66 protein-coding genes (1 of these 66 only partly in view) are annotated in these 49918 nt (G+C 61.2%); 53 read left to right on the top strand and 13 right to left on the bottom strand.

The window, feature by feature from the left end:
- From RBB32_RS15120 to RBB32_RS15070, 11 genes are all read left to right on the top strand, one after another.
- Positions 1-81: hypothetical protein (locus RBB32_RS15120; RefSeq protein ID WP_081620098.1), on the top strand; the 81-nt coding region annotated here is incomplete at its 5' end.
- 213 nt (positions 82-294) lie between these two features.
- Complete coding sequence (gene rpsJ / locus RBB32_RS15115; protein ID WP_057795293.1) at positions 295-603, top strand: 30S ribosomal protein S10; 309 nt, start codon at positions 295-297, stop codon at positions 601-603.
- A gap of 12 nt (positions 604-615) precedes the next feature.
- The gene (gene rplC / locus RBB32_RS15110; RefSeq protein WP_306153936.1) at positions 616-1458 is read left to right on the top strand and encodes a 50S ribosomal protein L3; all 843 of its coding nucleotides are present in this window, start codon (positions 616-618) and stop codon (positions 1456-1458) included.
- Entirely contained in the window at positions 1455-2072 is a 618-nt protein-coding gene (gene rplD, locus RBB32_RS15105) for a 50S ribosomal protein L4 (RefSeq protein ID WP_306153934.1), read from the top strand. The genes rplC and rplD overlap by 4 nt, the downstream gene beginning before the upstream one ends.
- The gene (locus tag RBB32_RS15100; RefSeq protein WP_306153932.1) at positions 2069-2365 is read left to right on the top strand and encodes a 50S ribosomal protein L23; all 297 of its coding nucleotides are present in this window, start codon (positions 2069-2071) and stop codon (positions 2363-2365) included. The genes rplD and RBB32_RS15100 overlap by 4 nt, the downstream gene beginning before the upstream one ends.
- A gap of 479 nt (positions 2366-2844) precedes the next feature.
- Complete coding sequence (gene rplB, locus RBB32_RS15095) at positions 2845-3687, top strand: 50S ribosomal protein L2 (RefSeq protein ID WP_306153930.1); 843 nt, start codon at positions 2845-2847, stop codon at positions 3685-3687.
- Positions 3688-3690: 3 nt separating this feature from the next.
- Positions 3691-3969: a 30S ribosomal protein S19 gene (gene rpsS, locus RBB32_RS15090; protein ID WP_306153928.1), complete on the top strand. Its 279-nt coding sequence runs from the start codon at positions 3691-3693 to the stop codon at positions 3967-3969.
- A 3-nt stretch (positions 3970-3972) separates the two neighbouring features.
- Positions 3973-4353, top strand: coding sequence for a 50S ribosomal protein L22 (gene rplV / locus RBB32_RS15085; protein ID WP_154152099.1), 381 nt, complete (start codon positions 3973-3975; stop codon positions 4351-4353).
- The gene (rpsC, locus tag RBB32_RS15080; protein WP_294620559.1) at positions 4353-5060 is read left to right on the top strand and encodes a 30S ribosomal protein S3; all 708 of its coding nucleotides are present in this window, start codon (positions 4353-4355) and stop codon (positions 5058-5060) included. Before rplV ends, rpsC begins: the two co-directional genes overlap by 1 nt.
- Before the next feature lie 13 nt (positions 5061-5073).
- Complete coding sequence (gene rplP, locus RBB32_RS15075; RefSeq protein WP_154152103.1) at positions 5074-5487, top strand: 50S ribosomal protein L16; 414 nt, start codon at positions 5074-5076, stop codon at positions 5485-5487.
- Positions 5488-5835: 348 nt separating this feature from the next.
- Positions 5836-6081, top strand: coding sequence for a hypothetical protein (locus tag RBB32_RS15070; protein WP_306153925.1), 246 nt, complete (start codon positions 5836-5838; stop codon positions 6079-6081).
- A gap of 99 nt (positions 6082-6180) precedes the next feature.
- On the opposite strand, the gene RBB32_RS15065 is transcribed toward RBB32_RS15070, so the two are convergent.
- Positions 6181-6825 (bottom strand): hypothetical protein, encoded by a 645-nt coding sequence (locus RBB32_RS15065; protein WP_306153923.1) that lies wholly within the window; start codon positions 6823-6825, stop codon positions 6181-6183.
- 139 nt (positions 6826-6964) lie between these two features.
- Here RBB32_RS15065 and RBB32_RS15060 point away from each other — a divergent pair, with 139 nt between their 5' ends.
- From RBB32_RS15060 to rpmD, 13 genes are all read left to right on the top strand, one after another.
- A complete protein-coding gene (locus RBB32_RS15060; RefSeq protein ID WP_306153922.1) occupies positions 6965-7585 on the top strand; it encodes a 2OG-Fe(II) oxygenase family protein in 621 nt (206 codons plus the stop codon).
- Between the two features lie 102 nt (positions 7586-7687).
- A complete protein-coding gene (locus RBB32_RS15055) occupies positions 7688-8173 on the top strand; it encodes a ferritin-like domain-containing protein (protein WP_306153921.1) in 486 nt (161 codons plus the stop codon).
- A 202-nt stretch (positions 8174-8375) separates the two neighbouring features.
- A complete protein-coding gene (gene rpmC, locus RBB32_RS15050; RefSeq protein ID WP_306153919.1) occupies positions 8376-8582 on the top strand; it encodes a 50S ribosomal protein L29 in 207 nt (68 codons plus the stop codon).
- 15 nt (positions 8583-8597) lie between these two features.
- Positions 8598-8828: a 30S ribosomal protein S17 gene (rpsQ, locus tag RBB32_RS15045; protein ID WP_154152111.1), complete on the top strand. Its 231-nt coding sequence runs from the start codon at positions 8598-8600 to the stop codon at positions 8826-8828.
- A gap of 83 nt (positions 8829-8911) precedes the next feature.
- On the top strand, positions 8912-9280 hold the full coding sequence (rplN, locus tag RBB32_RS15040) for a 50S ribosomal protein L14 (RefSeq protein ID WP_008757934.1): 369 nt from the start codon (positions 8912-8914) through the stop codon (positions 9278-9280).
- A 1-nt stretch (position 9281) separates the two neighbouring features.
- Complete coding sequence (rplX, locus tag RBB32_RS15035; protein WP_306153909.1) at positions 9282-9593, top strand: 50S ribosomal protein L24; 312 nt, start codon at positions 9282-9284, stop codon at positions 9591-9593.
- Complete coding sequence (rplE, locus tag RBB32_RS15030; RefSeq protein ID WP_306153907.1) at positions 9586-10149, top strand: 50S ribosomal protein L5; 564 nt, start codon at positions 9586-9588, stop codon at positions 10147-10149. Before rplX ends, rplE begins: the two co-directional genes overlap by 8 nt.
- Before the next feature lie 18 nt (positions 10150-10167).
- Positions 10168-10473, top strand: a complete 306-nt coding sequence (gene rpsN, locus RBB32_RS15025; RefSeq protein ID WP_294620565.1) for a 30S ribosomal protein S14 — start codon at positions 10168-10170, stop codon at positions 10471-10473.
- A 13-nt stretch (positions 10474-10486) separates the two neighbouring features.
- Positions 10487-10879 carry a 30S ribosomal protein S8 gene (rpsH, locus tag RBB32_RS15020; protein ID WP_306153905.1) on the top strand — a complete coding sequence of 131 codons (393 nt, stop codon included), beginning with the start codon at positions 10487-10489 and terminating at the stop codon, positions 10877-10879.
- 12 nt (positions 10880-10891) lie between these two features.
- Positions 10892-11425, top strand: coding sequence for a 50S ribosomal protein L6 (gene rplF, locus RBB32_RS15015; RefSeq protein ID WP_306153904.1), 534 nt, complete (start codon positions 10892-10894; stop codon positions 11423-11425).
- A 12-nt stretch (positions 11426-11437) separates the two neighbouring features.
- The gene (gene rplR, locus RBB32_RS15010) at positions 11438-11797 is read left to right on the top strand and encodes a 50S ribosomal protein L18 (protein ID WP_306153902.1); all 360 of its coding nucleotides are present in this window, start codon (positions 11438-11440) and stop codon (positions 11795-11797) included.
- 120 nt (positions 11798-11917) lie between these two features.
- Entirely contained in the window at positions 11918-12499 is a 582-nt protein-coding gene (rpsE, locus tag RBB32_RS15005) for a 30S ribosomal protein S5 (protein WP_306153900.1), read from the top strand.
- A gap of 3 nt (positions 12500-12502) precedes the next feature.
- Entirely contained in the window at positions 12503-12691 is a 189-nt protein-coding gene (gene rpmD / locus RBB32_RS15000) for a 50S ribosomal protein L30 (protein WP_069301454.1), read from the top strand.
- 175 nt (positions 12692-12866) lie between these two features.
- On the opposite strand, the gene RBB32_RS14995 is transcribed toward rpmD, so the two are convergent.
- Complete coding sequence (locus RBB32_RS14995) at positions 12867-13571, bottom strand: VWA domain-containing protein (protein ID WP_306153898.1); 705 nt, start codon at positions 13569-13571, stop codon at positions 12867-12869.
- Between the two features lie 99 nt (positions 13572-13670).
- Between RBB32_RS14995 and RBB32_RS14990 the strand changes: the two genes are divergently transcribed.
- The 15 genes from RBB32_RS14990 (at position 13671) to RBB32_RS14920 (ending at position 30301) form a co-directional block, all read left to right on the top strand.
- Positions 13671-14276, top strand: a complete 606-nt coding sequence (locus tag RBB32_RS14990; RefSeq protein ID WP_306153896.1) for a dimethylsulfonioproprionate lyase family protein — start codon at positions 13671-13673, stop codon at positions 14274-14276.
- Positions 14277-14411: 135 nt separating this feature from the next.
- The gene (gene rplO, locus RBB32_RS14985; RefSeq protein WP_306153894.1) at positions 14412-14885 is read left to right on the top strand and encodes a 50S ribosomal protein L15; all 474 of its coding nucleotides are present in this window, start codon (positions 14412-14414) and stop codon (positions 14883-14885) included.
- 111 nt (positions 14886-14996) lie between these two features.
- Entirely contained in the window at positions 14997-16370 is a 1374-nt protein-coding gene (secY, locus tag RBB32_RS14980) for a preprotein translocase subunit SecY (protein WP_306153892.1), read from the top strand.
- The gene (locus RBB32_RS14975) at positions 16367-16945 is read left to right on the top strand and encodes an adenylate kinase (RefSeq protein ID WP_306153890.1); all 579 of its coding nucleotides are present in this window, start codon (positions 16367-16369) and stop codon (positions 16943-16945) included. Before secY ends, RBB32_RS14975 begins: the two co-directional genes overlap by 4 nt.
- Before the next feature lie 193 nt (positions 16946-17138).
- Positions 17139-17507, top strand: a complete 369-nt coding sequence (gene rpsM / locus RBB32_RS14970) for a 30S ribosomal protein S13 (protein ID WP_306153888.1) — start codon at positions 17139-17141, stop codon at positions 17505-17507.
- Positions 17508-17522: 15 nt separating this feature from the next.
- Positions 17523-17912, top strand: coding sequence for a 30S ribosomal protein S11 (gene rpsK / locus RBB32_RS14965; protein WP_306153886.1), 390 nt, complete (start codon positions 17523-17525; stop codon positions 17910-17912).
- Between the two features lie 113 nt (positions 17913-18025).
- Positions 18026-19042, top strand: coding sequence for a DNA-directed RNA polymerase subunit alpha (locus RBB32_RS14960; protein ID WP_306153884.1), 1017 nt, complete (start codon positions 18026-18028; stop codon positions 19040-19042).
- A 182-nt stretch (positions 19043-19224) separates the two neighbouring features.
- The gene (gene rplQ, locus RBB32_RS14955) at positions 19225-19650 is read left to right on the top strand and encodes a 50S ribosomal protein L17 (protein WP_306153882.1); all 426 of its coding nucleotides are present in this window, start codon (positions 19225-19227) and stop codon (positions 19648-19650) included.
- Positions 19651-19773: 123 nt separating this feature from the next.
- Entirely contained in the window at positions 19774-21153 is a 1380-nt protein-coding gene (locus RBB32_RS14950) for a trypsin-like peptidase domain-containing protein (protein WP_306153879.1), read from the top strand.
- Between the two features lie 3 nt (positions 21154-21156).
- A complete protein-coding gene (locus tag RBB32_RS14945; protein WP_306153877.1) occupies positions 21157-22464 on the top strand; it encodes a replication-associated recombination protein A in 1308 nt (435 codons plus the stop codon).
- A 360-nt stretch (positions 22465-22824) separates the two neighbouring features.
- On the top strand, positions 22825-24435 hold the full coding sequence (locus tag RBB32_RS14940) for an ABC transporter substrate-binding protein (protein WP_306153875.1): 1611 nt from the start codon (positions 22825-22827) through the stop codon (positions 24433-24435).
- 324 nt (positions 24436-24759) lie between these two features.
- Positions 24760-26370: an ABC transporter substrate-binding protein gene (locus RBB32_RS14935; protein WP_306153873.1), complete on the top strand. Its 1611-nt coding sequence runs from the start codon at positions 24760-24762 to the stop codon at positions 26368-26370.
- A gap of 209 nt (positions 26371-26579) precedes the next feature.
- On the top strand, positions 26580-27536 hold the full coding sequence (locus RBB32_RS14930; protein WP_306153871.1) for an ABC transporter permease: 957 nt from the start codon (positions 26580-26582) through the stop codon (positions 27534-27536).
- A gap of 14 nt (positions 27537-27550) precedes the next feature.
- Entirely contained in the window at positions 27551-28612 is a 1062-nt protein-coding gene (locus RBB32_RS14925) for an ABC transporter permease (protein WP_306153869.1), read from the top strand.
- A 6-nt stretch (positions 28613-28618) separates the two neighbouring features.
- A complete protein-coding gene (locus RBB32_RS14920; RefSeq protein WP_306153867.1) occupies positions 28619-30301 on the top strand; it encodes an ABC transporter ATP-binding protein in 1683 nt (560 codons plus the stop codon).
- Between the two features lie 118 nt (positions 30302-30419).
- On the opposite strand, the gene RBB32_RS14915 is transcribed toward RBB32_RS14920, so the two are convergent.
- Positions 30420-30695: a hypothetical protein gene (locus RBB32_RS14915; RefSeq protein ID WP_306153865.1), complete on the bottom strand. Its 276-nt coding sequence runs from the start codon at positions 30693-30695 to the stop codon at positions 30420-30422.
- 54 nt (positions 30696-30749) lie between these two features.
- A complete protein-coding gene (gene carB, locus RBB32_RS14910; RefSeq protein ID WP_306153863.1) occupies positions 30750-34049 on the bottom strand; it encodes a carbamoyl-phosphate synthase large subunit in 3300 nt (1099 codons plus the stop codon).
- Between carB and RBB32_RS14905 the strand changes: the two genes are divergently transcribed.
- Together RBB32_RS14905 and RBB32_RS14900 are read left to right on the top strand one after the other, a co-directional pair.
- Positions 34018-34158: a hypothetical protein gene (locus RBB32_RS14905; RefSeq protein ID WP_306153946.1), complete on the top strand. Its 141-nt coding sequence runs from the start codon at positions 34018-34020 to the stop codon at positions 34156-34158. The two genes, carB and RBB32_RS14905, sit on opposite strands and share 32 nt — an antisense overlap.
- Positions 34159-34236: 78 nt before the next feature.
- A complete protein-coding gene (locus RBB32_RS14900) occupies positions 34237-35361 on the top strand; it encodes an aminodeoxychorismate synthase component I (protein ID WP_306153861.1) in 1125 nt (374 codons plus the stop codon).
- Here RBB32_RS14900 and RBB32_RS14895 read toward each other — a convergent pair whose 3' ends face one another.
- Complete coding sequence (locus RBB32_RS14895; protein ID WP_306153860.1) at positions 35362-36591, bottom strand: cyclopropane-fatty-acyl-phospholipid synthase family protein; 1230 nt, start codon at positions 36589-36591, stop codon at positions 35362-35364.
- Positions 36592-36837: 246 nt separating this feature from the next.
- Here RBB32_RS14895 and aspS point away from each other — a divergent pair, with 246 nt between their 5' ends.
- Both aspS and RBB32_RS14885 read left to right on the top strand, forming a co-directional pair.
- A complete protein-coding gene (aspS, locus tag RBB32_RS14890; RefSeq protein ID WP_306153858.1) occupies positions 36838-38622 on the top strand; it encodes an aspartate--tRNA ligase in 1785 nt (594 codons plus the stop codon).
- A gap of 4 nt (positions 38623-38626) precedes the next feature.
- Positions 38627-39355 carry a GNAT family N-acetyltransferase gene (locus RBB32_RS14885; protein WP_306153856.1) on the top strand — a complete coding sequence of 243 codons (729 nt, stop codon included), beginning with the start codon at positions 38627-38629 and terminating at the stop codon, positions 39353-39355.
- Between the two features lie 34 nt (positions 39356-39389).
- Here RBB32_RS14885 and RBB32_RS14880 read toward each other — a convergent pair whose 3' ends face one another.
- Positions 39390-40118, bottom strand: coding sequence for a response regulator (locus RBB32_RS14880; protein WP_306153854.1), 729 nt, complete (start codon positions 40116-40118; stop codon positions 39390-39392).
- Between the two features lie 148 nt (positions 40119-40266).
- Here RBB32_RS14880 and mce point away from each other — a divergent pair, with 148 nt between their 5' ends.
- Complete coding sequence (gene mce, locus RBB32_RS14875; RefSeq protein WP_306153852.1) at positions 40267-40671, top strand: methylmalonyl-CoA epimerase; 405 nt, start codon at positions 40267-40269, stop codon at positions 40669-40671.
- Positions 40671-40958 carry a DUF1467 family protein gene (locus tag RBB32_RS14870; protein ID WP_306153850.1) on the top strand — a complete coding sequence of 96 codons (288 nt, stop codon included), beginning with the start codon at positions 40671-40673 and terminating at the stop codon, positions 40956-40958. Before mce ends, RBB32_RS14870 begins: the two co-directional genes overlap by 1 nt.
- Before the next feature lie 186 nt (positions 40959-41144).
- On the opposite strand, the gene RBB32_RS14865 is transcribed toward RBB32_RS14870, so the two are convergent.
- The gene (locus RBB32_RS14865) at positions 41145-41561 is read right to left on the bottom strand and encodes a helix-turn-helix domain-containing protein (RefSeq protein WP_306153848.1); all 417 of its coding nucleotides are present in this window, start codon (positions 41559-41561) and stop codon (positions 41145-41147) included.
- Positions 41562-41632: 71 nt separating this feature from the next.
- On the opposite strand from RBB32_RS14865, the gene RBB32_RS14860 reads away from it, so the two are divergent.
- Positions 41633-42262: a cation transporter gene (locus tag RBB32_RS14860; RefSeq protein ID WP_306153846.1), complete on the top strand. Its 630-nt coding sequence runs from the start codon at positions 41633-41635 to the stop codon at positions 42260-42262.
- Here RBB32_RS14860 and RBB32_RS14855 read toward each other — a convergent pair.
- Positions 42259-42954 carry an EI24 domain-containing protein gene (locus RBB32_RS14855; RefSeq protein ID WP_306153844.1) on the bottom strand — a complete coding sequence of 232 codons (696 nt, stop codon included), beginning with the start codon at positions 42952-42954 and terminating at the stop codon, positions 42259-42261. The genes RBB32_RS14860 and RBB32_RS14855 overlap by 4 nt on opposite strands.
- Positions 42951-43529, bottom strand: a complete 579-nt coding sequence (locus RBB32_RS14850; protein WP_306153842.1) for a nitroreductase — start codon at positions 43527-43529, stop codon at positions 42951-42953. Before RBB32_RS14850 ends, RBB32_RS14855 begins: the two co-directional genes overlap by 4 nt.
- 93 nt (positions 43530-43622) lie before the next feature.
- Between RBB32_RS14850 and RBB32_RS14845 the strand changes: the two genes are divergently transcribed.
- On the top strand, positions 43623-43877 hold the full coding sequence (locus tag RBB32_RS14845) for a DUF167 domain-containing protein (RefSeq protein ID WP_306153840.1): 255 nt from the start codon (positions 43623-43625) through the stop codon (positions 43875-43877).
- Here RBB32_RS14845 and RBB32_RS14840 read toward each other — a convergent pair.
- Positions 43874-44119 carry a hypothetical protein gene (locus RBB32_RS14840; RefSeq protein WP_306153838.1) on the bottom strand — a complete coding sequence of 82 codons (246 nt, stop codon included), beginning with the start codon at positions 44117-44119 and terminating at the stop codon, positions 43874-43876. The two genes, RBB32_RS14845 and RBB32_RS14840, sit on opposite strands and share 4 nt — an antisense overlap.
- 109 nt (positions 44120-44228) lie before the next feature.
- Between RBB32_RS14840 and RBB32_RS14835 the strand changes: the two genes are divergently transcribed.
- The 5 genes from RBB32_RS14835 (at position 44229) to RBB32_RS14815 (ending at position 46211) form a co-directional block, all read left to right on the top strand.
- A complete protein-coding gene (locus tag RBB32_RS14835; RefSeq protein WP_306153836.1) occupies positions 44229-44942 on the top strand; it encodes a M48 family metallopeptidase in 714 nt (237 codons plus the stop codon).
- 3 nt (positions 44943-44945) lie between these two features.
- On the top strand, positions 44946-45302 hold the full coding sequence (locus RBB32_RS14830) for a YigZ family protein (protein ID WP_306153834.1): 357 nt from the start codon (positions 44946-44948) through the stop codon (positions 45300-45302).
- 81 nt (positions 45303-45383) lie between these two features.
- Entirely contained in the window at positions 45384-45650 is a 267-nt protein-coding gene (locus RBB32_RS14825) for a DUF6455 family protein (protein WP_306153832.1), read from the top strand.
- Positions 45643-45924, top strand: a complete 282-nt coding sequence (locus RBB32_RS14820; RefSeq protein WP_306153831.1) for a DUF6455 family protein — start codon at positions 45643-45645, stop codon at positions 45922-45924. The genes RBB32_RS14825 and RBB32_RS14820 overlap by 8 nt, the downstream gene beginning before the upstream one ends.
- Complete coding sequence (locus RBB32_RS14815) at positions 45921-46211, top strand: DUF6455 family protein (RefSeq protein WP_306153830.1); 291 nt, start codon at positions 45921-45923, stop codon at positions 46209-46211. Before RBB32_RS14820 ends, RBB32_RS14815 begins: the two co-directional genes overlap by 4 nt.
- Before the next feature lie 81 nt (positions 46212-46292).
- Here the strand turns inward: RBB32_RS14815 and RBB32_RS14810 are convergent, their stop codons facing one another.
- The 3 genes from RBB32_RS14810 to rimO all read right to left on the bottom strand — a co-directional run bounded on the left by RBB32_RS14810 (position 46293) and on the right by rimO (position 48763).
- Entirely contained in the window at positions 46293-46703 is a 411-nt protein-coding gene (locus RBB32_RS14810) for a hypothetical protein (protein ID WP_306153828.1), read from the bottom strand.
- Between the two features lie 313 nt (positions 46704-47016).
- Positions 47017-47328, bottom strand: coding sequence for a divalent-cation tolerance protein CutA (gene cutA / locus RBB32_RS14805; RefSeq protein WP_306153826.1), 312 nt, complete (start codon positions 47326-47328; stop codon positions 47017-47019).
- A 61-nt stretch (positions 47329-47389) separates the two neighbouring features.
- Positions 47390-48763: a 30S ribosomal protein S12 methylthiotransferase RimO gene (gene rimO / locus RBB32_RS14800; RefSeq protein ID WP_306153824.1), complete on the bottom strand. Its 1374-nt coding sequence runs from the start codon at positions 48761-48763 to the stop codon at positions 47390-47392.
- Positions 48764-48866: 103 nt separating this feature from the next.
- Here rimO and RBB32_RS14795 point away from each other — a divergent pair, with 103 nt between their 5' ends.
- On the top strand, positions 48867-49918 hold the 5' portion of the coding sequence (locus RBB32_RS14795; protein ID WP_306153822.1) for an AsmA family protein. 931 nt of this gene lie beyond the right edge of the window; the window shows 1052 of its 1983 coding nt (coding positions 1-1052); its start codon is at positions 48867-48869; its stop codon lies beyond the right edge, outside the window.

The raw sequence follows: 49918 nt of genomic DNA, 5'->3' as shown, positions 1-49918 counted from the left end.
ATGGAAGACGGGCTGCGCTTCGCCATCCGCGAAGGCGGCCGCACCGTCGGCGCCGGCGTCGTGTCGAAGATCATCGAATGATGATCCCGAGACACGCCAACCAAGGTGTGTCGAAGATCATCGAGTAAGGGTGGCTCGGGCGAAAGCCCGAACGCCCTAACAAGATGAAACGAAAACCAAGTCCCGGGCCACTGGTCCGGGATTTGCCCGGAAAGCCCGGGACCCGTTCGAAGAGGGGGGCTGGATGCTCTGGCCGTCCTCCTATCAACTTTAACGCCGCGAAAGGCTACCAACATGCAAAGCCAAAATATTCGCATCCGGCTGAAGGCATTTGACTACCGCGTTCTGGACGCCAGCACGCAGGAAATCGTCAATACCGCCAAACGCACCGGTGCAGACGTGCGCGGGCCCATCCCGCTGCCGAACAAGATCGAGAAGTTCACCGTTCTGCGTGGCCCGCACGTGAACAAGAAATCCCGCGATCAGTTCGAGATCCGCACGCACAAGCGTCTTCTCGACATCGTTGACCCTACGCCGCAGACCGTGGACGCGCTGATGAAGCTCGACCTCGCCGCCGGCGTGGACGTTCAGATCTCGGTTTAAGGAGAGCAAATGATGTTGCGCTCTGGTATTATCGCGAAAAAAGTCGGCATGACCCGGCTTTTCATGGAAGATGGTCGGCAGGTTCCCGTCACCGTTCTCCAATTGGACAAACTTCAGGTGGTCGCACAGCGCACCGCCGATCAACACGGTTACTCGGCGGTTCAGCTGGGTGCAGGCTCGGCCAAGGCCAAGCGTGTCAGCAAAGCCATGCGCGGCCATTTCTCGGTTGCCAAGGTCGAGCCCAAGCGCAAGGTTGCCGAATTCCGTGTCGATCCGGAAAACCTGATCAACGTGGGTGAGGAAATCACCGCCAACCATTACTTCGAAGGTCAGTTCGTGGATGTCTGCGGCACGTCGATCGGTAAGGGTTTTGCCGGTGGTATGAAGCGCCACAACTTCAGCGGTCTGGAAATGACCCACGGTGTTTCGATCTCGCACCGCTCGCACGGCTCAACGGGTCAGTGTCAGGACCCCGGCAAGGTTTTCAAAGGCAAGAAAATGGCCGGCCACATGGGTGCCGCCCGCGTGACCACGCAAAACCTTCAGGTCGTCAAGACCGACGCCGACCGTGGCTTGATCATGGTCAAAGGCGCGGTTCCCGGCGCCAAGGGTGGCTGGGTCACCGTCAAGGACGCGGTCAAGAAACCGTTCCCCGAGAACGCGATCCTGCCCGCCGCTCTGAAATCCGCAGCCGAGGAAGCCGCGAAAGCCGCTGAAGAGGCCGCAGCCCAAGCCGCAGCCGAAGAAGCCGCTGCCGCCGAAGCCGCCGCTGCCGAGCAAGCTGCACAAGAAGCCGCTGCCGAAGCAGAGGCGGAAGCCGACATTCAGGCTGAGAAGAAGGAAGGCGAAGAATGAAACTCGACGTGATCAAACTGGACGGCGGCAAGGCCGGCTCGGTCGATCTGGGCGAAGACATCTTCGGCCTGGAACCGCGTGCCGACATCCTGCACCGCGTGGTCCGCTGGCAGCGCAACAAGGCGCAGGCTGGCACCCACAAGGTCAAGACCCGCTCGGAAACCAGCTACTCGACCAAGAAGATCTACCGCCAGAAGGGCACCGGTGGCGCACGCCACGGCGACCGCAACGCGCCGATCTTCCGCAAGGGTGGTATCTACAAGGGCCCGACGCCCCGCAGCCACGCGCATGAGTTGCCCAAGAAGGTCCGCCAGCTTGGCCTCAAGCACGCGCTGAGCGCCAAGGCGAAGGCCGGTGAGCTGGTCGTGATCGACTCGGCCGAAACCGATGGCAAGACCAAGACCCTTGCCAAGCAGGTCAAGGACCTGGGCTGGAAACGCGCGCTGATCATCGACGGCGCAGAGGTGAACGAGGGCCTGGCCCGCGCCGCTGCCAACATCGACGGCCTGGATGTGCTGCCCAGCGTCGGCGCAAACGTCTATGACATCCTCAAGCGTGACACTCTGGTGATCACCAAGGCGGGTGTCGAAGCACTGGAGGCTCGTCTGAAATGAGCGCACAATCCAAACACTACGATGTGATCCGCAAGCCGGTGATCACCGAGAAGGCGACAATGGCGTCGGAAAACAACGCCGTTGTCTTCGAGGTGCACATGGACGCCAACAAACCCCAGATCAAGGAGGCCATCGAGGCGCTCTTTGGTGTGAAGGTCAAGGCGGTCAACACCTCGATCACCAAGGGCAAGCAAAAGCGTTTCCGGGGCCAGCTTGGCCGCCGCAACGACGTGAAAAAGGCCTATGTCACCCTCGAAGAGGGTAACACGATCGACGTGACGACTGGCCTGTAAGTCACCATAGCGGATGATGAATTTAAGCCCCGGCTGCGAAAGTGGCCGGGGTTTTTCTTTTCGCATAAGGGCGCGGAATCAAGGTGCGTAGCGCCGCCGCGCCAGAGCCGACGCGCACCCTCGCGGCGGCTCTTTGGATGATCTGTGCACCCCGTTCAGGCCTAGCGCGCCAGTGGCCGGGATAAAGCCCTGCTGCCCAACCCGGGCAACGCCACCGCGCGCGTCGCCTCTGGCGCGGCGTCTTGCCTTGCGATACACCGCGCAAGCCCGTTGTTTTCTGGGCCAAACCCCTTGACCCGCTCCCCATGCTCCCCTATCAGACCCCATCGCCGTGCCCCGGATTCGTCCGGGGCTCTGCTTTTGTTCGTAAGAACAGCAATAACCGGGGACCTACGGGGCCTCACGAACCCGGCCACCTGCGGGGGGCTATCACATAGGCGGGGCACGACCCTGCCGTTAGCAAACGGAAGACAGAAAGCATGGCACTCAAGTCGTATAAGCCGACGACGCCGGGCCAGCGCGGGCTGGTGCTGATCGACCGTTCGGAGCTGTACAAAGGGCGTCCGGTCAAATCCCTCACCGAGGGTCTGACCAAATCGGGCGGCCGTAACAACACCGGACGTATCACATCTCGCCGTCGTGGCGGGGGGGCGAAACGCCTCTACCGGATCGTTGATTTCAAACGCAACAAATTCGATGTGGCGGCCACCGTCGAGCGGATCGAGTACGATCCGAACCGGACCGCCTTCATCGCGCTGATCAAGTACGAGGACGGCGAACAGGCCTATATCCTCGCGCCCCAGCGGATGGCCATCGGCGACAAGATTTTCGCCGGCAACAAGGTCGACATCAAGCCCGGCAACTGCATGCCCTTCTCGGGAATGCCCATCGGGACAATCGTTCACAACATCGAACTCAAGCCCGGCAAGGGTGGCCAGATCGCACGCGCCGCGGGCACCTATGCCCAGTTCGTCGGCCGTGACGGCGGTTATGCCCAGATCCGCCTGAGCTCGGGCGAACTGCGCATGGTCCGTCAGGAATGCAAGGCCACCGTCGGTGCCGTGTCGAACCCCGACAACTCCAACCAGAACTACGGTAAAGCCGGTCGTATGCGCCACAAGGGTATCCGCCCGTCGGTCCGTGGTGTGGTTATGAACCCGATCGATCACCCCCATGGTGGTGGTGAGGGCCGGACCTCGGGTGGTCGTCACCCGGTCACGCCCTGGGGTAAACCGACCAAGGGTGCCCGCACCCGCAACACGAACAAGGCGTCGCAGAAGCTTATCATCCGCTCGCGTCACGCCAAGAAGAAGGGCCGCTAACACATGGCACGTTCTGTATGGAAAGGCCCCTTCGTTGATGCCTACGTCCTGAAAAAGGCCGAGGCAGTACGCGAAAGCGGGCGTAAAGAAGTCATCAAGATCTGGTCGCGCCGCTCGACGATCCTGCCCCAGTTCGTGGGCCTGACGTTTGGCGTTTACAACGGGCACAAGCACGTCCCCGTCAACGTATCGGAAGACATGATCGGTCAGAAATTCGGTGAATACTCGCCGACCCGTACCTACTATGGGCACGCGGCCGACAAAAAAGCCAAAAGGAAGTAAGCCATGGGTAAGGATAAAAATCCCCGCCGCGTGGCGGACAACGAAGCGATGGCCAAGCTGCGCATGCTGCGCACCAGCCCGCAAAAACTGAACCTGGTTGCGGCGATGATCCGTGGCAAGAAGGTCGACAAGGCTCTGAACGACCTGACCTTTAGCCAAAAACGGATCGCCGAGGATGTGCGCAAGTGCCTCCAGTCGGCCATCGCCAACGCCGAGAACAACCACAACCTGGATGTCGACGAACTGATCGTCGCCGAGGCCTATGTCGGCAAGAACCTTGTCATGAAGCGCGGTCGCCCGCGTGCCCGTGGCCGGTTCGGCGCCCTGCGCAAGCCGTTCTCGGAACTGACCATCAAGGTGCGTCAAATTGAGGAGCAAGCCTAATGGGTAACAAAGTCAATCCGATTGGCATGCGCCTGCAGGTGAACCGCACCTGGGACAGCCGCTGGTACGCCGATACGAAGGATTACGGTGATCTTCTGCTCGAAGACGTCGCGATCCGGGAGTTCATCCACAAAGAGTGCAAGCAGGCCGGCGTCAGCCGTGTGATCATCGAACGTCCGCACAAGAAGTGCCGCGTGACGATCCACACCGCGCGTCCGGGTGTGATTATCGGCAAGAAAGGCGCCGATATCGAAACCCTGCGCAAGAAGCTGGCGAAAATGACCGACAGCGAATTGCACCTCAACATCGTCGAGGTTCGCAAGCCCGAACTGGACGCCGCACTTGTCGGTGACAGTATCGCGCAACAGTTGGAGCGCCGTGTGTCGTTCCGCCGCGCGATGAAACGTGCCGTGCAGAATGCGATGCGCATGGGCGCCTTGGGCATCCGTGTAAACGTCGCCGGCCGTCTTGGCGGCGCCGAGATCGCGCGTACCGAGTACTACCATGAGGGCAGTGTGCCCCTGCACACGCTGCGCGCCGATATCGACTATGCCAATGTCGAGGCGCAAACGCCCTACGGTATCATCGGCATCAAGGTGTGGATCTTCAAAGGCGAGATCATGGAGCACGACCCGTCGGCCCGTGATCGCAAAGCCCAGGAGCTCCAAGATGGTCCCGCGCCCCGTGGCGCCGGCGGCCGTCGCTAAGGAGGACTGAACAATGCTTCAACCAAAGCGTACAAAGTTCCGCAAGCAGCATAAGGGCCGCATCAAGGGCCTCGCCAAAGGTGGGTCGGACCTGAACTTCGGGTCCTACGGTCTCAAGGCCACCCAACCCGAGCGCGTGACCGCCCGTCAGATCGAGGCCGCCCGTCGTGCCATGACGCGTCACATGAAACGTCAGGGCCGCGTCTGGATCCGGATTTTCCCTGATGTCCCCGTGACCGCCAAACCGATCGAGGTTCGGATGGGTAAAGGGAAAGGCTCGGTCGACCGTTGGGTTTGCAAAGTGAAGCCCGGTCGCGTGATGTTCGAGATCGACGGTGTGTCCGACAGCGTCGCGATGGAGGCTCTGCGCCTCGCGGCGATGAAACTGCCGGTCAAGACCCGCGTCGTTGTTCGGGAAGATTGGTAACGTCATTCGCTTGCGAATGACGCGTGCGGTATAGTGGATTTCTGAAAGAAATCTGCGGACCGCACCCCGGTAAAGAAAAAGAAACCCCCGTCAGGAAACTGGCGGGGGTTTTGCTTTGGGCGACAGGTTGTCCAAGGTTACGCTTTGCTTTCAGCCCTTGGCATACATTGCAGGCTCAAGCCGCGGCCCGGCGATGCGCGGCGGCGCGTACCGCGCCTTGGTTCCGCGCAGGCATAGGCATTGGGGCTTTGCGCACATGGGCCAGTTTGCGACAGCAGCCATTCACATTGAATGCGGCGAAGGCTGAGTGAAAGCCGGTTTCGCCAAGTGCTGCATTCCGCAAGAATGATGGCTATAGTCGAGACCAACACCATATGCGTATTGGAGGTTGAAGTGACAGCCAACCAAATAGCCGTGATCCTTATCCCAATAGGGATTTTCGTTCTACTCGTTGCTCTTTTTGTGAATTTAAAAAAGGGAAAAACAAACCAACCGCAGAAGAAAGTCCATGGCCCTCATACTCCCGGTCCAGGATACGATGCTAAAGAAATTGTGCGCAGCAAGGGTGCCGGGATGGCAGATGGCGGTGTATAGTGAACATGGAAGTGGGCGTTGGTTCAAATGCAGCGGACGACAGCTTCGCCACGCTAGGCGAATCCAGAAACGAAACTAACGTTCCTACCAAAACCCCATTCACCCATCCAATATCGCCCGCACCTCCCGCGCGAATACCGCATAGTCCATCGTCGCTTTGTTCCCCGCATATCCCTGATAATAACTCCGCCCCGAGGGCAGGGGCAGGCCGGCCCAGATTTTCGCGAGGTTCAGCATGAAGGCCTCTGCCGTCATTTCATCTTTTTGCACCTTCAAAAAACCCGCGTCACCCAGCAACAGGTTGGCCAGCCGGTCCTGCACCTCCGGGCTGAACCGGGTCTTGGGGGGCAGGCCCAACCGCTTGGCCGAATGCCGCAGGGTGGCCGGGATGAACTGATACCGCCCGATGGCATGGGGCTGCCCGGGCGTGGCCCTGATCCATGCGTAAATCTCGCCCAACGTCATGCGTGTCGGGCGTTTCGGCGGCTTGACCCGCGCGCCATGTTGCACCGCGTCATATCCCATCGTCCCCGCCTCGGCCCGGGCAATCAGGTCATGCAGCTGCGCCGCCTTGCCGCCGCCGCGCCGCATTGGCGCATCCAGACGGCCGGGCAGGGCTGCGAACAATCCGCCCTCGGCCTTTCCCATGAAAAGGCTGGCCAAGCGCACTTGGCCCTGTGCCCCCTCGGACGCGTCAAAAAGCGGTTGCCGCGCGGCAAACAGACTGGCCGAAGGCTCTGCCATCCCAACCCCTGCCCACACAAACCAAACCGCCCAAACAACCCGCATCGCCCTTGCCCCTTTCTGGTGCCTCACCTCGGGGTATGGCGCAAAGACCTAAAGATTCCCTTGCCTTTGCCCCCACGCGCGGTATCACGCGGCCATGGCACAGATAGATTCCCTTTTCGTCACCCGTCTTTACCGCGCAGCCCTCTCTGAGCATGCCCCCGCCATCGACGGGGCCGAGCTTGAAGCCTCCTGCTATTCCATCGCCGAAGATGACGAGGCGGGTCAGGACTGGTGCGAAACCGAAGGTTACCCCGGTTACACCTCCTATGCCTCGCTCACCGACCTGCCATGGCGCTTCCCGATCTTCGCCGATCTGGTCGAGGCGCTGGATAAACACGTCGCCGCCTTCGCCGAGGATCTGGAGTTCGATCTGGACGGGCGCGAATTGAAACTGGAAGACATCTGGATCAACATCCTGCCCGAAGGCGGCACCCACGGCAGCCACATCCACCCGCATTCGGTGATCTCGGGCACCACTTACGTGTCGATGCCCGACGGGGCCAGCGCGCTCAAACTCGAAGACCCGCGCTCGGCCCGGATGATGGCGGCGCCCGCCCGCAAGAAAGGCGCCCGCCGCGAAATGCAAAGCTTCACTTACGAAAAGCCCAAGGTCGGCGATGTGCTGCTTTGGGAAAGCTGGCTGCGCCACGAAGTGCCGATGAACATGTCCGAAGACGACCGGATATCGGTAAGCTTCAACTACGCCTGGGCCTGAGGTTGCGACACTCTGCTCACATCTTGAAAATAAAATGTGTCGGGGGTTCAAATCCGCGCATCAAAGCGTAGCTATAGGGCATAGGAAAAAAGGAGCATTCCCATGTCCAATGACACCACGCTGAAAAACCTGAACACCGCGTTGCAGATGGAGCTGACCGCCGCGCACCAGTATCAGTTGCACGGTCATCTTCTGGATGACTGGGGGCTTGATAAGCTGGCCGGTCAAATGCGCGGCGAGTTCCAAGAAGAAAACGGCCACGCCGACCGCTTTCTAGAGCGTATCTTCGCATTGGGTGGGTCGCCTGAAATGGGTTTTGCCGCCACGCCGAAAGTTTCCAAATCCCTGCGCGACATGTTCGAAAGCGATCTGGCCGACGAAAAGGACGCGGTCAAATTCTACACGCAGGCCGCCAAGGCCGCCTACGACGCGGATGATCTGGCCTCCAAGGCCCTGTTCGAAGAGATCGCGATCGAGGAAACAGGCCACAAGGAATGGCTTGAACTTCAGCTAAGCCTGCTGGATCGCCTGGGCGAAGAGCGCTACGCGTCGAAATATGTCTCCGCAGGCGAAGCCGAAGAGGCATAAGCCCCGGCCCGGCACAGGGCAGGGGCGGGGGCAGGCCAAAGTTTTGCTTGCCCTCGAAATTCACCTCCCTTATAGAGCGCCAATCCACTGGTCCCCCGCGCGTCGGGGGATTCGTGTTGTGTTGCAATTCATCCACCAGGTCTCAGGTCACCCTGTACCAACCGTCAGGGGCCCGCTGGTGTTTTGAGAAAGGAAAAAGGCGATGAACGCCCAAGAGCTGAGAGACAAGACGCCCGACCAGCTGCGCGAGCAGCTGACCGAGCTGAAGAAAGAGCAGTTCAACCTGCGCTTTCAGGCTGCCACGGGGCAGCTGGAAAACCCCGCCCGGATGAAAACCGTGCGCCGCAACGCGGCCCGCGTTATGACCATCCTCAACGAAAAAGCCGCTTCCGCGGCCGACGCAGAATAAGGGAGGCCTTGAGTTATGCCCAAACGTATCCTTCAAGGCACCGTGACCAGCGACGCCAACGCCCAAACCGTTACCGTTTCGGTCGAACGCCGCTTCACGCACCCGGTTCTGAAGAAAACCATCCGTAAGTCCAAGAAATACCGGGCTCACGATGAGAAGAACGCCTACAAAGTGGGTGATCGCGTGCGCATCATCGAATGCGCGCCGAAATCGAAGACCAAACGCTGGGAAGTTCTGGAGGCGTAAGCCTCCGTTACGGAACAGTTTAATCGAAACCCTGGGGTCCACGGCCTGACTGCAAGGCGGCCCCAAAGGTCGGGAGAAACCAAATGATCCAGATGCAGACCAATCTGGATGTTGCTGATAACTCCGGCGCGCGCCGGGTTCAGTGCATCAAGGTCCTGGGTGGCTCCAAGCGTAAATACGCCTCCGTCGGCGACATCATTGTCGTCTCGGTGAAAGAAGCCATCCCGCGCGGGCGCGTGAAAAAGGGTGACGTCCGCAAGGCCGTCGTCGTGCGCACCGCCAAAGAAGTACGTCGTGAAGATGGCACCGCGATCCGTTTCGATCGCAACGCCGCCGTGATCCTCAACAACAACAACGAGCCGGTCGGCACCCGTATCTTCGGGCCGGTTGTGCGCGAGTTGCGCGGCAAGAACTTCATGAAAATCATCTCGCTCGCCCCGGAGGTGCTGTAAGATGGCTGCTAAACTGAAAAAAGGCGACAAGGTCGTCGTGCTCGCCGGTAAGGACAAGGGCAAGGAAGGCACCATCGCCTCCGTTGACCCCAAGGCCGGCAAAGCCGTGGTCGAAGGCATCAACATGGCCATCCGCCACACCCGCCAAAGCCAGAACAGCCAAGGCGGCCGCCTGCCCAAGGCCCTGCCGATCGACCTCAGCAACCTGGCGTTTCTGGACAAGAACGGCAAACCCAGCCGCGTTGGCTTCAAGATCGAAGGCGACAAGAAGGTGCGTTTTGCCAAGACCACGGGGGACGTGATTGATGCTTGATTCCGCAACTTACACCCCGCGTCTGCGTCAGCAGTTCCGCGACACCATCAAGGCGGCGCTGAAAGAAGAGTTCGGCTATAAAAACGACATGCAGATCCCGCGCTTGGACAAGATCGTCCTGAACATCGGCTGCGGGGCCGAAGCGGTCAAAGACTCCAAGAAAGCCAAATCGGCCCAGGAAGACCTGACCCTGATCGCCGGGCAACAGGCCGTCGTGACCAAGGCAAAGAACTCGATCGCCGGTTTCCGCGTTCGTGAAGACATGCCGCTCGGTGCCAAGGTGACCCTGCGCGGTGACCGCATGTACGAATTCCTCGATCGTCTGATCACGATTGCAATGCCCCGCATCCGCGACTTCCGCGGTATTTCGGGCAAATCCTTCGATGGCCGCGGCAACTATGCCATGGGCATCAAGGAACACATCGTGTTCCCCGAGATCAACTTCGATAAGGTCGATGAGGTCTGGGGCATGGACATCATTATCGCCACCACGGCGCAAACCGACGCTGAAGCCAAGGCGCTGTTGAAGCACTTCAACATGCCCTTCAACAGCTGATCGCGGGAGGAATTTGATATGGCTAAGAAAGCAATGATCGAACGCGAGAAGAAGCGTCAGCGCCTGGTTGCGAAATACGCCGCCAAGCGGGCCGCTCTCAAAGAGATCATCAACGACGAAAGCAAGCCGATGGAAGAGCGTTTCCGCGCCTCCCTGAAGCTGGCGGAACTGCCGCGCAACAGCTCGGCCACTCGGTTGCACAACCGCTGCCAGCTGACGGGCCGTCCGCATGCTTACTACCGTAAACTCAAAGTGTCGCGGATCGCCCTGCGCGAACTTGGCTCGAATGGCCAAGCTCCCGGCATGGTGAAATCGAGCTGGTAAGGAGGGCGATGAAATGAACGATCCTATCGGCGATATGCTCACCCGGATCCGCAACGCAGCCATGCGTGGCAAGTCCACCGTCATGTGCCCCGGCTCCAAGCTGCGCGCATGGGTTCTGGACGTGCTGGCGGACGAAGGTTACATCCGCGGCTATGAAAAAGTGACCGGCGCAAACGGTCACCCGGCCCTGGAAATCAGCCTGAAATACTTCGAAGGCGCCCCCGCCATTCGCGAAATGAAACGGGTCTCGAAACCCGGTCGTCGCGTTTACGCAAGCGTCAATGACATCCCGTCGGTCCGTCAGGGCCTGGGCGTGTCGATTGTCTCCACCCCCAAGGGTGTGATGTCGGACGCATCCGCACGCGCTGCCAACGTTGGTGGCGAAGTGCTGTGCACCGTATTCTAGGGAGGCCCAACAATGTCTCGTATCGGTAAACAACCCGTGGCCCTGCCCGATGGCGTTTCTGCCTCGCTCAGCGGCCAGACCATCGAAGTGAAGGGGCCCAAGGCCAGCAAGACCTTCACCGCGACCGATGACGTCACCATCACCATCGACGATGGCCAGGTGACGGTTGAACCGCGCGGAAAATCCAAGCGCGCGCGCCAGCAGTGGGGGATGACCCGCACCATCATCGCGAACCTTGTTCACGGCTCCCGTGAGCCCTTCAAGACAGAGCTCGAAATCCACGGCGTGGGTTACCGCGCTCAGGTTCAGGGCAATATCGTGAAGCTTAACCTCGGCCTCAGCCACGACGTGGATTTCGAGGTTCCGGAAGGTGTGACTGTCACAGCCCCCAAGCCCACCGAACTGGTGGTCGAAGGCTATGACAAGCAACTCGTCGGTCAAGTCGCGGCAAACATCCGCGATTGGCGCCGCCCCGAGCCCTACAAAGGCAAAGGGATCCGCTACAAGGGCGAGTATATCTTCCAGAAGGAAGGCAAGAAGAAGTAAGGACCGCGACAGATGGCAAACAGCAAAAGAAAACTGTTCCAAAAACGCCGCCTGCGCGTTCGGAACAAACTCCGCAAGGTCAACGCAGGGCGTCCGCGCCTCAGCGTGCACCGCTCCTCGAAGAACCTCAGCGTTCAGATCATCGACGATGTCAACGGCGTCACCCTGGCCTCGGCCTCGACGCTGGAAAAGGATCTGGGCCTCAAGGGCAAGAACAACCTCGAAGCCGCCGCGAAAATCGGCAGCGCGATTGCCGAACGTGCCAAGAAGGCCGGCATCACCGAGGCACAGTTCGACCGTGGTGGGTTCCTCTTCCATGGCCGTATCAAGGCCGTGGCCGATGCAGCCCGCGAAGGCGGTCTGAAAATCTAAGGTGCAGGGGGCCGGTTTGGCTGGCCCCCTCGATGATCAGGGCCGCGGCACTCCGCCGTGGCACCAGTGATTGAGACAACTGGAATGGCGCCGCAGGGTGCCGCATGGAAAGGATGCCAAATGGCAAGAGATGACAACCGCCGCGGAGGTCGCGATCGCGACGAAGCGCCGGAATTCGCAGATCGCCTTGTCGCGATCAACCGCGTGTCGAAAACCGTGAAAGGTGGTAAGCGCTTCGGCTTTGCCGCCCTCGTGGTTGTCGGCGACCAAAAGGGCCGCGTCGGTTTCGGCAAAGGCAAGGCCAAAGAGGTGCCCGAGGCGATCCGCAAGGCCACCGAACAGGCCAAGCGCAAGATGATCCGTGTGCCCCTGAAAGAGGGCCGCACCCTGCACCACGACGGTTACGGCCGTCACGGCGCCGGCAAGGTCGTCATGCGCACCGCACCGCAGGGTACCGGTATCATCGCCGGTGGTCCGATGCGTGCCGTTTTCGAAATGCTGGGCGTTCAGGACGTCGTGGCGAAATCGACCGGGTCGCAGAACCCCTATGCGATGATCCACGCCACTCTCGACGCGCTGCAATTCCAATCCAGCCCGCGCCTCGTGGCCCAACGTCGTGGCAAAAAGGTCGCCGACATCCTGCGCAAGGATGACGCCCCTTCGGTCAGCGGCGAACAAGCACCCGTCTTGCAGGAGGGTTAAGACATGGCCAAGACCATCGTAGTCAAGCAAATCGGCTCGCCGATCCGCCGCCCCGAGAAACAGCGCCAGACGCTGATCGGGCTGGGCCTCAACAAGATGCATAAGACCCGCGAGCTGGAAGACACCCCAGCCGTGCGCGGCATGATCGCCAAGATCCCGCATATGGTCGAGATCATCGAGGAAAAGGGCTAAACCGTTTTCTTGAAAAGAAAACGGTGCGGAAATTTTTTACAATTTCCGCCGCCAAGAATATAGCGCCCCGGTCAGAAATGGCCGGGGCGTTTTCTCTGGGGTGGTATCGGTTCGATGATCGGCGCCGGGCTACGTATGCCAAATACCCGCCCCGGGCCTGACCCGGGGCCTCACCTCACCCATGGCCTGGCAACCCCCACTCAACCCCACGCCCCACCACCGTACACCCCAAGGTTACCTGCAGCGCCTCGGCCAGCTCCTCGACCGTCTGGGTGTCCACGTACAGCCCTCCGGTCCGGTCCGACAGGCACTTGGCCACGGTCTTGCCGTCATAGTCCTCCGCCTCGGGGCTGTTCCATGAAAACGGGTCATAGGTCACGCGGAAGCCAATCACATGCACGGTGATTCCCGGCCGCTCCGCCGCCAAACTCGCGCCCAGGGCGCAGGGCGTCCCGCCGCAGGTCTCGTTGCCATCGGTGACCAGCACAACGATCCCCTCGTCGTCCAAAACCTCCACCGCCGCCGCAACCGACCGGGCCAGCGGCGTCAGGCCACCGGGCCGCAGCTCCTCAACCGCGCCCATCACGGCCCCGCCGGCATCAGCGCGCGGGGCAAATTGCAACGCGATCCCGCCACAGCCCTCAACGCCGCCCGGCCCATAGGTCAAAAGCCCCAGCCGCCGCACCGGGGCGATCCGGGGCAGGGCGCGGCGCAGGGCGGCGCGGGCCTCGTCAATCCGGGTGGGGGCGGTTTGGTCATGGCCCACTTCGGCCATCGAGGCCGAGCCATCGAACACCAGCATCGCATCGCGCACGCATCCCAGGGCCGACACCGGGTTGGCCAATGCACAGGACAGCACCAAGGTTAAAGCTGTACGCATACCCCATCACACCCGCCAACCTGCACAAAAGCAAGCCCAAGCCCCTTGAACCGCCCCCGAAAGGCGCGCAGCATGCCCCAAGATTCAGGAGACCCGCAGATGACACGCCCCGCCGCCCTCCAAAGCGTCCTCGATGCCGCCCTGGCCAGTTTCGCACTGCGCGCCGATGATCCCCGCGCGCAAACCTCCATTGACCGCTGCGCCGGGGCGCTGGCCACTCCGGGCGAAATCCCCGGGGGCCAAGGCGCGCGGCTTGCGGTCTGCACCCACCTCGACACCGCCGCCGACCCCGCGCGCGCGACCGCGCCGGACCTCGCAAAGCTGCTCGAAGCCTTCAAGGCGCTTGAACCCCGGCTTACATGGCGGCAGCGCCCGGGCGGCGGGTCAACCGCCAGCGCCAATTTCACCGAAGGTCATGCCAATGCCCTGATCACCGGGCCCGGCGGGCTGGAACGGCGCGGCGATGTCTGGCTCGGGGTCTCGCTCCTGGCCCCGCATGTCCGCTACCCCGATCACACCCACCCGCCCGAGGAAACCTACCTTGTCCTGACCGACGGCGAGTTTCAGCATGGCGATAGCCAATGGTTCACGCCGGGGCCGGGGGGCACGTTCTTCAACACCCCCGGCATCCGCCACGCCATGCGCAGCCACGATGCCCCGCTTTTTGCCTTCTGGCTGCTCCGGGCAGAGGGGGCCGGCGCATAGACCCTCTTGAACGGGGCGGCCAACCCGTCTATACGCCCGCGGGTGGCATGCCGTGCCACGACTCGACATACCAAGAAATGCCGTGGTTGGCCCCATCACGCTTCGGGGGCCACATCCGGCTTTAGGAGAAGCGACATGAAACTGAACGAACTGCACGACAATCCCGGCGCAAGCAAACGCCGCAAGCGCATCGGCCGTGGCCCGGGCTCGGGCATGGGTAAAACCGGTGGCCGGGGTCTCAAGGGTCAGAAATCCCGCTCGGGCGTTGCCATCAAGGGCTTCGAAGGCGGCCAGATGCCGATCTATCAGCGCCTTCCCAAGCGTGGCTTTACCAAACCCAACCGCAAGAAATTCGCCGTGGTGAACCTCGGGCTGATCCAGAAATTCGTCGATGCGGGCAAGCTGGATGCGAAATCCGCCATCACCGAAGACACGCTGCTTGACGCGGGCCTCGTGCGCCGCAAGCTTGACGGCGTGCGCGTTCTGGCCAAGGGCGAAGTGACCGGCAAACTCAACATCGAAGTGACCGGCGCCTCCAAGTCCGCGGTCGCGGCCGTTGAAAAGGCGGGTGGCTCACTGACAGTCACAACCGCGCAGGCGGCTGAATAACAGGTTGTGAGCGGCGCCCGCGCCGCTTACATAACCTAAAGTTTTCCCAAACGCCGCCTGGGCCGGAAAACGGCTTGAGGCGGCGTTTCCGTTCAAGGAAGAGACCCGCGCATGGTATCTGCAGCAGAACAAATGGCCGCCAACACCAGTTGGTCCGCATTGGGTAAGGCCACCGATCTTCGCAACCGCATCCTCTTTACGCTCGGTCTGCTGATCGTCTACCGGCTTGGCACCTATATCCCGGTCCCCGGTATCGACGGCACGGCGCTGCGTGAATTCATGGAAGGTGCACAGGCCTCGATCGGCGGGATGCTGTCGATGTTCACCGGCGGCGCGCTTGGCCGCATGGGGATCTTCGCGCTTGGCATCATGCCCTATATCTCGGCCTCGATCATCGTTCAGCTGCTGACCGCCATGGTCCCTGCGCTTGAGCAACTCAAGAAAGAGGGCGAACAGGGCCGCAAGAAAATCAACCAGTACACCCGCTACGGCACCGTGGGCCTTGCCACGCTGCAATCCTACGGGCTGGCGGCGTCCCTGCAATCGGGCGATGGCCTGGTCTCCAACCCGGGCTTTTTCTTCATCGCAAGCTGCATGATCACCCTTGTCGGCGGCACCATGTTCCTGATGTGGCTGGGCGAGCAAATCACCGCGCGCGGCGTCGGCAACGGTATCTCTCTGATCATCTTCGTCGGCATCATCGCCGAGGTTCCCGCCGCCCTGGCGCAGTTCTTCTCCCAGGGCCGCTCGGGCGCCATCTCGCCTGTCGTGATCATCGGTGTGATCCTCATGGTCATCGCCGTGATCGCCTTCGTGGTCTTCATGGAACGGTCCCTGCGCAAGATCCACATCCAGTACCCCCGCCGCCAGGTGGGCATGAAGGTCTATGACGGCGGCACCTCGCACCTGCCGGTCAAGGTCAACCCCGCGGGCGTCATCCCGGCGATCTTCGCCTCCTCGCTGCTTCTGCTTCCGGCGACGATCAGCACCTTCTCGGGCAATGAAACCAGCCCGGTGATGTCCACGATCATGGCCTACTTCGGCCCCGGACAGCCGCTTTACCTGCTGTTCTTTGCCGCGATGATCGTCTTCTTCGCCTATTTTTACACCTACAACGTCGCCTTCAAACCCGACGATGTGGCCGACAACCTGAAAAAGCAAAACGGCTTCGTCCCCGGCATCCGCCCGGGCAAGAAAACCGCCGAGTACCTGGAATACGTGGTCGCCCGCATACTGGTTCTCGGCTCTGGCTACCTTGCGGCAGTTTGTCTCCTGCCCGAAGTTCTGCGTAGCCAATTCGCCATTCCCTTCTATTTTGGCGGCACCTCGGTCCTCATCGTGGTCTCGGTGACCATGGACACCATCCAGCAGGTTCAATCACACCTGCTTGCCCACCAATACGAGGGCCTGATCGAGAAATCGCAGCTGGGCGGCAAAGGTAAGGGCAAGAAACGCGCCCGCAGAAAAGGGACAGGACGCAAATGAATATTATTCTCCTCGGACCGCCGGGCGCGGGCAAGGGCACACAGGCCCAGAAACTCGTCGATGCACGCAACATGATCCAACTTTCGACCGGTGACATGCTGCGCGAGGCCAAGGACAGCGGCACCGAAATGGGCAATATCGTGGCCGATGTCATGGCCCGCGGTGACCTTGTCACCGATGAGATCGTAATCGGCCTCATCCGCGAGAAACTGCAAGGCGACAAGAAGGGCGGCTTCATCTTCGATGGCTTCCCCCGCACATTGGCACAGGCCGACGCGCTGGCCGATCTTCTGGCCGAACAGGGCGAAACCCTCGATGCCGTGATCGAAATGCGCGTCGATGACGACACGCTCGTCAAGCGCATCGTCGGGCGCGCCGAAGAAGCCCGCGCCGCCGGTAAGCCAGTGCGCGCCGATGACAACGAGGAAAGCGTCAAGCACCGCTTGATGGAATACTACAAGAAGACCGCGCCGCTCATTGGCTACTACCACGCCAAGGGCCAACTCCAAAGCGTGGACGGTCTGGGCGCGATCGACGAGGTTTCGGGCGCCATTGCGGACGTGCTGGACAAATAAGGGCAGGGGGGTTGACGCCCCCGCCTTTTGCGCCTAACCACCCCTATCTCGATTGAGTAAATGATTCCCTACCGGTCCGTCCTGTGGCGAATCGATCACCTGAAATTCAGCTGCGGCCCGACGCTCATGCCTCGGGCCTACGTTGTGAAAAAAGGGTCTGGAATTACGGACCCGCAACGAAAGGATATGACACGTGGCACGTATCGCCGGCGTTAATCTTCCCACCGCCAAACGGGTTCCAATCGCCCTTACATATATCACCGGGATTGGCCATTCCTCGGCCAAAGCCATCTGCGAAGCCACCGGCATCGACCCCACTCGCCGGGTGAACGAGCTTAGCGACGCCGAGGCCCTTGCCCTGCGTGAACACATCGACGGCAACTACACCGTCGAAGGTGACCTGCGCCGCGAAGTGCAGATGAACGTCAAGCGCCTGATGGATCTTGGCTGCTACCGTGGTCTGCGTCACCGCCGTAACCTGCCGGTTCACGGTCAACGGACGCACACCAATGCCCGCACCCGCAAAGGCCCGGCGAAACCCATCGCTGGCAAGAAGAAGTAAGGGAGGGCTTGAGACATGGCACGTGATACCCGTCGCACCAAGAAAAAGGTTTCCAAGAACATCGCCACCGGCGTTGCTCATGTGAACTCCTCGTTCAACAACACCAAGATCCTGATCTCGGACGTGCAAGGCAACGCCATTTCGTGGTCGTCGGCTGGCACCATGGGCTTCAAGGGCTCGCGCAAGTCGACCCCCTATGCCGCACAGATGGCCGCCGAAGATGCGGGCCGCAAGGCACAGGATCACGGTATGAAAACCCTTGAAGTCGAAGTTCAGGGCCCCGGCTCGGGCCGTGAATCGGCGCTCCGCGCGCTGGCTGCCATCGGCTTCAACATCACTTCGATCCGTGACGTGACGCCGATGGCGCACAACGGCTGCCGCCCGCCGAAACGCCGCCGGGTCTAAGCACTGTTATTCTGGTTGGGGCCGCGTGTTCTTCACGGCCCCAATCCGTCGTTTTAAACCTCGGGCGTTCCGGACCTTCGGACATGGGGCCGGGACAGGAATGGAGGGAACACATGATCCACAAGAATTGGGCTGAACTGATCAAGCCGACCCAGCTTGAGGTGAAACCGGGCAATGACCCGCTTCGCCAAGCCACCGTTGTGGCTGAACCCCTTGAGCGCGGCTTTGGCCTGACGCTCGGCAACGCCCTGCGTCGCGTGCTGCTCAGCTCGCTGCAGGGGGCGGCCATCACCAGCGTGCAAATCGACAACGTCCTGCACGAGTTTTCCAGCGTCGCAGGCGTTCGCGAAGATGTCACCGACATCGTGCTGAACCTCAAGGGCGTTGCCCTGCGCATGGACGTCGAAGGACCCAAGCGCCTGTCGGTCAATGCCAAGGGCCCGGGTGAGGTTACCGCCGGCGACATCGCCGACAGCGCCGGTATCGAGATCCTGAACAAGGATCACGTGATCTGCCACCTCGACGAAGGCGCCGACCTTTACATGGAACTGACCGTCGGCACCGGCAAAGGTTATGTTGCCGCCGACAAGAACAAGCCCGAGGATGCGCCGATTGGCCTGATTCCCGTGGACGCGATCTATTCGCCGGTCAACCGGGTCAGCTACGATGTCCAACCCACCCGTGAGGGGCAGGTTCTGGATTATGACAAGCTGACCATGAAAGTCGAAACCGATGGCTCGATCTCGCCGGATGATGCCGTGGCTTATGCCGCCCGCATCCTGCAGGATCAACTTTCGATCTTCGTCAACTTCGACGAACCCGAAGCCGCCGGTCGTCAGGACGAAGACGAAGGTCTCGAATTCAACCCGCTGCTTCTCAAGAAAGTGGACGAGTTGGAACTGTCGGTCCGTTCGGCGAACTGCCTGAAGAACGACAACATCGTTTACATCGGCGACCTGATCCAGAAAACCGAAGCCGAGATGCTCCGCACCCCGAACTTCGGCCGCAAGTCGCTCAACGAGATCAAAGAGGTTCTCTCGGGCATGGGGCTGCACCTCGGCATGGATGTCGAAGACTGGCCGCCCGACAACATCGAAGATCTGGCCAAGAAATACGAAGACCAGTTCTAAGCATTTCGCGGGCCGTTTCGTACGACTCGTACGATCCGGCCCGCGGCGCCTTCGAGTTTCGTACGAAACTCGCGTACAAAACGTACGACTCGTACGAAACTCACCCCGGGCACCCGCCCCAAGGAGAGTCGGTGACACGCATCACCGGCCAGACAAAGCAAAACATTGAAAGGACTAGAAAAATGCGTCACGCAAAAGGCTATCGTCGCCTCAACCGCACCCACGAACACCGCAAGGCCCTCTGGGCCAACATGGCGGGTTCGCTTATCGAACACGAACAGATCAAGACGACCCTGCCCAAGGCGAAAGAACTGCGCCGGGTCATCGAAAAGCTGGTAACCCTCGGAAAACGCGGCGATATTCACGCCCGCCGCCAGGCTGCTGCGCAGCTCAAGCAAGACAAGCATGTTGCCAAGCTGTTCGACGTGCTTGGCCCGCGCTACGCCGAACGCCAAGGCGGTTACGTCCGCGTCCTGAAGGCCGGCTTCCGTTACGGCGACATGGCCCCGATGGCCATCATCGAATTCGTCGACCGTGACGTCGATGCCAAGGGCGCCGCTGACCGCGCCCGCCTTGAAGCCGAAGAAGCGGCAGCAGGCGAAGAATAAGATATTGAAACTAAACGGTTTCTTATCAAGGCCCTTGCCGAAACGGCAGGGGCCTTTTTCTTTGGGTTGCACTTTTGGTCCTGTCTTCGCATATCTTTGAAACGTGGAATCGAAGGGGGTTTCATGCTCCGCGCCTTGATCATTCTTGCCATTAGCCTCACCACCCCGGCATGGGCCGAGACCCGTGTGCCCGGCTCCCAAGCCGAGATTTCCATGGGGTTTACCCCCGTGGTGAAGCGCGCCGCTCCCGCCGTGGTCAACATCTATGCCCGCCGGATCGTCAACGTCCGCTCCAGTCCTTTCGCGGGAGACCCGTTTTTTCAGAACCTTTTCAATAACTTCGGCGTGCCGCAGCAACGGGTGCAAAACTCCCTCGGGTCCGGCGTGATCCTAAGCGAAGATGGCATCGTCGTTTCGAATTATCACGTGGTGGGCGAGGCCACGGATATCCGCGTGGTCCTCAAGGACCGGCGCGAGTTCGAGGCCAAGGTATTGTTATCAGACGAAGAATCCGATCTTGCGATCCTCAGGATGCAGGATGCCCCCAGCCTCCCGGCCCTGACCCTCCGTGACAGCGACACCGTGGAAGTCGGCGAGCTGGTCCTTGCGATCGGAAATCCCTTTGGCGTTGGTCAAACCGTGAGTTCCGGGATCGTGTCGGGCCTTGCCCGTTCGGGCACATCCACGGGCAACGCGCGGGGGTACTTCATCCAGACCGATGCGCCCATCAACCCCGGCAACTCGGGTGGGGCCTTGGTGGATATCAACGGCCAACTCATTGGAATCAATACATCAATCCTCAGCCGCTCGGGCGGGTCCAACGGTATTGGCTTTGCCATTCCGTCGGCTCTCGTGGCGCAATTCGTGGCCCAGGCCAAGGCCGGCAACACCGAGTTTCAGCGCCCTTGGGCGGGACTGGGCGGGCAATCGGTGACCGCGGATATGGTCGAGGGGCTTGGCCTTGACCGTCCCGGCGGGATCATCATTTCGCAGGTTCACCCCGATAGCCCTTTCGCCAAGGCCGGCATTCTGCCCGGGGATGTGATCACCCAAGTGGACGGCCTGCCGGTCAACACCCCCGCAGAGATGATTTTTCGTATGTCCGTCAAGGGCTTGGGGCAGGAGGTCAAGCTTACCTATTTCCGCGATGGTAACCGCGATGCAATGCCCATTCGCCTGATTGCCCCGCCAAACCAGCCGCCGCGCAATGAGACAACCACCGGCAATCGCTCCGCGATCCCGGGCATGACCTTATCAACCGTCAACCCGGCGGTGATCGCCGAGTACGACCTGCCGCTGACGGCCGAAGGGGTTGTCGTCGATGAGCCGGGCCAAGTGGGCGCGCGGGCGGGCCTCCGGCAGGGGGATATTCTTTTGTCCATCAATGACTTACTCCCTGAAACAAGCGATGAGGCCAGCCAGATTCTTCGCGACGCGCGAAACCGTCTTGCCCTTGAAATCCAACGCGGCACGCGCCGTCTGACCATGCGGTTCAGGTTGTAACCGATGAGCGACCTTTTCGATCAGGCCCCGGATGCCGTCCCCGATAGCGCCCCGCGCCCCCTGGCCGACCGCCTGCGCCCCAAGTCGCTTTCCGACGTCATAGGGCAGGAACAGGTGCTGGGCGAGCAGGCCCCGCTTGGCGTCATGCTGTCCTCTGGAAGCCTCTCATCGCTTATTTTCTGGGGCCCGCCCGGTGTCGGCAAAACCACGATTGCCCGGCTTCTGGCCGATGAAACCGACCTGCATTTCGTGCAGATCAGTGCGATTTTCACAGGTGTTCCCGATCTCAAGCAGGTCTTTGAGCAAGCCAAGCACCGCCGTGCAAACGGGCAGGGGACGCTTCTTTTCGTGGACGAGATACACCGCTTCAACAAGGCACAGCAGGACGGGTTCCTGCCACATATGGAGGATGGCACGATCCTTCTGGTGGGTGCGACCACGGAAAACCCCAGTTTCGAGTTGAACGCCGCCTTGCTCAGCCGGTCGCAAGTTCTTGTTCTCGAACGGCTTTCGCTGGCCGACCTTGAGCGTATGGCACAGCGCGCCGAAGCTGAACTTGGCCGCGCCCTGCCTTTGGCCGGGGCCGCGCGAGAGGCCCTTTTGGAAATGTCCGATGGTGACGGCCGCGCGCTTTTGAACCTGATCGAACAGGTGGCCGCATGGAAGGTCGAGGGCAAACTGGATACCGAGGCGCTGACCACACGCCTCATGCGGCGGGCCGCGAAGTACGACAAGGGCGGGGATGAGCATTACAATCTGATTTCTGCCCTGCATAAATCGGTGCGCGGCTCCGATCCGGATGCCGCTTTGTATTGGTACGCCCGGATGCTCGAAGGTGGTGAAGACCCGCGTTATCTTGCACGGCGGATCACCCGCATGGCGGTTGAAGACATCGGCCTTGCCGACCCGCAGGCACAAACCGTCTGTCTGCATGCCTGGGAAACCTATGAACGTCTGGGCAGCCCCGAAGGTGAATTGGCCCTGGGCCAGGCGGTGACCTACCTGGCCCTCGCGCCCAAATCCAATGCTGGTTATGCCGCCTATAAGGCCGCGATGCGCGAAGCCAAGAAAACCGGAAGCCAACCACCCCCAAAGCACATTCTGAACGCTCCGACCAAACTGATGAAAGAGCAGGGCTATGGCGAGGGGTATGATTATGACCACGACGCCGAGGATGGCTTTTCCGGTCAGAATTACTTTCCTGAAGGCATGAAGCGCCCGGTGCTTTATCAACCTGTCGAGCGCGGCTTCGAACGCGAACTGAAGAGGCGGCTTGACTACTTCGCCAAGCTGCGCGCCAAGCGAAACTAGTGCCGGTCCCCACGCCCTGAATCACAAGGGCCTCAAAACGCCCAATAGGAGAGTTTTCCCCTCGATTTCACCTGAAACGGGTGCGCGTTTCGTTTTCGGAACTGAGGGTTTGAGGCGACCGAATGCGCAACTTTCATACATATTCCGGTCATTCAGGCATATTTCCTGTATCTATCGGGCAATTATAAAAAAAAATTGAATGGCCAAACTAGAGGGTAGAAGGTCATCGTATTTCGTGTTTTGTTATCGTTATGTCGTATTTGAGCTGCCTACTCACGCACAGGAAAGGGAAGCTTTGCTGGAGAGTCGCACGTTGACAACTCCAACCGACAAACAAAATCAAACCAACAGGGAAATACCATGACAAAGGTCAAAGATCAGATTCTCATCGACCGGCTGGCGGATGCCGCCCGCGACGGCAAGATTTCGCGCCGGTCGTTTATGAACTACTCGATGGCGGCGGGCATGACCGCCACGGCTGCCACGGGGCTCTGGACCACTAAAGCGCAGGCACAGCCAAGCCGGGGCGGCACCTTTAAGGTGGGCATGCATGACGGGAACTCGTCCGACACCCACGACCCGGGCCAGTATGTCTCGCGTCAGCAGATCTATCTTGCCCACCAGTACCGCAGCTATCTTACACTGATTGAGCCCGACGGCTCGCTCGGGCCGGATCTTGCAAGCGACTGGTCGGCCAACGAGGATGCCTCGGTTTGGACTTTCGAGATCAACTCGAACGCTTCGTTCCACAGCGGGAACCCGGTGCTGGCCAAGGATGTGGTCGCCTCGCTCAACCATCACCGCGGCGAGGAATCGACCTCGGCGGCCAAATCGCTTCTGTCTTCGGTGACCGACGTGGCGGCCGATGGCGATCACGCGGTTGTCGTTACGCTGGAAAGCGGTATCGCCGATCTGCCTTGGCTGATGACCGATTATCACCTTGCCATCTGCCCTGCCAATGACGACGGCAGTATCAACTGGCAGTCGGGTGACGGCTCGGGCCCCTATAAGATCGACCAGGGGGAATGGGGCGTCGGCTGGAAACTCAGCCGCCATGACGGCTGGCACCTCGAAGGGGCCTATTTCGACAAGGTCGAGATGCTGGTGCTCAACGACCCGAATGCGCGCCAGACGGCGCTTGTCACCGGCGATGTCGACGCTGTGTCGCTGATCGATATCAAGACATCGTCGTTGCTGCAGCGCGATCCCAATATCGCCGTCGAAAACGTGCCGTCCGCGGCCGCGATCACCTTGCCGATGTTCTGCGACACCGCGCCGTTCGACGATGTCAACGTGCGCAACGCGCTCAAGCTGTCCATCGACCGCAACGAGATCATCGAGAAAATCGCCTTTGGCGCGGCCACGATCGGCAACGATTTCCACCATTCGCCGGCCCAGCCGTACTGGCCCGAAGACGTTGAGCAGCGCGAGTACGACCCGGACCAGGCCAAATCGCTGCTTAAGAAGGCAGGGATGGAGGACCTCACGGTCAGCATCTCGACGGCCGATAGCCTGTTCTCGGGGGCCGTCGACATGTGCGTCCTTTTCGCCGAACAAGCCAAGCAGGCCGGCATCACCGTCAATGTCACGCGTGAACCCAACGACGGTTACTATTCCGACGTCTGGTTGAAAAAGCCGTTCTGCGCAGTGTCCTGGGGCGCGCGCCCGACGCCGGATGTGATGTATACCCTGGCTTACAAGGCTGATGCCGACTGGAACGAAAGCCGTTGGCAGAACGAGCGCTTCAACGAGTTGCTGCTTCAGGCCAAGTCCGAGCTTGATGACAGTCTGCGCGCTGAAATGTATCGCGAAATGGCAACGATCGCCCGTGATGATGGCGGCACGATCATTCCGATGTTCAATAACTTCGTCTACGCGCGTCGCAGCAACGTGATGCGTGGCGAAAGCCTTGCAGCAAGCTGGGAGTTGGACGGCGCCCGCGCACCAAGCCGCTGGTGGTTCTCGTCCTGATCCGATGCATGAAGTTAATCCACCTCGGTGCTGCTGGCGCCGGGGTGGGTCTATCCGACGAGCCGGCGGGGCTGCGAGTGTGCGCTGCACGGCGCCCCCTGACCGGTATTCGGGGCGGACTTTCAATCGTCCTTGGTGGGATTCTGCGATTCCAATTCATTTCCAACATAGCAGGAAAGGCTAGAAGTGTTTCCGATTTCGTGTTTTGATGCCAAAGTGTCGGTTTCAGAGCATTCCCCTTGTGCAGAGATAGGAAATCCTTGTCCGACGCACGCATAAAAAAATGATCTTCAGGATCGCAAAAAAATCTTCCAGGGAGAAAATATGACTAAAACAGATAACCAAGTTCTAATTGACCGGCTGGCGGATGCCGCCCGCGACGGCAAGATTTCCCGCCGGTCATTTATGAACTACTCGATGGCGGCGGGCATGACCGCCTCCGCGGCAACCGGCCTATGGGGCACTTCGGCCAAGGCGGCGCCCACCCGTGGCGGTACATTCCGCCTTGGCGCGCACGACGGCAACACCGGTGACACCCATGATCCCGGCACCTACGTGACCTTCTCGATGATTCAGGTCGCGCATACCTTTCGCGCCTACCTGACCCTGATCGAACCCGACGGATCGCTTGGCCCGGATGTCGCCCAGGAATGGAGCGCATCGCCCGACGCCAAGGAATGGACCTTCGTGATCAATCCAAAGGCTACCTTCCACAGCGGTAAGAAGGTGACGGCGGATGATGTCATCGCGTCGCTCAACCATCACCGCGGTGAAGATACGACCTCGGCGGCGGCTGCGCTGGTCTCGGATATCGAGGAACTGGTGAAGACCGATGACATGACGGTCACCGTCAAACTGGCCGGCGGCAACGCCGACCTGCCTTGGCTGATGACCGATTACCACCTTGCAATCTGCCCGGCCAACGATGACGGCACGATCGAATGGAAGTCCGGCGACGGCTGTGGCCCCTACAAGCTGGTCGAAACCGAATTCGGTGTGAACTATCGCTTCGTGCGCCACGAAGACTGGCATCTTGAAGGTGCCTATTTCGACGAGTGTGTGGTGACGGTTCTCAACGATCCGAACGCACGCCAGACAGCGCTAGTCACTGGCGACGTGGACGCGGTGACGCAAATCGAATTGAAAACCCTTTCGCTACTGCAACGCGATCCCAACATTGAAATCGACAACGTGCCGTCGGCCGGAGCGGTTACCATGCCGATGTTCTGCGACGTGGCTCCCTTCGACAATGTGGATGTGCGCAACGCGCTCAAGCATTCGATCAACCGTCAGGAGATCATGGAAAAGATCACCTTCGGCACATCGACGATTGGCAATGACTTCCATCATTCGCCGGCCATGCCGTACTGGCCCGAAGGGCTTGAGCAGAACGCTTATGACCCTGACAAGGCCAAATCGCTTCTGAAGAAAGCAGGCGCTGAAGGTTTGAGCACGGAAATCAGTGTCGCGGATTCTGTCTTCTCGGGGTCGGTTGACATGTGCGTTCTGTTCTCGGAGCAGGCCAAAGCTTCGGGCATCAACATCTCGGTCAAGCGTGAACCGAACGATGGCTATTACTCCGACGTCTGGCTGAAAAAGCCATGGTGCGTTGTGCAGTGGGGCGCGCGTCCGACACCGGACGTGATGTATTCGCTGGCTTACAAGGAGGACGCGGCCTGGAACGAAAGCCACTGGCAGAACGAACGGTTCAATGAACTGCTTCTGAAGGCCAAGGCCGAGGTGGATAACGATCTGCGTGCTGAAATGTATCGCGAAATGGCCATTCTGGCGAAGGATGATGGTGGTACGATCATCCCCTTCTTCTCGAACTTCGTCTACGCACGCCGTAGTAACGTCAAGCATGGCCCTGATCTGGCCGCCAGCTGGCAGATGGATGGCGCACGCGCCTGTAGCCGCTGGTGGTTCGAAGGCTAAGCGAACGCAATCTGGCCCGGCGCAACCTTTGCGCCGGGCCTTTTCACTGCCTTGCCGCTGAAAGGTCACCTACAAGACTGCGACAAGGCCACTAGCCCGAATAATCCAAGGGGATCCCCCTAAAGGAGCAAAGGGCAATAACACTGTTATGGCGTCTACGTCCGGCCCACTGGTGGCTTGGCCCGACGCACAACAGCAGGAGGGAACAGATGGGAGACATTCTAGGGCTGGTAGGTAAACGGCTCGGTCTCGGCGTATTCATTCTATTCGTCATTTCGATCATTATCTTCTTCATGGTCGAATTGCTGCCGGGCGACATCGCTCAGGCGGTTCTGGGACAAGGCGCTACCGAAGAAAACCTGGCCGCATTGCGCAAGCAAATGGGCCTCGATCAACCCGCCATCATGCGGTATTTGGACTGGCTCTCGGGCGCGGTCTTTCTGGATTTCGGCAATTCGATCGTGACGGGCGAGCGGGTGACCGCAGTGATTGGTGAGCGGTTCATGAACACGCTTTTCCTTGCGGCCTATGCTGCCGTGATCGCCGTGCCGGTGGCCATCGTGCTTGGTGTGATCGTCGCACTTTTGCGCAATTCGATCTTCGACCGGGTCGCCAACGTGGTGACACTGAGCTTCATTTCGTCGCCGGAATTCTTTCTGGGTTACATCCTGATCCTTTTCTTCGCGGTGAAATGGCAAATGTTCCCCGCGATTTCGAGCCTTAGCGAGGACATGACCCTTGGCGAATTGCTGATCCGGACCTTCCTTCCGGCACTCACGCTGGTTCTGGTGGTCATGGCGCATATGATGCGGATGACGCGGGCGGCGATTATCAACCTTCTGGCGTCGCCCTATATCGAGATGGCACGCCTGAAAGGCGCGCCACCGTGGAAGGTGATCGTCAAACACGCCCTGCCGAACGCATGGGCGCCGATCATCAACGTTGTGGCGTTGAACCTTGCCTACCTGATCACCGGCGTTGTGCTTGTGGAAGTGGTCTTCGTTTATCCCGGTATCGGCCAAGCCTTGGTTGACGCGGTGTCGAAGCGTGACTTCCCCGTTGTGCAGGCCTGCTGCCTGATCTTCGCGGCAACCTTCATCCTGCTCAACCTCGCAGCGGACGTTGGCGCCATTCTCACCAATCCGCGTCTGCGGCATCCGAAGTAAGGGAGTAGAAACAAATGAGCTGGTTTGTAATCATATACTACACCCTGCTTCTTGGGACGTCCTGTCTGGCGGCGTTCTTCAACAAGCGGCAGATCTTCCTGGTGGCCTTCGGCCTGACCTTGGTTTCCTTCATCTTGGGGATCATCGGCGGCCCCGCCGCCCTCAAGGCGGTGGCCATCTGCGCGGCATTGCTTGGGCTTGCGGCCATGGTGTCCTACGCCTTCCGCGAATTCCTGATACAGATAGCATCGGATGAGATGGGCAAGGAACTGCGCACCGCGCCGATGACAGCCGCTTTCGGCATGTTCGTCATGTTTACTTACGCGGTTATGGGGGTTTTTGCCCCGTGGATCGCGCCGCATGGCGAAGCCGAGGTGATCGCCTCGGCCTTTGCGCCACCGGACCAAAACATGCTTCTCGGGGCCGATCAGTTGGGCCGCGATATGTTTAGCCGTATCATCTATGGTGCGCGAAACTCGGTGGGGCTGGCCCTTGCCGCGACGATCGCAGCCTTTGTTCTGGGGGCGCTGGCCGGACTTCTGGCCGCGACGAAAGGCGGCTGGTTCGATCAGTTCATGGGCCGGGTGGCCGACGTGATCATGTCGATCCCGTCGCTGATCTTCGCCCTGCTGATGCTGTCGATCTTTGGCCCGCATATTCATGTGATCATCATCGCCGTTGCGGTGATTTACGCGCCGCGCGTTTTCCGCCTGACACGGGCGGTGGCGGGCAACGTGGTCGTCATGGACTATATCGAAGCGGCCAAGCTGCGCGGTGAAGGAACATGGTACCTCATCCGCCGCGAAATCCTTCCCAACTCCACCGCGCCACTGGTTGCGGAATTCGGGTTGGAATTCTGCTTCGTGTTCCTGCTTGTCGCGGGCCTGTCGTTCCTTGGCCTTGGTATTCAGCCGCCGACGGCGGACTGGGGTTCGATGGTGCGCGAAAACGCAACCTTGATCTCATTCGGTGACATCACACCCCTGATCCCGGCAGCGGCGATTGCCTTGCTGACGGTTGGGGTCAACTTCGTGGTGGACTGGATGTTGCATCGTTCCTCGGGACTGAAGGAGTAATCGAAGATGACAAACAAGAAAGAAGTCCTGCTGGAAATCAAAGACCTGGAGATTCAGGGCTACTCCGATGAAACTTGGGTCGACATCATCAAAGGTGTCGATCTGACCCTCCACCGCGGTGAGGTGCTTGGCCTCATCGGGGAATCGGGCGCCGGGAAATCCACCATCGGCGCGGCCGCCATGGGCTATGCCCGCGACGGCACGCGTATCTCGAACGGCTCGATCGAGTTTGACGGGATGGAACTGACCACGGCCAGCGAAAGCGAGAAACGCGCCCTGCGCGGGCATCGCATCGCCTATGTGGCACAGTCCGCCGCCGCGTCCTTTAACCCCTCGCACAAGCTGATTGATCAGTACAGCGAGGCCCCGCTTCAGTACCGCTTGAAAAAGCGGACCGAAGCCCAGGAAGACGCGATGGAGCTTTACGAAAAGCTGCGCCTTCCGAACCCACAGGAAATCGGCTTTCGTTACCCGCACCAGGTGTCGGGCGGGCAGTTGCAGCGCGCGATGACCGCCATGGCCATGTCCTGCAAACCCGATCTGATCATCTTCGATGAGCCGACAACGGCGCTTGACGTGACCACCCAGATCGAGGTGCTGGCCGCGATCCGCGACATCGTGGACGAGTACAACACCGCTGCCATCTACATCACCCACGACCTTGCCGTCGTGGCGCAGATGGCCGACACGATCAAGGTGTTGCTCAAGGGCGAGGAAGTCGAAGAGGCCCCCACCAAGGAGATGCTCGACAGCCCCAAGGAAGACTATACCAAGTCGCTTTGGGCCGTCCGCAGCTTCAAGCGCGATCAAAAAGAGCGTCCCAAGGATGGCACGCCCCTGATCTCTGTGCGCAATGTGGATGCCTCCTATACCGGCGGTGACAAGGTGCTCGATGACGTCAGCTTTGATGTCTACGAGGGGATGACCGTTGCCGTGGTGGGCGAATCCGGTTCGGGTAAATCCACGACGGCGCGGGTGATCACCGGCCTTCTGCCGCCCTCCAAGGGCGAGGTGCTGTTCAAGGGCGAACCTTTCCCGCCCGATTACCGGAACCGCACCAAGGATCAGTTGCGACAATGCCAGATGATCTATCAGATGGCCGATACCGCGCTGAACCCCAAGGTGAAGATCGCCGAAATCATCGGGCGCCCGGCCCAGTTCTATTCGGGTCTAAGTGGTGCGGCCCTCAAGAACCGGGTGGATGAACTTCTCGACCTGATCGAGCTTGAGCCATCCAAGTACTACAACCGCTACCCGCCGGAACTTTCGGGCGGTCAGAAACAGCGGATCGGTATTGCCCGGGCACTGGCGGCGGAACCCACCTTTATCGTCTGCGACGAGGTCACCTCGGCGCTTGACCAGCTGGTGGCCGAGGGCATCCTGAAGCTCTTGGATCGTCTTCAGAAAGAGCTGAACCTTGCCTATATGTTCATCACCCACGATCTGGCGACGGTGCGATCCATCGCCGACGAGGTGGTTGTCATGCAGCACGGCAAGGTGGTGGAGCAGGGGCCGAAGACAAAAATGTTCACCCCGCCACACCACCCCTATACCGACCTGCTGCTCAGTTCGGTCCCGGAAATGGACCCCGAGTGGCTGACAACCCTTCTGGAAGAACGGGGCGTGGACAACGTGGGCGATGCCGCCACGGCACAGATCGACCCGAACGATCCCAAGATCAGCGGTTGATTGATCAAGCCCTGAAAATGAAAGCGGCGGATGGTTTTCCAACCATCCGCCGTTTCTATATCTGTGACGTGCAACCGAGGATGGGAGAGAGGGCCCCGGTTTAAAAAAGTGCCCTGGATCAGGTGATGGACATCGCGCTGAACACCATCGTTGCAACGATGATGCCGTACACGATGAGGACCGCCGGCCAGGAAGCACTGTGCATACGCAATTCGCGGTTCAGTTGATCGCGGGTCATGATGTCGGCCTCCTGTAGAATTGAGGTTGCGGTTGTCCGGGCGTCGCTGCGTCCGTAATTTGCACATAATGGATTTTTCCCACCGCGCAATCTTTTTCTAGCAAAAATCCATGCACCATTTGCAACGCTGAATGCGCCGGACGTCATGGCTGACATCTGGCGCATTTTTTCGACATGTCGTCGCTTGAAAGCGACTTGTCGCAGCGTGCTTTACGCGCCCGGCCCTTGCAACGGCATCACCTGCAATTCCCCTTCCAACCGGGCCTTGATGGCTTGGGCGGCGGCGTGGGCACCCGCGGCCGTGGTAAAATAGGGAATCTTGTCATAAAGCGCAACCGAACGAATCTCGCGGCTGTCTTCCACGGCCTGCGCCCCTTCGGTGGTGTTCATGACCAGCGTGATCTGCCCGTCTTTCATCATGTCCACGATGTTCGGACGGCCCTCATAGACCTTGTTGACCACGTCGCAGTCGATGCCATGCTCTCCAAGGAAACCCGAGGTGCCGCGCGTCGCCACGATGCTAAAGCCCATCTCGACCAGAAGGCGCGCGGTATCGACCAGTTGCTCGGTCTTATCCGAATCCTTGATCGAAAAGAACACCTTGCCGCCTTCTGGAAGGTCGGCCCCGGCCCCCATCTGCGCCTTCAGGAACGCGCGCGGGAAGGACACGTCCCAGCCCATGACTTCCCCGGTCGAACGCATCTCTGGCCCAAGGATGGTATCCACGCCGGGGAAGCGGGCAAAGGGCAGCACCGCCTCCTTGACCGAGAACCAAGGCATGTCCGGATCAGCCAACGTCATCTGGTCGGCCATCGGCAGGCTGCCGGGCGTCGCGCCCTCGGGGTAGGGGCCACGATGCGGGAAGGCGTCCATCTTTTCACCGGCCATCAGGCGCGCGGCGATCGAGGCGATGGCACTATCCGTGGCCTTGGCCACGAAAGGCACCGTACGGCTGGCCCGCGGGTTCACTTCGATGAGGTAAATATCGTCGTTCTTCACCGCGAACTGCACGTTCATCAGGCCCCGCACATCAAGCGCCAGCGCCAGCGCCTCGGTCTGGCGCTTGATTTCGGCAATCGTTTCCGGGCGCAGCGAATAGGGCGGCAGCGAACAGGCACTGTCGCCCGAGTGAACGCCTGCTTCCTCGATATGCTGCATGATGCCTGTCACGTGAACGGATTCGCCATCGCACAGGGCATCCACATCGCATTCAATCGCACCGGCAAGGTAGCCATCCAACAGAACCGGGCTATCGCCCGAAACCACCACGGCCTCGGCGATATAGCGCTCCAGATGTGCCATGTCGCGGACGATCTCCATCGCGCGACCGCCTAGAACATAGGATGGGCGAATGACCAGCGGGAAGCCGATTCCTTCTGCAATCTCAAGGGCTTCGGCGTCCGAATGGGCAATCCCGTTCGATGGCTGCTTGAGCTTGAGTTGATTGACAAGCGCCTGGAACCGCTCGCGGTCCTCGGCAAGGTCGATCGCATCCGGCGAGGTGCCCAAAATCGGGATGCCCTCGGCCTCAAGATCATTGGCCAGCTTCAGCGGCGTCTGCCCACCGAACTGCACGATAACCCCGTGCAGGGTGCCGTTTTCCTGCTCGACCCGCAGGATTTCCATCACGTGCTCAAAGGTCAGCGGCTCGAAATACAGCCGGTCCGAGGTGTCATAGTCGGTCGAAACCGTTTCGGGGTTACAGTTGACCATGATGGTTTCATAACCCGCCTCGGTCAGCGCGAAACAGGCATGACAGCAGCAGTAGTCAAACTCGATCCCCTGGCCGATCCGGTTCGGCCCGCCACCCAGGATAACCACCTTCTTGCGGTCGCTCGGGCGCGCTTCGCATTCCACGTCGCCCATCATCGGGGCTTCGTAAGTGGAATACATATAGGGCGTCTGCGCCTCGAATTCGGCGGCGCATGTGTCAATCCGTTTGAACACCGCCGTCACGCCCTTGGCATGGCGCGTACGGCGCACATCGGCCTCGGTAAAGCCGGTCAGCTTGGCAAGGCGGGCATCGGTAAAGCCCAGCATTTTCAAAGTTCTAAGGCTTGCCTCATCGCTTGGCAGCCCATCGGTTTTCACCGCTTCCTCGGCATCCACGATTTCGCGGATGCGCGACAGGAACCACGGATCGAACGCCGTGGCAGCCTGGATTTCATCATCGCTTAGCCCCTCGCGCATGGCCTGCGCGATGGTGCGCATCCGGTCCGGGGTCTGCTCGCTGATCGCCTTGATGACGGCGGCCTTGTCGGGTGCGCCGGGGATATCCACCTCGTCAAAGCCGGTCAGCCCCGATTCCATCGACGCCAAAGCCTTTTGCAGGGATTCGTGGATCGTCCGGCCAATCGCCATGGCCTCGCCCACCGATTTCATCGCCGTGGTCAGCTTGGGCTCCGAGCCGGGAAATTTCTCGAAGGCGAATTTCGGGATCTTGGTGACGACATAGTCAATCGTCGGCTCAAAGCTGGCCGGTGTGACCTTGGTGATGTCGTTGTCCAACTCGTCCAGCGTATAGCCCACGGCCAGCTTCGCGGCGATCTTGGCAATCGGGAAACCCGTGGCTTTTGACGCCAAGGCAGACGAGCGGCTCACCCGCGGGTTCATTTCAATGACCACCATGCGCCCGTCTTCGGGGTTGATGGCCCATTGCACGTTGGACCCGCCGGTTTCCACGCCGATCTCGCGCAGCACGGCGATACTGCCGTTGCGCATGATCTGGTATTCCTTGTCGGTCAGGGTCAGGGCCGGGGCCACGGTGATCGAATCGCCGGTATGCACGCCCATCGGATCGACGTTTTCGATGGCGCAGACGATGATCGCGTTGTCCGCCTTGTCGCGGACAACCTCCATCTCGTATTCCTTCCAGCCCAGAAGCGACTCGTCGATCAGGATCTGACTGACGGGCGAGGCATCCAAGCCCGATTTGCAGTAATGCTCGTAATCATCGCGGTTATAGGCCACCCCGCCGCCGGTGCCGCCAAGGGTAAAGGCCGGGCGGATGATCGCTGGAAGGCCCACATGCTCAAGGGCTGCCATGCACTCTTCCATGTTCTCGGCGATGGTGGCCTTGGGGTTCTCGATCCCCAGACGGTCCATCGCCTCGCGGAACAGCTTGCGGTCCTCGGCCATCTCGATGGCCTCGCGGTTGGCCCCGATCAGCTCAACCCCGAATTTTTCAAGAACCCCCATGTCCGCCACGGCCAGCGCCGTGTTCAGGCCGGTTTGCCCGCCCATGGTGGGCAGCAGGGCATCGGGTCGCTCTTTCTCGATGATCTTTGCTACGATCTCGGGGGTGATCGGTTCGATATATGTGGCATCGGCCAGCCCCGGGTCGGTCATGATCGTCGCGGGGTTGGAGTTTACAAGGATGACGCGGTACCCTTCCTCGCGAAGCGCCTTACAGGCCTGAGCGCCGGAATAGTCGAACTCGCAGGCTTGGCCGATAATGATCGGGCCCGCCCCAATGATCATGATGGACGAGATGTCAGTTCTTTTGGGCATGGTGATCCTCGGGCAGCTGATCGGGCACACCGCCACAATGGGGTGCGCGCAAATTGTTGGCGGTTATATCCATCACGCGCCTGCTTGCAAGGGGGATCGCAAATCTTGAACGAAAGGCCGCTTTTGTGGGTGTCATCCATCCGATGCAGGATTACATACGGCCAGATCGCAACGGGAAACACGGCATTTGAAGATTCGCTTCGATAATGGCCCCAAGGCCGCAGCCTGCCGTTTCGCGCATCCGCGCGAAATGATCGTCGCGCATGAGGTTTCGGATGTGCGCGCCGCTCTTGATGCGCTGGACGCCGCGCAAGGCGCGGGCGCATGGCTTGCCGGGTTTGCCAGTTACGAGTTGGGATTCGCGCTGGAACCCCGGCTTGCGGCCCTCATGCCCGAGGATCGCGGTCTGCCGCTCTTGCAATTCGGGGTTTACGATGCGCCCGAAGAAGCGCCCGATCTCGCCCCCGGTCCCGCCAGCCTGCAACGCTTTCAACCGGGGTGGCGCAAGGCGCGATACACAAAGGCCTTTCAAACGGTGCATGACTATATCTGCGCCGGTGACATCTATCAGGCGAACCTGACTTTCCCGCTGTCCCTGCATGCCACAGGAGAGGCCGAGGCGCTCTATCACGCGCTCACACAGGTACAGCCCGTCCGCTACGGCGCCATGATCGAGGCCGGGGGGCTGCCCGCGATCCTTTCGCGCTCGCCCGAACTTTTCTTCCGCACCAAACCCGATGGCCGGATCGAAACCCGCCCCATGAAAGGCACCCAACCCCGCAGCAGCGATGCAAGCGAAGATGCCCGCCGCAAGGCCTTCCTGCAAACCGACGAGAAAAACCGTGCCGAAAACCTGATGATCGTTGACCTCCTGCGCAACGACATTAGCCGCATTTGCGAGGCCGGAAGCGTCAAGGTGCCGGAACTTTTCTGCGTCGAAAGCTATGAAACCGTGCACCAGATGGTCTCGCTCATCACCGGGCAAATGCAGGCGGGCACGGGCCTTGGCGATATCTTCCGCGCGCTTTTCCCCTGTGGGTCGATCACCGGCGCGCCGAAACTGCGTGCCATGGAAATTTTGGCCGAACTCGAAGGCGCAGCGCGCGACATCTATTGCGGCACCATCGGCTGGGCGGCCCCTGATGGCACCTCGGAATTCAACGTGGCGATTCGCACGCTGATGCTTGATGGCGATGAGGTCCGCCTCAACGTCGGCGGTGGCGTGGTCTACGACAGCACCGCCGACGCCGAATACGAAGAGGCGCTCTGGAAGGCCCGCTTCGCCCGGGCCCTCACACCTGCCATCGCCTGATCATTCCGCGGCGTGGCACATGTCCTCCACTGGGGCGGGGTACAGGTAATCGCGCGTCAGCGGCACGGCGTCCTGTTGCGGCGATAGCTGCAACTGGAACACCACCTGCCGGTTGAACCGAAAGGTCAACTCGCTGGCAATCAGGTAATACCGCCACATCCGGCAAAACCGCTCGTCATAAAGCGCGCGGGCCTTGTCGATATTCGCCATGAATCGATCATGCCAATGTTTCAGCGTTTCGGCATAATGCAGCCGCCAGATTTCCACATCCGTCGTAAACAAATCCTGCCCCTCGACGGCATGGGTCGCCTCGGACAGGGCGGGCACATAGCCACCGGGAAAGATATACTTGGCGATCCAGGGGCTTGTCACGCCCGGCCGCTCACACCGTCCGATGGTATGGATCAGGGCGACACCATCGTCATGCAATCGCGCGCGCACGTTGCGGAAATACTCGCCGTAATGCGGCGTGCCCACATGCTCGAACATGCCGACCGAAACCACCCGGTCGAACGTGCCTTCCACATGCCGGTAATCCATTAGGCGGAAATCCACCTTGTCCGACAATCCCGCCGCACCGGCCCGGGCCTGCGCCATGGCATGCTGTTCCCGCGACAGGGTCACCCCGACAACCTCGGCGCCATAATCCCGCGCCAGCGTCAGGCCCATACCGCCCCAGCCACAGCCGATGTCCAGAACCCGCATGCCCGGTTCAAGCAACAGCTTGCCCGCGATATGCTGTTTCTTGGCCTCCTGCGCGGCCTCCAATGTCATATCCGGGTCGCGGAAATAGGCGCAGGAATATTGCCGGTCCTTGTCGAGAAAAAGGTCATACAATTCCCCCGACAGGTCGTAATGATGCGCCACGTTCGACCGCGCGCGCCCCACCGGGTTGAACTGTCCCAGATACCGCAGCAAATGCCGCCCCATCACAAGCGGGCGGCGAAACCACGGCTGGCCCTGCGCGGCGATATTGCGGATGGCCAGCCCAAGAAACCCGTAAAGGTCATCGCCCTCGATGGTCAGGCGCCCATCCATATAGGCCTCTCCCACCGCCATATCCGGCGACAAAACAATCCTACGCGGCAAAGTCGGGTCATGCAGGCACAGCGCGACACGCTCGCCCCTGCCATCGCCATAGCGCCGCGTCATGCCTTCAGGATAAGTTACCGTCAGTTCACCCTGACGAAACAGATGCCGCAGCATCGCGTCCAAGGCCTTCGTCCACATGTTTCACCCCCGGTTCCCGCGCCGCGCGGGCGCATTAATTTGGTGATGCGAAACCTGCCGTTTGTCTCGCCGGATGCCCCGGCGGCTGCTCATATCCGGCATTTTGGCCCAAAATCCCGGTTTCTGTAAATGTTTTTGGTCAATGGTGCTGACTTGCGCGGTCCCCCGCCCTTGACTTTACCGCGCCGCCAAGGTGTATCGGCGCGGACCACAAGACATACCCGTAACGGGCCCTGAGAGGACACCATGCACGCATTCCGCAGCCATACCTGCGCCGATCTGACGAAATCCAACGTGGGCGACACCGTCCGCCTGTCCGGCTGGGTCCATCGTATCCGAGATCACGGCGGGGTTCTGTTCGTTGACCTGCGCGATACCTACGGCATGACCCAGGTGCTCTGCGATCCCGACAGCCCGGTTTTCGCCGAGGTGGAAAAAGTCCGCTCCGAATGGTGCATTCGCATCGACGGCGAGGTGAAGGCCCGCGACGACAGCCTGATCAACCCGAAAATCCCCACCGGCGAGATCGAGGTTTACATCCGCGACATGGAAGTGTTGGGCAGCTCCGAGGAACTGCCGCTCATCGTCTTCGGCGATCAGGAATACCCCGAGGAAACCCGCCTCAAGTACCGCTACCTCGACCTGCGCCGCGAGGTGATGCAAAACAACATGGCCCTGCGCTCGGACGTGGTGGCCTCCATGCGCCGCCGCATGTGGGATAAGGGGTTCCGCGAATACCAAACCCCGATCATCACGGCCTCAAGCCCCGAAGGCGCGCGCGACTTCCTCGTGCCCTCGCGCCTGCATCCCGGCAAGTTCTACGCCCTGCCGCAGGCCCCGCAGCTGTTCAAACAGCTCATCATGGTCTCGGGCTTCGACAAGTATTTCCAGATCGCGCCCTGCTTTCGCGATGAAGACCCGCGCGCCGACCGCTCGCCCACCGATTTCTACCAGCTCGACATGGAAATGAGCTTTGTCGAGCAACAAGATGTGTTCGACACCATTTCCCCGGTGATCGCGGGCGTGTTCGAAGAATTCGGCGGTGGCCGCAAGGTGGATGCGCCGCAAGACTGGCCGCAAATCCCCTATAAAGAAGCCGCGCTGAAATACGGCACCGACAAGCCCGACCTGCGCAACCCGATTGAAATGCAGGATGTCTCGGAACATTTCCGCGGCTCGGGTTTTGCCATCTTCGCCAAGCTGCTGGAACAAGACGGCACCGAGATTCGCGCCATCCCCGCCCCCACCGGCGGCAGCCGCAAGTTCTGCGACCGGATGAACAAGTTTGCCCAACAAGAAGGCCTGCCCGGCATGGGCTATATCTTCTGGCGCGAGGGCGAAAACGGCACCGAGGCCGCAGGCCCGCTTGCCAAGAACATCGGCCCCGAACGCACCGAGGCGATCCGCCAGCAACTGGGCCTTGGCGTCGGCGATGCCGCCTTCTTCCTTGGCGGCAAACCGCAGGCCTTCGAACGCGTCGCCGGCAAGGCCCGTGACGTCATCGGCGAGGAATTGAACCTCACCGACACCAACCGCTTTGCCTTTGCATGGATCGTCGATTTCCCGATCTTCGAGAAGGACGAGGAAACCGGCAAGATTGACTTTGAACACAACCCCTTCTCCATGCCGCAAGGCGGGATGGAGGCGCTCAACGCCGATCCGCTGGCCGTCAAGGGCTTCCAATACGACCTTGCCTGCAACGGTTATGAACTCGTGTCCGGTGCCATCCGGAACCACAAGCCCGACCTGATGCTCAAAGCCTTTGAGCTTGCTGGCTACGGCGAGGACGAGGTGAAAAACCGTTTCGGCGCGCTGTTCCAAGCCTTCCACTATGGCGCACCGCCGCACGGCGGCTGTGCCGCGGGCATCGACCGGATCGTGATGCTGCTGGCCGATGAACAGAACATCCGCGAGGTCATCATGTTCCCGATGAACCAACGCGCCGAAGACCTGATGATGAACGCGCCGTCGGACCCCACCAGCGACCAGTTGATGGAACTCGGCCTGCGCGTCATCCCGCAGGACGACTGATCGCATGGACCAAACCCGCCCCGTCGGCCCCCCGGTGCCCAATTGGACACCACCGCCCCTGCCAAGGGGCGAGGGGCTTGCGGGGCGCTACGTGCGGCTTGAGGCGCTGGACGCCGACAAGCACGCGGCGCTGCTTTTCAAGGCCTTCGACGGGCATGACGCGGTATGGACCTACATGCCCGACGGTCCCTTCGCCTCCGCCGCGCAATTCCACCGCTGGATGCGCGAGGCCACCGCGCATGACGACATCCTGTTCTACGCCATTTTCGATCAGGTCACGGGGGAATACGGCGGCTTTGCCTCCTACCTTCGGATGAAGCCCGCCGCAGGGTCGATCGAGGTGGGCTTCATCGCCATGGCCCCGCAGTTACAGCGCACCCGCGCCGCGACCGAGGCGATCTACCTGATGATGAAATGGGCCTTCGAGGCGGGCTATCGCCGCTTCGAATGGAAATGCGATGCGCTCAACGCCGCCTCGCGCCGGGCCGCGCAACGCTTCGGCCTCAGCTTCGAGGGCATCTTCCGGCAGGCCACCGTTTACAAGGGCCGCAACCGAGATACCGCGTGGTTCGCCGCAATAGATGCCGAATGGCCCGCCCTGAACGAAGCCTTTCAATTCTGGCTGTCGCCGTCCAATTTCGATGACGCGGGCCAGCAACGCGAACGGCTCAGCGACCTGACAAGCCTCGTGCGCGCCTCGGGCGATCCCGAACAGGCGGCGCACCGCCCATGACGGGCGGGGTGTTGCAGCACGGGCGCGGCAAGGTCTAGCTGAATTGCGCCGCTGGTTGGTGCAGGCGCGCCTGCACAAGCCCGGCAATGCGCGCCACCGCCTCGCGGGTGCCGCCGCCACCGGCCTCGCGCCGCCGCGCCAGATCGCTTGCCGCCTGTGCCAGCGGCCCGTCCTCCACCAGATGGGCCACCCCGCCCAGGAATTGCGCCAGGTAATCCATCATCGGGCCCTCGCCACAATCCTCCAACAACGCGGCGGCATGGGCCATATCGTCCACGAATGCCACCGGATCGGGTTCGATCACCTCGTCGCTCAGCGCCCGTGGCCCGGACGGTTGCCGATCACTGGGCAGGTGATCCAGTAACGCCTGCTGAAATGCGGCAAGGCCGACCATGGGCTTTTCAAAGAAACCGTCGGCCCCGGCCGCGACAGAGGCGCTGGCCGCAAACCCGTCGCCACTAAGCCCCATGATAATACCCACCCGGGGCGTGGCTGCGTTCAGTTCCGCGATCAGGTCAAGGCCCGAGCCATCGGGCAACCCGTGGTCGACGATCACCGCCGAAGGCCGGTAGACCTGCAAATGCCGCCGCGCCGAGGACAGGCAATCCGCCCGGCGGATACGGGCGCCGCTGCGCAAACACATCAGGCGCAGCGCTTCACAGGCATAGCGGCTGTCCTCCACAACCAGAATCGTCATCCCCAATAATGGCCGCCGCGCGCTGGGCGCGCGGTTTGGGGCCAGTGTGCCGTCAAGATCCTCCATAGATCCGTTCCTTTCTGTGCGGTCCATGGCCCAAGGCTATCCAAAGATTGGCTAACGCATGGTTAATCCAGCGGATGCGTCCCCCTGTCGCTTGTCAGAAAAGGGGCGTGGCCCCATAACAAGCGCAAAGCACAAGAAAGGATTCCCCATGATCGGACGCCTCAATCACATTGCCATCGCCGTCCCCGACCTCGAAGCCGCCGCCGCCCAATACCGCACGGCCTTGGGGGCCAAGGTGGGTGAGCCGCAGGACGAACCCGACCATGGCGTTACCGTCATCTTCATCGACCTGCCCAATACCAAGATCGAACTGCTGTACCCCTTGGGCGAAGACAGCCCGATCAACGGGTTTCTTGAGAAGAACCCATCGGGCGGTATTCACCACGTCTGCTACGAGGTCGAGGATATCCTTGCCGCCCGCGACCAGCTGACGGAACATGGCGCGCGCGTTCTGGGCTCGGGTGAGCCGAAAATCGGCGCCCATGGCAAACCGGTGCTCTTCCTGCATCCCAAGGATTTCCAAGGCACCCTCGTGGAACTGGAGCAAGTCTGATGAGCATCGCCTCGGCAATCGTCCTGTTTCTGGTGATCTGGTTCATGACCTTCCTGATCGCCCTGCCGATTCGCATCCAGACACAGGGCGAGGCGGGCACGATCGTGGAAGGCACCCATGCCGGATCGCCCGAACAGCATCACCTGCGCAAGAAGATGATCATCACAACGCTTATCAGTATCGTGCTTTGGATCATTATCGGCGGCACGATCCTCTCGGGTGCGATCTCGGTGCGCGACATCGATTTGTTCGACCGCATGGGCCCTCCCTCCAGCCTTACCGAATAACCATGTTGAGCGCGCCTTCGGCGCGCGCTTTAAATCTCGGGGCTGGCCTGTGGCCATCCCCTCGGATGCCTCCGGCGGGGGTATTTTGGCCAAGAAAAAACCATCGCGCCCAAGCGCTTTGCCGTGGTGCAAACGGGCATTCAAGACAATCCTGCGTAGCGTAGCCGCGCCTATGTGCCGCTGGGTTCAATGCGCCCCGTTGCAAAAGCCGTGGTCGGCAAGGGAGGCCAGAACGTAGCAATCGCTGGATGGTCCATCCCCATCGCAGCCGCCGACGATCCGGTCCAGTTCACTTTCCAGCCTGCGAAGCTGGGCAATCTTGCCACGGACCGCCTCCAATTGTGCATGTGCGATCTGGCTTGCCGCTCCGCAGGTGCGGTCGGGGTGGTCCTGCAGGTCGATCAATGCGCGGATCGCATCGATGGAAAAGCCAAGATCGCGGGCGTGTTTGATGAACCCGAGCTGTTGTAACTCGGATGTCCCATAGCGGCGTTGGTTGCCCGCCGTGCGTTCGGGGGCCGCCAGAAGGCCCATTTGCTCGTAATAGCGGATGGTCGGCACCTTGACCCCGGTGGTGGTCGACAATTGCCCGATGGAAAACATGAAAAACCCTCTTGAAGCTATAGTTACTAGAGAGATTACATTGCGGGAAAGCAGATGAAAAGGGGGCCAGGATGGCTGGATGTTGCGGGCATGATGCCAAGTTCGAAGGGCTGTCGCCCGACTACAAGCGCAGGCTTTGGGTGGTCATCGTCATAAACGCCGCGATGTTCGCGGTCGAGATGGGCGCGGGCCAGATGGCCGGTTCCCAGGCGCTCAAGGCCGACGCGCTGGATTTTCTGGGCGACGCGCTGACCTATGGTATTTCGCTGGCTGTCATCGGCGCCTCGATCCGGGTGCGCACCACCGCCGCGCTGGCCAAGGGGCTCAGCCTTTTTGCCATGGGGGCCTGGGTTTTCGGCTCGACGCTTTACAGGGTTTTCTACATCGGCGTGCCCGAGGCGCAGATCATGGGGGTCATCGGCGTCATGGCATTGGCCGCCAACCTGGCCAGCGTGGTGCTTTTGCTGCCCTACAAGGACGGTGACGCCAACGTGCGCTCGGTCTGGCTGTGTTCGCGCAATGACGCCATCGGCAATATCGCGGTGATGATCGCGGCCCTGGGCGTCTGGGGCACCGCCACCGGCTGGCCCGACCTGATCGTCGCGGGTATCATGGCCGGGCTGTTCCTGAGTTCCTCGGTGCAGATCCTCCGCCAGGCGCTGGAGGAGCGGCGCGAGGCGGAGCAGCAAACCGCCACTTAACCGTGCTTCACCTTCAACCGGTGATAAAGATGCGTGAAGGTCGCCGCGCCAATGATCGGCACCACGAGGTTCAGGACCGGCACGATCAGGGGCAGGGCCATCAACACCCCCGCGGCCCAGATCACCGCGCCGTGCTTTTGCCGCATGGCCTTGGCCCCGGTGCGCCCCTCGCGGCGCATCGCGGCCAGCGTGAAATATTCCCGGCCCAGCAAAAAGCCGTTCAGCGCGAAAAACACCGGCAGGCCCGCGATGGGCAGCACCATGGTCAGTAAAAGCGCCAGGATATTGGCCGCGATCAACACCCCGAAGGCGGCCAGGCCATCGCGAAGCTCATCGCTCAGCGGCGGGCCTTTGGCCTTGGGCAAATCAGGGTAATGCCGATCCTCGACTGCATCGGCCACCTCGTCCAGGAACATCGACACGAAAGCCGAGGCCACGGGCACCATCAGGAATACCGACAGCCCGATCATCAGCGCCACAAAGGCCCAGCTTAGCACGTTATCGACCCATTGAACCTCGCCCAGCAAGGGAAGCGTCACCGCATCCCCCACCATCCAGCCGACACCCCAGACCAGCACGGCGGTGATCGCGGCCAGAAGCCCAAGGGTCAGGCCGATCCCGCGCCAGAACACCTTGCGAAAGCGCGGATCGCCGACCTGACCCAGCGCCTTGAAAAAACTGGTGAAAATCATTCGCAAACCCATGTTGTAATGGCATCAAGATCGGGGCGGGGCCGTTCGGGCGGTTGGCTGGTCTCGGTGCCGATATGGATGAAGCCCGCCACCCGCTCATGGGTGTCCAGCCCCAGACCGGTTTCAAGAAATCCCCGGTCATGGCTTGCCCAACCCGACAACCAATTGGCACCCCAGCCGCTGGCCAAGGCCGCGTTCAGCATCGCAAGGCACACCGCCCCCGCCGAATAGGTCTGTTCGATCGGCGGGATCTTGTCCGAGGGTTTGGCCACCTCGACCACGGCCACCGCCAGATGCGCCGAAGCGAACTGCACCCGCGCCTTCGAGATATCCGCCTCGTTGAGGCCAAGCGACAGGCCGCGTGCCTCGGCAACCTCGGCCAGCCGCTTTAGCGCCGGACGCTCCAGCACGATAAACCGCCACGGCTCAAGCTTGCCGTGATCGGGGCTGCGCGCGGCGGCGGTCAGGATCGGCTTCAGCTCGGCACGGCTTGGCACCGGGGTGGTCAGCGTCTTGGCGGGCCGCGAGCGGCGCGACAGCAGAAAATCCATAGCGGCTTGGTTCGGTGCAGGCATGGGGCCCCCTTGGTGTTGCCCCCGATATGTCGGGGCAGGGGGCGGCGGGGTCAACCCCTAGCGTCCCGCGCGGGGCCACGCTATGCAGGACAGATGGCCGACAGACCCCTTGCCCATCTTGCCCAGCCCGGAACGCAGATCGCCCTGCGCGTCACGCCGCGCGCCTCGCGCAATCGGATCACCCAAGAGGGCGGCGAAATCCGGGTTTACGTCACCACCCCGCCCGAGGACGGCAAGGCCAATGCCGCCGTGCAAAAGCTTCTGGCCAAGGCGCTTGGCGTGGCCAAATCGCGGCTCACGCTCATTCGCGGCCAAACGGCGCGCGACAAGGTGTTTGCCTTGGACTAAGGCTTTGTCGCTTTCGGCGGTAGGGTATAGACCCCCTCCGGCAGGTTCAGCGCGGCGCCCAGATCGCGCAGTTGCGCCATCGAAAGCGTCACCTTCTGAACACTGTCGGTCCGTGGGTCATATTGCTCGACGGTCACGCATTCCTCGAAGGCGTTGACCACGACATCCTCCTGCAAGGGGGCCGCGCCGTCATCGACCAGCGTGACCACCGTTGCGTCAAATTCATGCTCGATTGAAAACATGGGCCAACTCTACCGCCTGAGCGGACCTTTGCAAGCCTTGCTGGCAAGGGGCTGGCACATGACTGAAAGCCTGCTAAATATAGGGCGGAACTCTAGATTAAGGATTGCCATGCGCTGGATCGTTCTTATCGGCCTTGTGGGCCTTGCCGGTTGTGTCTCCACCGTTGAGCCGCAGCAGCCTGCCGAACAACCCCGGCAGACCCAGGTGCAAAAGAAACCCGAACCGCCCACCCGGTCCGAGGTGCAGCGCTTCGCACAGGTGGTCAAAACGGTCGAACCCGTGGCCGAACGCGAATGTCGCACCCGCACCGGGGCCGGGACAAACTGTGACTTCCGCATCGTCGTGGACGATCGCCCGGGCCAGCCGGTCAATGCCTACCAGACGCTCGATAAATCGGGCCGTCCGATCCTTGCCTTCACCCTCGCGATGATCTCCGAGGTGCGCAATGCCGATGAACTGGCCTTTGTCATGGGGCACGAGGCCGCCCACCACATCGAAGGCCATATTCCACGCCAGCAGCAAAACGCCATGGCCGGCGCGGTGCTTTTGGGCGGGCTTGCCGCCCTGACAGGCGCCGGAAGCGACGGCGTGCGGGTGGCAACCGATCTGGGCGCCTCCGTGGGCGCGCGCAGCTACTCCAAGGATTTCGAGCTTGAGGCCGATAGCCTTGGCACCGTGATCACCCGCAAGGCGGGCTACAACCCGGTGCGTGGGGCTGAATTCTTCACGCAGATTGCCGACCCCGGCGATCGCTTCCTTGGCACCCACCCGCCCAATGCCAAGCGGATCGAAACCGTCCGCCGCGTGGATGCGCAACTCTGATCCATGCGTCAACTCACCGGTGTCATCAGCGACCGAGGCTCGAAATACGCGGTCTCGGGTGGCCCCGCGCAGGATCGCGCGGGGGTGGATGCCTTTCTCAAAGAGCTGAAGAAAGACAAGAAGTTCGCCAAGGCCACCCATAACACATGGGCGATGCTCATGGCCGATGGCACGCCGCTCAAGGGGGACGATGGCGAATCGGGCGCGGGCATGGTGATCGTGCGCATGCTGGAACGCGCGGGCCTTACCGATCACGTGATCGTCGTCACCCGCTGGTACGGGGGCAAGCATCTGGGCGGTGACCGCTTCCGGCACGTTCAGGACTGCGTGACCGCCTATCTCGACGATTTGCAGGCTTGATGCACATCAAGGCCGCCTGGCGCGGGATTCGATAGCCTTCCTTCGTGCCCACCCCAAGGGCCACAGCAGGAAGGCTTCGCCATGACCAGCACATCAACCCTGAAAAAACACGCCGCCTTGGTGGACCGTATGGCCTCGGCCCTTGGCGTCGATCTCGAACGCAAGGCCATGGAAGGTCAGATCGACTTCGACCAGATCAGCGATGCGGTCATGGCCTGCACCGGCTGTTCGAACCCCGAGGATTGCACCCGCTGGCTTGATACCCAAACCGGGCCGGTCGACACGCCGCCTGACATTTGCCGCAACGCCAGCGTCTTCGCGCGCCTCAAGGCCGGGAAACATGCCTGACCCAACACCCCTTGGTCCCCCGCGACGTCACTATTGGCTGGTTCAGGGCATGGCCCGCGCCACCGGCCTCGATCTGGTCGCGGCGGTCCGCGACGGGCGGCTTGGCCTGCACGACTGGGCCGATATCGTGCACAATTGCCGCGCCTGCGCATGGGCTGACGGTTGTGATCAATGGCTGGCCGGTGCCCCGCATGTCGCCGCCCCGCCAAGACCCTGCCGCAACCGTGCGGCGCTTGCCGCGCTGAAAATCGAACAGGAGCTTTCCGAGGCATGACCGCTCAACTTTCTCATCTCGGTGATCCGAACCTGCATTTCTGGCTCACCCGATCCGTCGCGCGCGCGGTGCATGTCAATCTCTCCGATGCGCTTGCCGCCGGTCGGCTCACGCCCGCGCATTACGCCGATATGGTCACCAAGTGCCGACGCTGCCCTTATGTTTCCACATGCGAAGCCTGGCTGGCCGAAAACGCCGCCGGCGCGCCTGCAGTGCCCGCGCATTGCGCTAATGCCGACCTTCTGAATACCTTGATCGAAGACATGGGCCCAACAAGCCTGCACTGAATGTTCCAGCCAAACGCAAGCGTGCCGCCCCTCCGGCACATTGCGAAGGGGCGGCACGCTGTCCTGTCGTCGAACGCCGCGTTACTGCGCGGTGATCACTTTCATCACAAGGTCGCCGTCCACCCGGATCGGGCCATCTTCCTTGGCGCCCAGGGTATATTCGAAGATCCCGGTGGCGTTGCCACCATCTTCGGCATGCACCATCAGCATAAGCATGTCACCGGCGGCGACATCTTCGGTCAGGATGGCGGCAACATCGGTGGTCTCGCCCTTGCGAATGGGGGCATGGCCGACAACCGGGCCGGGGGCCATATCGGCATCGGTGCGGTGCACAACCAGCCAGCCATTCTTGTCGGCAACGATCTTCTCGGCACTGACAACGCCGTTCTCAACCGATTGATCCGAGGCCTTGACCATCGGCGCGGCATGATCATCCGCAAAGGCCGTGGTGGCGGCCAGTGCGAAAACGGCGGTCATGAATGTACGAGTCATATCGTGGTCCTTTCTTTGTTGCGTGTGCCCGTAGTCACGCAGGGACCATCGAAAAGTTTCAAAAGTTTGTGAATTTTTTTGGGGGCGCGCAAATCATCCTGCGCGGTGGGCTTCCCTCCGCCGATCCCAGGCATAAAGCGTCGGGGCGAGAGGCGAGGGGGCAGACCAGACTGGCCATCTGCCACCCGGCAGGCCCGCTGGATAGCGAAGAACCCCGTAAGGGTAGATGAGTACGCGCGCCATTTGACTTCGGGAAATCCCGAAGAATACCGGCGCGATCAATGCAGGAATCTTGGGCGATTAAGTCAAACGGTCAATCGCCGCCGGTCTCCTCGCGCAGCCATGCCTCGGCATCGGGCGTGCTCTCCACCTCTTCCCAAGTGATCACTGGCAGGTCATAGGGGTGCCGCTCTGTCAGCATCTCCACCACCGCCGCGCGGTGCGCGGGCCGTGTTTTGAGCGTCAGGAAAACCTCGTCCTCCTCCTCGATACGCCCTTGCCAATGAAAGACACTTTTCGCCCCCGGAGTTATGTTGCCACAGGCGGCCAAGCGCGCCGTCACAACCGCCGCGGCCAAGCCTCGGGCGGTGTCCAGATCGGGGCAGGTGGTCGTGACATGGATCATGAAGGGCCTCCTTTGCGGATCATGCCCCTAGATCAACACGCCCCAAGTCATCTGGCAAGCCTTACCCCGGGAGGCGCCCCCAAAGGTCATACTCGCCCGCCTCGTCCACCTCGACGCTGACGATATCGCCCACGCTCAGCCCCGCGGTGCCTTCGTCGATGAACAAACAGCCGTCAATCTCGGGGGCATCGGCCTTGGTGCGGCAGGTGGCGATGCCATCCTCGTCGATGTCATCCACGATCACCTCTTGCACTGTGCCAACCTTGGCGGCCAGTTTATCCTCGGAAATCGCCTGCGCCTTTTCCATAAAGCGCTCCCAGCGGTCTTGCTTGATCTCTTCGGGCACATGGTCGGGCAGGGCGTTCGACCGTGCCCCATCCACGTTTTCATATTTGAAGCAACCCACCCGGTCCAACCGGGCCTCGTCCAGCCAGTCCAGCAGGGTCTGGAATTCTTCCTCGGTTTCGCCGGGATAACCGACGATAAAGGTAGAGCGCAGGGCAATATCAGGGCAATCGCGCCGCCATGCGGCAATCTCATCCAGCGTTTTCGCCGCCGCCGCAGGCCGTGCCATACGCCTCAGCGTATCGGGATGCGCATGTTGGAACGGAATATCCAGATAAGGCAGGACAAGCCCCTCGGCCATCAGCGGAATAAGCTGTCGGACATGCGGATAGGGGTAGACATAATGCAACCGCACCCAGGCGCCCAAACCGCCCAGATCCCGCGCCAGATCGGTGATATGCGCGCGGTGGCCCCGGTCTTCGGCATGCTTGATATCCACGCCATAGGCGCTGGTATCCTGTGAAATCACCAGCAATTCGCGCACACCGCTTTCCACCAGCTTTTCCGCCTCGCGCACCACGGCATGGGCCGGTCGGCTGGCCAAGCGCCCGCGCATATCGGGGATGATGCAGAACTTGCACTTGTGATTGCAGCCCTCTGAAATCTTTAGATAACTGAAATGCCGGGGCGTCAGCTTCACACCGCTGGCGGGCAGCAGGTCGACGAAAGGGTCCGGTGCAGGCGGCACCGCGCCATGCACCGCGTCCAAAACCTGTTCGTACTGGTGCGGGCCGGTCACCGCCAAAACCTTGGGATGCGCGCCGGTGATATACTCGGGCTCGGCCCCCAGGCATCCGGTGACGATCACCTTGCCGTTGGCATCGATCGCCTCGCCGATCGCCCCCAGCGATTCGGCCTTGGCGCTGTCCAGAAACCCGCAGGTGTTCACGATCACCGCATCGGCGCCCGAATAATCCGGGCTGATCCCGTAGCCCTCGGCGCGCAGCCGCGTCAGGATCCGCTCGCTATCCACCAATGCCTTGGGACAGCCAAGGCTGACCATGCCGATGGTGGGCTGCCCCTTGCGCGGGGTCTCGGAAACGCGGGCGCGGGCCAGATCGGGCCGCAGGTCGGGGGGATTGGTGCTCATGCAGGCGCATATAGACGCTTGGAAAGGCTGCGGGAAGGGAAAACCGGTTGTTGCTTGGGGCCTGCCCGCTTACATCTTGGTCATTGCAATGAAGGGGTCTGTCATGCGGTGGGTGTTGCGTCTTGTGGGGCTGGTGGTCGTGCTGGCCATTGTTGCGGTTGTCTCGATCCTCATGTTGCCGGGCGACAGGATCGCCCGCATCGCCGCCGATCAAATCTCGTCGCTCACCGGCCGCGAGGTGTCGATGCAGGGCGATACCACGGTCAGCTTTTACCCCGTGCTTGGCATCTCAACCGGGCAAGTCACCGTGGAGAATGCGCCGTGGTCCGAGGGTGGGCCGATGTTCACCGCCCAAAGCCTCAAGATCGGGGTCGAGCCGCAAGCGCTTTTCGGCGGCGATATCCGTATCACCGGGCTTGAGGCCGTTGGCCCCAAGATCCTGCTGGAACGCGCCGCCAATGGCGCGGTGAACTGGGAAATCGGGGTCGAGGGCGTGGCCCCCTCCGGCCAAGGCGAAACTGCCGCCGCCCCCTCAAACCCACTGGCCCTGACGCTGGATCGCGCGCTGATCACCGATGCCGACCTGACCTATGTCGATCACGGCACCGGCGAACGTATCGCCATGCCGGGCATGGATTTCGACCTGCGCTGGCCCGAGTACCAAGGCACCGCCACGTTCGACGCCACCCTGCGCCCCGCCGGGCAGGCGGTGCAAGTTTCCGGCCATCTGGACAAGGTGGGCAATTTCATCGCCGGGGGCGTTTCGGCACTTGAAGTGGCGGTGACGGCGCCGGGCGGCAAGGTGTCATTCGCAGGCCGCGCAGGCGTGCAGCCACAGGTGGCAGGCCGTGTTACGGCCGATCTCGACAGCACCTCGCGTTTCATGGCCGCGCTTGGCCTCGCCGCGCCCGATATGCCCAAGGGGTTGGGGCGGGCCATCGCGGCACAGACCGATGTGACCTTGACCGAAGACTTGCGCCTGTCGCTGCGTGAAACCGCGCTCACCCTTGACAACAACCGCCTGACCGGCGCGGCCGACGTCATGCTGGGCGGCGACAAACCCCGTTTCAACGCACAACTCAACGCCGGCGCGCTGGACCTGCGCGGGCTATCGGCCGACGATGGCGCGGCCGGGGCCGCGGGCGAGACTGGCAG

Origin of the sequence: Roseovarius sp. MMSF_3281 (assembly GCF_030733685.1) — a bacterium.
Lineage (GTDB): Bacteria > Pseudomonadota > Alphaproteobacteria > Rhodobacterales > Rhodobacteraceae > Roseovarius.
This window is presented reverse-complemented; position numbering and strand designations above follow the sequence as displayed.

Coding starts and splice junctions, on each gene's coding strand:
- rpsJ (WP_057795293.1), top strand. CDS start 295: ATGCAAAGCCAAAATATTCGCATCCGGCTGAAGGCATTTGACTACCGC.
- rplC (WP_306153936.1), top strand. CDS start 616: ATGTTGCGCTCTGGTATTATCGCGAAAAAAGTCGGCATGACCCGGCTT.
- rplD (WP_306153934.1), top strand. CDS start 1,455: ATGAAACTCGACGTGATCAAACTGGACGGCGGCAAGGCCGGCTCGGTC.
- RBB32_RS15100 (WP_306153932.1), top strand. CDS start 2,069: ATGAGCGCACAATCCAAACACTACGATGTGATCCGCAAGCCGGTGATC.
- rplB (WP_306153930.1), top strand. CDS start 2,845: ATGGCACTCAAGTCGTATAAGCCGACGACGCCGGGCCAGCGCGGGCTG.
- rpsS (WP_306153928.1), top strand. CDS start 3,691: ATGGCACGTTCTGTATGGAAAGGCCCCTTCGTTGATGCCTACGTCCTG.
- rplV (WP_154152099.1), top strand. CDS start 3,973: ATGGGTAAGGATAAAAATCCCCGCCGCGTGGCGGACAACGAAGCGATG.
- rpsC (WP_294620559.1), top strand. CDS start 4,353: ATGGGTAACAAAGTCAATCCGATTGGCATGCGCCTGCAGGTGAACCGC.
- rplP (WP_154152103.1), top strand. CDS start 5,074: ATGCTTCAACCAAAGCGTACAAAGTTCCGCAAGCAGCATAAGGGCCGC.
- RBB32_RS15070 (WP_306153925.1), top strand. CDS start 5,836: ATGGCTATAGTCGAGACCAACACCATATGCGTATTGGAGGTTGAAGTG.
- RBB32_RS15065 (WP_306153923.1), bottom strand. CDS start 6,825: ATGGCAGAGCCTTCGGCCAGTCTGTTTGCCGCGCGGCAACCGCTTTTT.
- RBB32_RS15060 (WP_306153922.1), top strand. CDS start 6,965: ATGGCACAGATAGATTCCCTTTTCGTCACCCGTCTTTACCGCGCAGCC.
- RBB32_RS15055 (WP_306153921.1), top strand. CDS start 7,688: ATGTCCAATGACACCACGCTGAAAAACCTGAACACCGCGTTGCAGATG.
- rpmC (WP_306153919.1), top strand. CDS start 8,376: ATGAACGCCCAAGAGCTGAGAGACAAGACGCCCGACCAGCTGCGCGAG.
- rpsQ (WP_154152111.1), top strand. CDS start 8,598: ATGCCCAAACGTATCCTTCAAGGCACCGTGACCAGCGACGCCAACGCC.
- rplN (WP_008757934.1), top strand. CDS start 8,912: ATGATCCAGATGCAGACCAATCTGGATGTTGCTGATAACTCCGGCGCG.
- rplX (WP_306153909.1), top strand. CDS start 9,282: ATGGCTGCTAAACTGAAAAAAGGCGACAAGGTCGTCGTGCTCGCCGGT.
- rplE (WP_306153907.1), top strand. CDS start 9,586: ATGCTTGATTCCGCAACTTACACCCCGCGTCTGCGTCAGCAGTTCCGC.
- rpsN (WP_294620565.1), top strand. CDS start 10,168: ATGGCTAAGAAAGCAATGATCGAACGCGAGAAGAAGCGTCAGCGCCTG.
- rpsH (WP_306153905.1), top strand. CDS start 10,487: ATGAACGATCCTATCGGCGATATGCTCACCCGGATCCGCAACGCAGCC.
- rplF (WP_306153904.1), top strand. CDS start 10,892: ATGTCTCGTATCGGTAAACAACCCGTGGCCCTGCCCGATGGCGTTTCT.
- rplR (WP_306153902.1), top strand. CDS start 11,438: ATGGCAAACAGCAAAAGAAAACTGTTCCAAAAACGCCGCCTGCGCGTT.
- rpsE (WP_306153900.1), top strand. CDS start 11,918: ATGGCAAGAGATGACAACCGCCGCGGAGGTCGCGATCGCGACGAAGCG.
- rpmD (WP_069301454.1), top strand. CDS start 12,503: ATGGCCAAGACCATCGTAGTCAAGCAAATCGGCTCGCCGATCCGCCGC.
- RBB32_RS14995 (WP_306153898.1), bottom strand. CDS start 13,571: ATGCGTACAGCTTTAACCTTGGTGCTGTCCTGTGCATTGGCCAACCCG.
- RBB32_RS14990 (WP_306153896.1), top strand. CDS start 13,671: ATGACACGCCCCGCCGCCCTCCAAAGCGTCCTCGATGCCGCCCTGGCC.
- rplO (WP_306153894.1), top strand. CDS start 14,412: ATGAAACTGAACGAACTGCACGACAATCCCGGCGCAAGCAAACGCCGC.
- secY (WP_306153892.1), top strand. CDS start 14,997: ATGGTATCTGCAGCAGAACAAATGGCCGCCAACACCAGTTGGTCCGCA.
- RBB32_RS14975 (WP_306153890.1), top strand. CDS start 16,367: ATGAATATTATTCTCCTCGGACCGCCGGGCGCGGGCAAGGGCACACAG.
- rpsK (WP_306153886.1), top strand. CDS start 17,523: ATGGCACGTGATACCCGTCGCACCAAGAAAAAGGTTTCCAAGAACATC.
- RBB32_RS14960 (WP_306153884.1), top strand. CDS start 18,026: ATGATCCACAAGAATTGGGCTGAACTGATCAAGCCGACCCAGCTTGAG.
- rplQ (WP_306153882.1), top strand. CDS start 19,225: ATGCGTCACGCAAAAGGCTATCGTCGCCTCAACCGCACCCACGAACAC.
- RBB32_RS14950 (WP_306153879.1), top strand. CDS start 19,774: ATGCTCCGCGCCTTGATCATTCTTGCCATTAGCCTCACCACCCCGGCA.
- RBB32_RS14945 (WP_306153877.1), top strand. CDS start 21,157: ATGAGCGACCTTTTCGATCAGGCCCCGGATGCCGTCCCCGATAGCGCC.
- RBB32_RS14940 (WP_306153875.1), top strand. CDS start 22,825: ATGACAAAGGTCAAAGATCAGATTCTCATCGACCGGCTGGCGGATGCC.
- RBB32_RS14935 (WP_306153873.1), top strand. CDS start 24,760: ATGACTAAAACAGATAACCAAGTTCTAATTGACCGGCTGGCGGATGCC.
- RBB32_RS14930 (WP_306153871.1), top strand. CDS start 26,580: ATGGGAGACATTCTAGGGCTGGTAGGTAAACGGCTCGGTCTCGGCGTA.
- RBB32_RS14925 (WP_306153869.1), top strand. CDS start 27,551: ATGAGCTGGTTTGTAATCATATACTACACCCTGCTTCTTGGGACGTCC.
- RBB32_RS14920 (WP_306153867.1), top strand. CDS start 28,619: ATGACAAACAAGAAAGAAGTCCTGCTGGAAATCAAAGACCTGGAGATT.
- RBB32_RS14915 (WP_306153865.1), bottom strand. CDS start 30,695: ATGTCAGCCATGACGTCCGGCGCATTCAGCGTTGCAAATGGTGCATGG.
- RBB32_RS14905 (WP_306153946.1), top strand. CDS start 34,018: ATGATGGACGAGATGTCAGTTCTTTTGGGCATGGTGATCCTCGGGCAG.
- carB (WP_306153863.1), bottom strand. CDS start 34,049: ATGCCCAAAAGAACTGACATCTCGTCCATCATGATCATTGGGGCGGGC.
- RBB32_RS14895 (WP_306153860.1), bottom strand. CDS start 36,591: ATGTGGACGAAGGCCTTGGACGCGATGCTGCGGCATCTGTTTCGTCAG.
- aspS (WP_306153858.1), top strand. CDS start 36,838: ATGCACGCATTCCGCAGCCATACCTGCGCCGATCTGACGAAATCCAAC.
- RBB32_RS14885 (WP_306153856.1), top strand. CDS start 38,627: ATGGACCAAACCCGCCCCGTCGGCCCCCCGGTGCCCAATTGGACACCA.
- RBB32_RS14880 (WP_306153854.1), bottom strand. CDS start 40,118: ATGGAGGATCTTGACGGCACACTGGCCCCAAACCGCGCGCCCAGCGCG.
- mce (WP_306153852.1), top strand. CDS start 40,267: ATGATCGGACGCCTCAATCACATTGCCATCGCCGTCCCCGACCTCGAA.
- RBB32_RS14870 (WP_306153850.1), top strand. CDS start 40,671: ATGAGCATCGCCTCGGCAATCGTCCTGTTTCTGGTGATCTGGTTCATG.
- RBB32_RS14865 (WP_306153848.1), bottom strand. CDS start 41,561: ATGTTTTCCATCGGGCAATTGTCGACCACCACCGGGGTCAAGGTGCCG.
- RBB32_RS14860 (WP_306153846.1), top strand. CDS start 41,633: ATGGCTGGATGTTGCGGGCATGATGCCAAGTTCGAAGGGCTGTCGCCC.
- RBB32_RS14855 (WP_306153844.1), bottom strand. CDS start 42,954: ATGATTTTCACCAGTTTTTTCAAGGCGCTGGGTCAGGTCGGCGATCCG.
- RBB32_RS14850 (WP_306153842.1), bottom strand. CDS start 43,529: ATGCCTGCACCGAACCAAGCCGCTATGGATTTTCTGCTGTCGCGCCGC.
- RBB32_RS14845 (WP_306153840.1), top strand. CDS start 43,623: ATGGCCGACAGACCCCTTGCCCATCTTGCCCAGCCCGGAACGCAGATC.
- RBB32_RS14840 (WP_306153838.1), bottom strand. CDS start 44,119: ATGTTTTCAATCGAGCATGAATTTGACGCAACGGTGGTCACGCTGGTC.
- RBB32_RS14835 (WP_306153836.1), top strand. CDS start 44,229: ATGCGCTGGATCGTTCTTATCGGCCTTGTGGGCCTTGCCGGTTGTGTC.
- RBB32_RS14830 (WP_306153834.1), top strand. CDS start 44,946: ATGCGTCAACTCACCGGTGTCATCAGCGACCGAGGCTCGAAATACGCG.
- RBB32_RS14825 (WP_306153832.1), top strand. CDS start 45,384: ATGACCAGCACATCAACCCTGAAAAAACACGCCGCCTTGGTGGACCGT.
- RBB32_RS14820 (WP_306153831.1), top strand. CDS start 45,643: ATGCCTGACCCAACACCCCTTGGTCCCCCGCGACGTCACTATTGGCTG.
- RBB32_RS14815 (WP_306153830.1), top strand. CDS start 45,921: ATGACCGCTCAACTTTCTCATCTCGGTGATCCGAACCTGCATTTCTGG.
- RBB32_RS14810 (WP_306153828.1), bottom strand. CDS start 46,703: ATGACTCGTACATTCATGACCGCCGTTTTCGCACTGGCCGCCACCACG.
- cutA (WP_306153826.1), bottom strand. CDS start 47,328: ATGATCCATGTCACGACCACCTGCCCCGATCTGGACACCGCCCGAGGC.
- rimO (WP_306153824.1), bottom strand. CDS start 48,763: ATGAGCACCAATCCCCCCGACCTGCGGCCCGATCTGGCCCGCGCCCGC.